The sequence below is a fragment of the Bacillus cereus genome, from assembly GCF_002564555.1.
In the GTDB taxonomy this organism is placed as follows: domain Bacteria; phylum Bacillota; class Bacilli; order Bacillales; family Bacillaceae_G; genus Bacillus_A; species Bacillus_A cereus_K.
Window position 1 is genome coordinate 57,245 of the sequence record NZ_NUVD01000082.1, and the last position, 57,671, is coordinate 114,915.

A 57,671-nucleotide genomic window follows, 5' to 3' on the forward strand; every position below is an offset into this window, starting at 1 on the left:
TTTTTAAGGTAAAAAACTGACAAATTTGTGTAAAAGCTACACAACTATGAAAAAAAGATGTAAAGTATAGATGTATAGACTTGTAGTTGTTAGGAATGATAGAAATTGTTTTTTCTTTAAAGAAAGCGGATTCAAAAGGTAGTGAATGAGAAGGGGAGATATACTTTTTCACTACATACATTTGAAAAGGTTTACAAAATGATGAAGAAAGAGGCGTGTACATATGAGACGATTAGGTATTTCTATTTATCCAGAACATTCAACAGTAGAGAAAGATAAGGAGTATTTAACGTTAGCAAGTAAATACGGATTTACACGTGTATTCACATGTTTACTATCTGTGGATGGGGAAAAAGAGAAAATAGTAGAAGAGTTTAAAGAAACGATCTCTCATGCGAATGCATTAGGGTTCCAGGTGTTAGTTGATATTAGTCCATCTGTTTTTGAGCAACTAGGTATTTCGTATAATGATTTATCGTTCTTCCATGAGCTAGGTGCGTACGGTATTCGTTTAGATGTTGGTTTCTCAGGATTAGAAGAATCAATTATGACGCACAATCCATATGGTTTGAAAATTGAGATTAATATGAGTAACGGCACGAAATACGCAGATAACATTATAAGTTATAGACCAAATCGTGAGAATTTAATTGGTTGTCATAACTTTTATCCGCACCGTTATTCAGGATTATCGTATGATCATTTCATTAAATGCTCGAAACAATTTAAAGATTACGGCATGAGAACAGCTGCATTTATTTCATCATTTGATGCAACATATGGACCTTGGCCAGTAACAGAAGGATTATGTACACTAGAGCAGCATCGTGAATTACCGATGACAACACAGGCGAAGCACTTGTTTGCAACAGAATTAATTGATGATGTTATTATTGCGAATGCGTATGCTTCAGAAGAAGAATTACAAGCGCTAGGTGCATTAAATAAAGAGAAACAAACATTTGATATAGGACTATATGATACAACGACAGAATTAGAAAGAATTATTGTGTTAGATGAACCGCATTTTTATCGCGGAGATGTGTCTGAATATATGATTCGCTCTACACAAAGTCGTGTGAAATATAAAAAAGAAGAGTTCAAACCTCATAATACGCGTGAAATTAAGCGTGGTGATCTGTTAATTGATAATGAGCAATATGGTCAGTATAAAGGTGAATTACAAATCGCATTAAAAGATATGGTGAATACAGGGAAAACAAATGTAGTTGGTCGAATTGTAGAGGAAGAGATTTTCTTATTAGACTATTTACAAGCATGGGATAAATTTGGATTTACATTAAAGAAATAGAGAAAGTAAAGAGCTATGACAAAGTGCATCAGCGATTAAATTCTATTTTAGAGGGGTTGTTAGAAGAGAAATCAATGTTAAATTGAGCTTTTTAGCGAGCCATTTATATGTATCAACGAAGACTTCCCAGTACGTGAAAGCGTGCTGCAGGAGAGAGAGCAGGTTGTAATTGGTAGTAACTCGTTCGGAAAGTATAAAGGTGAACTACAAATCATCTTGAAAGAACTGCCGATAGATGAGTGGAAGAAATATCATCGGTACAATTGCGGAAGAGGAACTGTTTTTCCTTTATGTAGGAGCTTGGACGCAATTTACTTGTGTGGAATAGGAGAGGTAGGAGAGGATGCTATGGTGTCCTCTTTTTTCTGTTGAAATAGTAATCTATCGTATATAGAATTCAAAGGGATAGATTTAGCTTGGACGGGAGAGAAGGAGATGGTAGATTCATAAAAAAAGAGTCAGCCTCACGTTGAGACTGACTCTTTTATATAGCAATTAGTTTAAAATTTTCACTGTAACTGTTTGACGTCCCCAGTTACTTGATGTGCCTTTATCTGGCATTAAAACGTCAATTTTATTTCCTTTAATAGCGCCACCAGTATCACCAGCGATTGCTACTCCGTAACCTTCAACCCATACTTTTGAACCTAATGGAATGACACTTGGATCAACCGCAATTAGTTTCATGTTTGGATTAGCTGTTAAGTTATGACCCATAGCTGATTTTACTTGATCTCCTGCTTTGTAACCATTTTCAAGTGGATCTGCTGTGTAAGCTGTTGCTACAACTTGGAATTCACGAGAAGATGATGGTGCACTTGTTTCAGTTTCTTTTGCAACAGGTTGTTGTGTAGCTGGTTTTTGAGTTTTAGCCGCTTCACGAGCATTAGCTGTTTCTTGAGCCTTAGCTGCTTCACGAGCCTCAGCCGCTGCTTGAGCCTTAGCTGCTTCACGAGCTTCAGCTGCTGCTTGAGCTTCAGCCGCTTCACGAGCTTTAGCTGCTTCCTCGGCTTTAACTGCTGCTTGAGCTTCAGCTTCTGCCTGAGCTTTAGCTGCTTCACGAGCTTTAGCTGCTTCCTCGGCTTTAACTGCTGCTTGAGCTTCAGCCGCTTCTTGAGCTTTAGCCGCTTCTTGAGCTTTAGCTACTTCTTGAGCTTTAGCTGCCTCCTGAGCTTTAGCTGCTGCTTGAGCTTCAGCCGCTTCACGAGCTTTAGTTGCTTCTTGAGCTGTAGCTTTTGCTTGAGCTTCAGCTGTCTCCCCGGCTTTAACTGCTTCACGAGCTTTAGTTGTATCTTGAACTTTCGTTACTTTTTCAACCTTAACGGCTGGTTGAACTTTAACTGGTGCTGTACCCGTTAAGTAAGGAACATGTACATAAGCTGTTTTGCCGTTATATTCAAATTGGATCCAATCATTTTGTACTTGGTGAGTTGTTTCGATTACATCATCTTTTTTCAATTTACCAAGAATTTCTGAGTCTGTGTTTGCACCAGAACGAACGTTTAATACGTCAGCTGTTACGTAGTAAGTGTCTTTTGTGTAGTCAGCGCTTATGAAAGCTTCTTTACCACTATTTAATTTAACTTTTGACCATCCGTTTTCTGTATGTAAAACATTTACTTTATATCCGTCTAATAATTTTCCGACAACTTTTGATTCAGTAGTTGGGTTTTCTCGTACATTCAGTACATCAGTCGTTACGATAGTTTCTGCTTTAGCAGATGTTGCGAAAATCCCAAGACCAAAAACCGCTGCTGTTGCTATACCCATAAATTTTTTCATAATAGCCTCCATTGCATTTGTTTTCGTTGACCTCATTATAGCAACCATTATTTTCTTATTTGCGAAAAACATAGAATTACAAAGCTTTCGTAACGGAGCGTTAATATTCTGTAATAATTCCATTAATATCCTGATAGCGGTTTCTTCTAGTTTTTTTGGGGGATTAGAGCATGTTAAACACAAAATGAACAGTATTTCAATTTCTATAACATTAATAATATTTCAGTAGTATTTCTAATTGTTTTCTGTAGTGTTACAAAAATAGTGTATTTTACCGTTGGAATGAAAAAATAGTTATGGAATAATAATCTTTTTGGCTGTAGAAATATATAAATGAGGTGAAATCTAGTGAAATATCGATATAATTGTTACAAAATCAGTCGAAGTATGGAAAAAATTACGCCTTGTATTTTGCTTGTTACATATTATTTTTGCAATAATAGGATCCGATAATAGCCTTAGTACTTATAAATAATGAAGAGTAATAGAAAGATAGCTGTACGTGAAATATATATAATAGAAGAAACATGAAAAAAACGTAGGAGTGCAAACTCCTACGTTTTTTTATTTATTCATATCGTAAACATTCAATTGGATCAAGTTTTGCAGCTTTGTTAGCTGGTAGTAGACCGAATGCAATACCGATTAGCATTGAGATACCTACTGAAAGAAGTCCAAGTTCTTTTGAGATAACAAGTGGCCATCCGGCAAAGATTGAGACGATCCAAGCGAAGAAGATGCCGAGCATGAATCCGATGAAACCACCGAGTCCCGTTAAAATACAAGATTCAATTAAGAATTGCATTAATACTTTACCACGTGTTGCACCAAGTGCTTTACGAATACCGATCTCACGTGTACGCTCTGTTACAGATACGAGCATGATGTTCATTACACCGATACCACCAACAAGTAAGGAGATAGCAGCGATACCACCGAATACCATTTTCATCATACCGATTGATTCGTCTAGTTGCTTCGTAAAGTCACCCATATCTTGCGCTTCAAATTTATGCTCAAATTTAGGAGCTTTCATTTCATTTAAAACGGAAACGGCTTGTTTTTCTACACTTTTACGTTCTGCTGGAGAAACTAGTGTTAGTTTTACAGTTTCATATTCAGTTACTCCAGAAATGACAGGAGCGTTTTCAATAGATGTATAACCTTCAGCCATAGCCATTCCGAAATCATTTTTTGTTTCATACACACCGACTATTTTATACGGTTTTCCTTTTATATCGGCGTATAAATTTGATTCCCAACTATTAAACAATTTATTGAAAGCTTCTTCATTTAATATAATCGCAGGAATTGCTTGGTTTAATTCACTATCGTTTAATTCACGACCATGAACTAATTTTAGCTTTTCATCTGTCATAAAGCTACCGGTTCCACCTTTTAAGTTGAGAGAGGTAGTTTTTGATCCAGCTGAAGCGTTGATTTGCATATTCACATCTGGATAAACATCTTTAACACCTGGCACAGTTTGAAGACGTTTCAGCATATCAGCTGTAATTTTAGCACTATCTGTTCCAAAGTCGGGATTGCTGTAGAAAATCGTTACTTCATTATCTTTTCCTTGGCCTAATTCTTTTTTAAACTTTGCGTTTGTACCATCACCCATTGAAATGATAGTAATAATAGCGCTAATACCGATAATAATCCCCAGCATTGTTAAGATAGAGCGCATTTTATGAGCAAAGATAGAGGAAAGGGCCATGCGTATATTTTCGCTCGTGTTCAAAATTAACCTCTCCAATCTTGGACGATATTTCCGTCACGAATTACAATTTGGCGTGCAGCTGCTTCCCCAATTTCACGATCGTGGGTAATCATAATGATTGTTGAGCCTTGTTTGTTTAATTCGTAAAAGAGGTCCATAATTTGTGTACTTGTTTTCGTATCAAGTGCACCCGTTGGTTCATCGGCTAAGATGAATTTTGGGTTATTTACGATTGCACGTGCGACTGCGACACGCTGCTTTTGTCCACCTGATAATTCGTTCGGTAAGTGAGTAGCACGATCGGCTAAGCCGACTTTCGTTAAAGCGGCTAATGAGCGCTCACGTCTTTCTTTTTTATCGACTCCAGCGTAAATAAGAGGTAGTTCTACATTTTGAAGTGCTGTCAGTCTCGGTAGTAACATAAAGTTTTGGAATACAAATCCGATCTCTTTATTACGAACACGTGCAAGTTCTGTTTCAGACATGTTTGAAATGTTTTGACCAGCTAGTTCGTACGTACCTGTCGTTGGTTTATCTAAACAACCGATAATGTTCATTAAAGTTGATTTACCAGAACCAGATGGTCCCATAATGGAAGTGAATTCTCCTTGGTTTAGTGTTACGTCAATTCCGTGTAAAATTTGCACGGACTCTGCACCGTTTTGGAAGGATTTCGTGATGCTTTTTAAGTTAATCACTGGGCGACAACCTCCATACCATCTTTTAAGTCTTTTTCAGGTTTAGAGATAATTTCTTCTCCTTTTTTCAAGCCAGCAACTTTTGCTTCGCTATCTGTCTCGAACTCAACCGTAACAGCTTGTTCTTTCGCCTTACCATCTTTTACAACGAAGACAACATTTTTGTCTCCTTTTTTCACAATACTGCTCTTCGGAACAACTGTACCAGTTGCTTCGCCAGATTTACTTGTTACGTAAACGTGGAAGCCGTTTTGTAATTCTTCACTGTTATCTAATGTGACAGTGAATTGATAGTTAGAAACAGTTTTATTTTCGTCCATACTCTTTAATGGTGTAGAACCGATTTCTGTTACTTTTCCTGTCCAAGTCTTACCAGCGATAGTTTTTGATGAAACAGTTACTTCTTGCCCAACTTTCATACTAGCAAGCTCATATTCAGAAAGTTGACCTTTTACTTTAAATGGACCAGCGTGACGAAGTGTAATGCCGCTCATACCTGTTTTTTCATCAGCAGTTTTCACGATATCATCAATTACGCCATCAGCAGGGCTTGTTACAGTAAGAGTATTTACTTTCTCTTTTGCTGCTTTAATCATTTCATCAGATTTTTCAACTTCAAACTTTTTCATTTCAAGTTGTGATTCTAATTGTTGCACTTCGATTTCCGATGCTTTTAATGCTTCCTGAGGAAGACCGGCATTTTTATCTTTTTGTAATTTTTGTTTCGCTGCATCAATTTGTTTTTGATACAATGTTACTTCTTTTTGTGCGATTTTTTTTTGCATTTCTGCTTCCGTTACACCTTGTGTAGCTGTAGGGTCATTATATTTAAACAGGAGCTGACCTTTTTTCACTTCATCCCCTTTTTTAACAGCTAATTCGTACGTACCTTTTGTTGGATCGAATGAAATAGTTTCAATTCCATTTGGGATTACTTCGCCGCCAAATTTTTGTGCATTTTCAATTTGTTTTTCTGTAACTTTATAACTGCTATATGCCATTGCTACTTCTGAACTACCGCCAGCAAATGCAAAGTATGATCCTGCTGCAATTCCGATTGCTACTACACTAGTAATTAACACTTTATTTTTCTTCTTCATCTATTTATCACCTTTTCGTCCGTTTTAGTATCTACATTAAGTATAGAAGAGGTGAAGAATCTGACAAATCGTTTTAGCTTACAATAACCTTACAATTTTGTAAGGTATGGATATCTAGATGTAAGGTAGAGGCTGTCCTAGTCTAAGCAAATGAATTGACTCATTGTTTCTTTCCTACAATAATATTGTATGAAGGAGAGGAGGAAGGAAGATGGAAGTTTATTTTAGTGCGCATCCATTAGAACCATTTATTCCATACTCAAGGCAACATGCCATTATATTATTTATTATGTTGGTGGGGATATTTTTTCTATATCAATATCAAGATGTATTACGTCAAAGTGAGTGGAATATAACGGTTCGATATGCGATTGCATTTCTATTTATAGGGAGTGAGATCGGACTTCATATATGGGAATGGAAAGCAGGGATTTTTGAACTAGGTACTTCATTACCATTTGAGTTATGTACGATTAGTTTATTATTAGCGTCGATTATGATTGTAACGAAAAGTTATCGAATATATGAGATTGTCTTTTTCACAGGAATTATCGGTGCATCACAAGCTATTTTAACACCAAACTTGCAGTATGCTTTTCCGCATTTTCGCTTTATAGAATTCTTCATTGCACATGTATTACTCATTTGGGCACCGCTCTTTATGACGTGGGTAGAAGGATATAGACCGACCTTGCAATCTATTAAACGTACGATGATATTTTTAAACATAATAATTCCAATCGTTTCATTCGTGAATTATAAAACAGGCGGTAATTATATGTTTTTAGCTCATAAGCCAGAAACGGCTTCATTACTCGATATGTTAGGGCCACATCCTTACTATATTATTTCATTAGAAATTGTAGCGCTTATTGGATGTTTCATTTTGTATATGCCGTTTTCAAAAAGTGAAAAACATGTGCATAAAGAATCACTAGGATCATAACCTAGTGATTTTTTTGTTGTGAATATTTACAATTCAGAAAATTAAGAATAAAATTAAAGGGTAAATTATATAGAGAGAAGGGGGAAAATGGTAAAGAAAGTTTTTTTGAATGGGATGGAAATGACAATTCAATTTATCATTTCAATTTTGGGTATTATTTTTTTAGGGGCACTGCCGAAATTATTTTATGGATTTGAGCTGAATGTATCAGCGTACATAAAGAGTCTAAAAGAAGTATTTGCGAAATTAATGGATATTTCCAATATGCAATATGCAAGTGATAAATTTTTATTTCCACAGTTGTTTGTTCATTATAAAGAAACAATGGCTATTTTCTTGGCTGCATTTTGCATTTCATTATTAGTAGCATTTTGTATCGTTTATATGATTATGAGTAGTTCACCGCGTATACAACGTCGAATTAAATCGTTTCTCATCTTTCTAGAATCCATTCCAGACATTCTTCTTATTTTAGGATCACAACTTTTAGTTATATGGTTTTTTAAACAGACAGGCTTTTTACCTTTTAAAATTGCGGCAATTGGAGGCGAGTCCATTAGAGGATTGCCGATATTTTGTTTGAGCATCCCGACTACGATTATGTTTGTAAAACTGTTAGTGCTTCGTTTTGAAAATGAACTAGAAAAAGATTATGTATTATTTGCTAAGGCAAAGGGGCTGGATCGCTTTCATATTTTAAATCGCCATATTTTACGAAATGTGTTGCTTAGCACACTTTTCTTTGCAAAAACGAATATATGGTTCATGTTATCAAATTTATATATTATAGAATGGATTTTTAATACGAGAGGTATTTTTATGTTTTTGAAATCATATCCGGATATTAGGAGTGAGATTTTCATCGTTAGTGTGCTGCTTATTTATATTCCGATTTTTATTTTATTTAAACTGTTTCATTATCTCGTTCCAGCTGCAATGAAGGAGAGATTATAATATGTGGACGTATATAAAACGTGATAAAAGGTTTTGGATAAGCATTGGATTTCTTCTCATATTAGTTCTTTTGAGCATCGGAAATACGATATGGAATGATGGACAGATTAGAAAAGTTACACTGCAATATGATGCGGCTGGAAACCCAGAAGTGCCACCGTTTTCACCTTCATCACAATTTTTACTTGGGACAGACCGGAATGGATATGACCTTTTACATTTAGTAATTGAGGGAGCAAAGTGGACGATTGGAATATCGTTTTTAATCGCATTACTTAGAATGGTAATGGGGGTGTTTTTCGGTGTTTTGCTCGGAAAATATATAAAAAGAGGCTTTGCAAAGATTGAGGCTTTCTTTGATAGTTTTACAGTCATTCCAACAGTTATGATCGCGTATTTCTTTCTTCAATCTGTTAACAGATTTGGAAGTGGAGAAGAAACGACAACTTTCTTTGAAAGGGCTTCATTCCAAGTGGTATTACTTGTAGCGCTTGCGATGCCAGTTATTGCACTATATGTTGCGAATGAAGTTCGTAAATTGAGAACGGAAGAATTTATTGATGCTGCGCGCATATTAGGCGGATCAAGAAGACATATAGTTATAAAGCATATTTTTCCACATCTCTATATGACGTTTATACTCGTATTTCTTCAACAGTTTACTCAAACCTTGACCATTTTACTTCATTTAGGGTTACTTGAGGTGTTTTTTGGGGGGACGGTCCAGTTTGGTGGACCGATTCAAGGGATAAAAGAAATAGATTCTTACACGCATGAATGGTCAGGCTTAATTGGAGTGTACTTTAGATCTTTAACAGTGCATCCGTGGATTCCTCTTGTCCCAATTACATTTTTCGGACTTACTATTTTTTCAGGAAATATGATTGTAAAAAGTATAGAAGAAGCGATGATGAAAGTTCGATTAGGGGGAGAGAGAAAGAAAACAGTTGTGGAAGAGGAACAACCTGCTGTGCAGTCAAAAGAAGAGTTATTTACGTTTAAACATACGATGTGAAAATAGAAAAGAAGCAAGCATAATCAATGCTTGCTTCTTCTTTATTTTGTAGAAACTTCCCCTTCAGCTTCTGTTTGCGGAATAAAGTATCCGATTATACCGCCGATGATTGCTGGGACAATCCAGCCGATTCCTAAGTTATAAAAAGGAATTGTGTGTACGATATTAGTGATAAAACTTGGGATCATTTCCACATTATCAAGTGCATGAATACAGCTAATAAGGAATGCTGCGATCATTGCTCCGATATAGACAGAAGGTTTACTTTTCGTATATTTATCAATAAATGATACGAAAATTAAAATGATTGTAATTGGATATAAAATAATTAATACAGGTAATGTAATTTTGATTAATAGACTTAAACCTAAGTTTGAGATAACGAAGCTAAAGATACAAACGTATAGTACAAGTTTCTTATATGAAACATTTGTTAATACTGTTGTGAAGTAGTTAGCGAATGCACTTACAACACCGATTGCAGTCGTTAAACAAGCAGCTATAATCGCAATACTTAATAAAACATTACCGCTTGTCCCAAAGAATTGATACATTACTGTTGCTAATAGCTGACCGCCATTTTCGAATTGTCCTAAGTTTCCGTTTGAAGCTCCGATATAACCGAGTAAGAAATAAACAATTGTTAAGAACAGGGCTGCAATGCTTCCGCAAATAATTGTATATTTTGCAATGGACTTTTTATCTTGTATACCGTTTTGGCGAATTGCATTTACAACAATGGTTGATAATACGAGAGCACCGATTGCATCTAGTGTTAAAAATCCTTCGAGAAATCCTTTGAAAAATGGGATTTCTTTATAGTCACCGATAGGCTCAGCGAATGATCCTGGTGAAAGAATTGCTTTTGTTGCCATAATTGCAATAATTCCAAGTAAAATTGGCGTTAATATTTTACCGATATGATCTACTAATTTGGATGGATTTAATGATAGGAAGTAAACGACTGTAAAGAAAATCGCGCTAAAAACTAACATAGAGTACCATTGATCTGGGAAAAGTGGTGCAATCCCAATTTCATAAGATACAGATCCAGTTCGTGGAATAACAAATAGTGGGCCAATTGAAAGATAAATAATGATAGCGAATACTGCTGCGAATTTTGGATGAACACGGCTCGCTAAAGTGTTAAAACTACCACCGGCAAGGGCAACAGCAACGATAGCAAGTAAAGATAAACCGACGTCTGTAATAATAAATCCTGTGATGGAAACCCACATATTTTCTCCGGAAGAAAGGCCGAGAAGAGGCGGGAAAATCATATTACCAGCACCGAAGAAAACTGCGAATAGTAATAAACTAATCGAAAGTATTTGCGCTGGTTTTAAAGTTGTACGCATGTAAAGAAAATCCTCCTAATGAGTATTTTTGTCGAAAATTCAAATAATTTGTCGAGTAACTGTTATTATTTTAAAGGTCTGATGACTAGAAAGCAATAGGGAATTTTGAAAATATTAAAAAATAATGCATTAAATCGAATAAATATACTATTTGTATGTTTAATAAGAAGGATTTAACTTTTAACGTAAAAAAACACATATCGTTACGATATGTGTGTTAAAAATAAATTTTTTTATCTCGTTCTTCTTTTAAAATTTCAACTGCTTCTCGGAAACGTTGTGAATGGACAATTTCTCGTTCACGTAAAAAACGCAAGCTATCATTTATATCGGGATCGTCTGATAAATCAATTAGCCATTGATAAGTTGCACGTGCTTTTTCTTCAGCGGCAATATCTTCGTAGAGATCAGCGATTGGATCGCCTTTTGCTTGTATATAGGTTGCAGTAAAAGGGGCACCACCGGCATTATGATAAAACAATGCACTATCATGATTAGCATATTGTGCATCTAATCCAGCAGCTTTCATTTGTTCAGGTGTTGCATCTTTTGTTAATTTATAAATCATTGTGGCTATCATTTCTAGGTGTGCGAACTCTTCGGTACCAATATCGGTCAGCAAGCCAACGACTTTGTCAGGAATAGTATAACGCTGATTTAAGTAGCGAAGAGCAGCTGCAAGTTCACCATCCGCACCACCGTACTGTTCAACTAATAATTTTGCGAGTGCTGGATTACAGGTGCTTACTTTAACAGGGTATTGTAACTTCTTTTCATAAATCCACATAGTTTCTCTCCTTCATATTTGCCATGGCCAAGGTCCCTTGCTCCATTCCCACGGAGCATTAGAATAACTGTTTCCAAACTGCTGAAGAGGCCCATATTTTTCTTCGATTTTTTGTTGTAATACTCTTCGTTTATAAGAGAAATCGTTGAATTGATTTATAGCTGTAGTATCGTCGGGATGCGTATCTAAATAGAGGGTAAGTTCAACTAATACAAAGTCTAGCTCTTGTAGTTCTTGAATCCATTTGTAATATTCATCCGGCAATGTTTGTGTCACGTTTTTATTCACCGTCCTTTTTTGTAAGGATTTTCATAATAATCATAAAAAGCAGGCCATAGAGTTCCTTTTCTTAAAGCTTCTTTTGGTGGGAATTGGGGTAAATTAGTTGGTTGAAAGCCCATGTATAAGTGGGGGGGAGTTGAGTAATATTTCTTTCCAATTGGAGGACAAGGATCGTTTGGGCCGTGATAAGGTATGTAGGATTTCATGAATTTATCCATGTTACACGCCTCCTTTATAAATGAAATATTCATCACTATGTATTGTATTCGTACATAATTGTAAATTATGACTCATATAGAAAACTAATAGAGACGGGGGGAGTACGGATGGAAAGTATTACAACTTGTATTGTATTAGAATCTCAAAACTTAAAGGAAACATTATATTTTTATGAAGGAATACTAGGATTCAAACCAAGTAAAGAGAGACCGCAATTACGTGTAACGGGTGTTTGGTATGATATTGGTTCAACGAGAATTTGCTTTGTTGTAAACCGGAATTTTGGAGAGTATAGAGAGACTGTCACATCATCAGTGAAGGGAATATTTTTACAAACTACAAATATCGAGCGAATAAAGAAAAAGTTAGAGTTTTATCAAATATCATTTGTAGAGGAATGCAATGGTGAAGAAGTAGGAATAACTTTCTATGATCCAGATCGTTTTAAACTCCAAATTGTTTCAAAAAAGAATATGGAATAGAGCCTTGTATAATGCAATGGTGTTCATGCGAATGAAAAAAATATTGACAAGCCTAGGTAAATATTTTAATGTGATTGTATAAAATTGTGTATATAAAGGGGAGTAACTTATTACAGTAAAGTCGTCATTACAGGGAGAAACCCTCGGCTTTATTGGCAACGTTTCGTTGTTAGTGAGACCTTTACCAGCAATGGTAAAGGCCCCTTTCTGTCTTTTTAGGACCCTTACCATATTTGGTAGGGTCCTTTTTGTATACAAAGAGAGGAGATAGAAAATGAAAAAACTTATAAGTAGATTAAGAGTTGTATTTCATGTTCGCCGATTTGTTCCATTCCTATTTGACTTTTTTACTTCAAAAGAGGTTTCCATAAAGAAGAAAATCTTATCTGTTGCTTTTTTAGTTGGTTACGTTGCGATGCCACTCGATTTCATTCCAGACTTCCTGCCGTTTATCGGTATTTTAGATGATATTGGAATTGTGTTATTTATTTTGAACCGAATTGTAAAGATGGCGCCAGTGCAATTACAAGAAAAGCATAACGTAAACGTCGGATAGGGGTTAAAAATATGGAGCAAATTATTTTAGATATAATCGAGTTTTTAAAGCAGTTTTCTTATTTTGGAGTTGTGTTAGCATTAACGTTTGAATTTATTCCAGCAGAAGTAGTTTTGCCCATGGTTGGATATTGGGTATACGAGGGCGATATGAATTTTTGGCTAGCTGTATTAGCTGGAACACTGGGTGGAACGACAGGACCATTAACGTTATACGCACTCGGTTATTACGGTGGTCGTCCTCTATTAATAAAATACGGGAAATACTTCTTTATTAAAGAAGAACAAATTCAAAAAGCGGATGATTTCTTTGAGAAATATGGACCAGTTGTAGCATTTGTTGGACGTTTTGTGCCAGGAGTTCGAACGCTTATTTCCGTTCCATGTGGTATGGCGAAAATGAACATATGGAAATTTAGTATATATACATTTGTAGCAATGTTCCCGTTAACGACTTTGTATATTTATTTTGGAATGAAATTAGGCCCACATTGGGGAAAAGCAGCAGATACTGTGGGGCAATATATGTTACCAATATTACTAGTTGTAGTTATTGTTGTAGGTGGTATATTAATCTATAAATTTATGAAAAAACGAAGCAAAACTGAATCTATTTAGTTTATTTCGCATTAACGGGCAGTAAGATTCCCACCTCAAAACTTAGCTGTAAAGCAAAGTTTTGAGGTGGGAGTTTTACTTTAAATTACGATGTGATTATTTTTGAAAATAGATGAATAGTACAGGCAAAAGACTCTGAGGGACATACACATATAAGGAATAAAAAAGAAAGAAGGGAAAGACTATGTCTTGTGAGTGCTCAGGAACAGTTTTAACGTGTTGTCCGGATGATAGTAATAATTTTGTCCAAGATAAAGTTTGTAATCCGTGGTCTAGTGCTGCTGCTAGTACGTTTACTGTGTATGCAAATAATGTGAACCAAAATATTGTTGGAACAGGTTATTTAACTTACGACGTGGGACCAGGCGTTAGCCCTGCAAACCAAATTACAGTAACAGTACTAGATTCCGGCGGCGGAACAATTCAAACATTTACCGTTTCTGAAGGAACAAGTATTGCGTTTACGTTCCGTCGTTTTAATATTATTCAAATTACGACACCAGCTACACCATTAGGGACGTATCAAGGGGAATTTTGTATTACGACAAGATATTTAATTTCATAGAGAGGGGAATTAAGATGGGGAATTGTAGTACTAATCTTTCATGTTGTGCAAGCTCAAAAAAAACGATTGTTCAAGATAAAGTTTGTATTGACTGGACTGCATCAGTAGCTGCTGAAGTAATTTATGCTGATAATATTTCTCAAGATATTTATGCATCGGGGTATTTGAAGGTAGATACAGGAACAGGTCCTGTTACGATTGTGTTTTATAGTGGTGGTATAGCAGGGACTGCATTGGAAACGATTGTTGTTGCAACTGGAAGTAGTGCGTCGTTTACGGTGCGTCGTTTTGATACAGTTACAATTCTTGGAACTGCATCAGCAGAAACAGGAGAATTTTGCATGACGATTCGTTATGCTTTATCATAAAATATTGTAATATTTTGATAAAAACCGTGCAAACTATCTATTAGTTTGCACGGTTTTTTGTGGACTTTTGGATGTTTTCAAAAGCAATAGTTGTTTGTAAATGAAATGCATTTATAAGCAGTCTCGCTTTGATATGCAATAAGTGAGTTGGAGACAGTAGCGTCCCTCTATATAAATAGAAAGGTCTGTTGGAATATCTATTATCGAAACAGATTGTAAATTAGATCCGGTGTATGAAAATGTATTATCTGGTAAAACGGTGAAGGTACTTATATTATTGCCTACTATTTGTACGAATAAAGCATTTGTACTATTTCTATTGTTATATACAGATATAGTTCCGGAAACTGAAATAATTCCATCGGACTCCCAAATTTTTAATGTTTGATATGTTTGGTTTAGTTGTCGTTGAGAAACTGGAATAAAATCATTCGAGATAAATATATTACCAGCGAATTCATTTGTGACAAGTTCAGCACTGCATGTAGGAGGTGATGGAATTGGAGGGCAAGGACATGTCGGTTGACAGATGATAGATAAAGGAGCAAAGCAACCAATATTTTTATGGGGTTTCAATAGGATCCCCTCCTTTTGAAATGGTGTTTACTATTATTAAATGTAACAGCATGGCCGATGTGTTAAGAATGGGGAAAAAAAATAAAATCGTGATAGTTTCGTTTTCTTATAACTCGTAATAGTTTTTATAAGAAAACGTTAGATGTCTATTAGACAAAAAGGGCTTGTTTCGTGTAAATGTGGCATTTCACATAAAAATAACTGTATATTTACAAAAGTGAAACAAATTTGATTTTCAGTTTAAACGAAGTTAATATGTGTTCGATACAATAACCAGTGTAATTAATTTATTATATGAGGAGGATTCACGTGGAAAGAACTGCTTTACGAAAAGTAAAAGGCCTTATTGGATTATTAATGGTTTTTGTATTAGCGTTTGTATCATTTCCGTGGAGCACATCAGTCAAAGCGGAAGAGAAGAAACAAGAAAAGGCACCGAGTGAGAAGAAGTTGGTTTTTCCAGTTGTAAGTGATGTACATATTAAAAATAGTGGAACAGATGATACGTTTCGCTGGAAAAGAGCGATTGAACAGTTCAATACACTAGCACCGAAGCAAGATGCATTTGTGATTGTAGGTGATTTTACCGATTCAGGATCTGTGCAGCAGTATGATCGCTTCATGCAAGTGTATAATGAAAATGCCAATAAAGATGCGGTACGAATGAATTCTCTCGGTAATCATGATTATTGGAATGGTTTATCTGTAGAGGGAGCACAGAAGCGTTTCTTAGAAAAGACAGGAATGGAATCGATTTATTATCATAAAGTGGTGAAAGGGTATCATTTCCTTGTGATGTCTCCGGAAGATGGAACGACTCATGGATATTATTCAGATAAACAAATTAATTGGTTAAAAGAAGAAATGGCAAAGGCACAAAAAGATGATCCAGAAAAACCGATTTTCGTATTTTTACATCAACACATTAAAGATACAGTATACGGTAGTCAAGAGTGGGGAACAAAAGATAGTGCGAAAATTAATGCGGTATTAAAAGAATACCCACAAGTTATTACGTTTTCAGGTCATTCACATTATCCGTTAGATGATCCGAGATCGATTCATCAAAAAGACTTTACATCAGTTGGTACATCTTCAGTAAGTTATATGGAGGTTGAAGGTGGTAAAGTACAAGGCAATATCCCGCCAGGAGCTAGTACATTAAGTCAAGGTTTATTAGTAGAAGTGGATGATAAAGAAGTAACAATTAATCGCCGTGATTTCCATACAAATTCTTGGACAGGCGAGCCTTGGAAAATTAAATTACCAACGAAAAAAGAAGCATTTAATTACGTAGAAGATCGTGATAAGGAAAAACCATACTTTGCAAAAGATGCAAAACTGTCCGTATCAACTGTAACAGAAAATGCAGCTACAGTAACATTCCCGCAAGCATTGGACAACCTGCTTGTGCACTCTTATCGTGTACAAGCAAAGGATAAACAAACAGGAGAAATAAAAAACAAGTTATTAGCATTCTCAGAGTTTTATCGTGACCCAGTGCCAAAAGAACTTACATTTACACTGGCAGGATTAGATGGCGGGAAAACATACCTACTTGAAGTCGTTGCGATTGATTCGTTTGGTAATGAGAGCGCACAGCCGTTAACTGCAGAAATCACAACGAAAAAAGATAATATTGATCCGAATGTAAAAGTACCAAAGGCTGATGTTTTCGATGTAAACTTCGCAAATGGTACATTTAAAGATAATTCACCATTTGGTACAAAAGGTGATGTGAAGGGCAATGTGACTATTGAATATGATAAAGCATTGAAAAGGAATGTTATGAAGTTAAACGGAAAAGCAAATACATTTGGATACCTTCCGTTTTCAGCAACACAAAAAGAAAAAGTAGCAAATTCATTTACGTTAGAAACTGTATTTTCAATGAATGAAATTCGTGGACAAGGTATTTTGCAAAATACAGAGAGCGGTGGAATTGGTTTTGAATCTACAGGAAGTGGATATGTTGAATTGTGGGCTCATATTGGTGGGAGTTATAAGCGTGTTGGCGTTCAGTTAGAGGCAAATAAAACGTATCATTTAACAGGAACGTATAACGGAAGTGAAGTAGCTATTTATGTAGATGGTAAAAAAGTAAATAGTCAACCAGCGCAAGGGAAAGTCTATCACCCGAACGTACCATTTGCATTTGGTGCTGATCCTGATAGTAATGGAAATGGTGGTATTCCGTTAAATGGTCAAATTGCGCTAGCAAAATTATATAGTAAAGCATTAAGTTCTTCAGAAGTATTAGCAGCATATAACGAGTTTTCTAATCGTACAAAATTAGAGCAAGTAAATACGTTATATGAAGAGATTGGAAAAGTAAAGGAAGTGTTAGCTGGTACGTATGAATTTGGTGATAAGCCAGGTCAATATTCAAAGGAAGCATTTCAAGAATTAGAGAAAAGCTATAATAATGCAAAGCAAGCGTTTGAAAATGTAGCAAGTACTGGGGAAGAAATTACTCAAACGTATCATGAATTAAAAACAGCAAGTGTAACATTTGTACAATCTAAAGTAGCAGAAGAACAGCCGAAAACACCGAAAGAAAAATTACAAATCAATATTGAATCTGCTAAAGCTGTCGTAAAGAAAGCGCAAGCTGCCAATGTAACAGATGGTTCAGTGAAATCATTACAGCAAAAAATTACAGTTGCAGAGGCTGTATTAAAAGATGTGAAAGTAAAAGATGCACAGGTAGAAACGATGAATCGTACATTAGAGCATGCGATTTCACTCGTTGAAAAAAGTATCAACAAGTAAGGTATAAGAAAAAGAAGCTTATCATGATAGGCTTCTTTTTTGTTATACTAAAAATAGTATAGAAAAAGGGAGCGAATAAGTTGGAACAGAAAAAGCTAAAAAGAATTCTTGAATATGTATGGATCGCGGTTGTGCTCCTTGTAGGATATTATTTATTAAAAGATAAAAGTATTTGGGTTCTATTTTTAATGACTTTCTTATTAGCGGGTTTAGGCACGTTATTTATTAACTTTTTCTTTGATAGTGTGAATGCATGGAAGAAGAAAAAGAAGGGAACGAAGTAAAGGAGATATGTATGCAAAAGTGGAGCTCGCGTACGATCGGAATGAGCATTCTGAAGTGTTCCACATCATGGATATATTTTTCGTTTTACAATCGTTAACGAAACGCATAAGAATAGCTCGCCGTTTTATAGGCGAGCTATTTTTTTATGCTTTTTTCTTTTCATCTTTTTCTTTTTCAGTAGCTAAATGACTATGTTTTCTAGAGTAGAAGAAATAGAAGCATAAGCCGACTATAAGCCAAGCCGCAAAGCTAATCCATGTCGTTTTAGACAAATTGATCATTAAATATAAACAGCAAAGAATCGCAACAACTGGTAATACAGGTACGAAAGGTGTGCGGAATCCGCGTTTTAAGTCAGGATGTGTTTTTCGTAAAATAAGTACAGCGCAGCAAACGAATGTAAAGGCAGTTAACGTACCGATGTTTACTAAGTTTGCTAGTAAGTGTAAGTCTAAAAGTCCTGCTAATAAAGCGGCAACAACACCAGTAATCCATGTGTTCAGTAAAGGGATTTTGACTCTTTTATTTACACGTGCTAACGCTTTTGGAAGTAAGCCGTCGCGGCTCATTGCATAAGAAACACGAACTTGTCCGTACATAACGACTAAAAGAACGGTTGTCATTCCGGTCATTGCACCAACAGCGAGAAGTCCTGCAATTGTATCTTCACCAACGAAATGTAGGGCAAATGCAACTGGATCAGAAACGTCTAATTGCGTATAAGGAACCATACCTGTTAAAACGAAAGATACGATCATGTATAAAACAGTACAAATAAGAAGGGAACCGATAATGCCAATTGGTAAATCACGCTGTGGTTTTTTCGTTTCTTCCGCAGCGGTTGCGATTGCATCAAAACCTAAAAAGGCGAAGAATACAGTGGCAGCTCCAGTAATAATACCGTCGTATCCGAATGGAATGAACGGCGTCCAATTTTCAGGCTTTACATATTTTGCGCCTGCTACAATAAAGGCGATAATAACAGCTAACTTTATAAGAACCATAATATTATTAATGCGCGCGCTTTCGCGTATACCAAAACTTAATAGGCCAGTAATGAGTAGTAAAATACAAACAGCTGGTAAATCGATGAGACCACCTTTTCCGACGCCAGGGGCCGAAGCAATAATGGCGGGTAGGTGTATGTTAAAGCCTTGTAGTAAAGATTGTAAATAACCAGACCAACCGACAGCTACCGCTGCGACGGCAAGTAAATATTCGAGCATTAAACACCAACCAACAATGAAGGCGACGATTTCTCCGACTGTCATATATGCGTAAGTGTACACACTTCCTGAGACAGGAATAGAAGAAGCAAATTCGGCATAACAAAAGGCTACGCAAGCACAAGTAAAGGCAGCAATGAGGAATGATAGCATAATACCAGGACCAGAATGTTTTGCGGCTACAATACCTGTTAATACAAAAATCCCTGTTCCAATTACGGCGCCAATTCCTAAGAACGTTAAATCTAGTGCGGTTAATGTTCTGTCTAGTTGCCGTGGTGATTCGGTACTAAGTGCTTTTTTTCGTAATAATGACTTCACTTTGGACTCTCCCCCCGTTTTTTTATTACCATAACTGCGAATATAGTAGGAGCCCATTGGAAAGGAGAATGTACGTAAATGGAGGTGCAGTTATGGTATGAAATTTTTTGAAATTTATGGATTAATTCTATTATAATTCAGAATATTTAGTCAAATGTAAATATGACAAATAAAATGCGGATTAATAGGGGAAACTACTTGCAGAAATGGACGGGGGTTAACAATCCGTTTCGGATAAAGAAAACCCACTCATTAAAGTTTCACTTTATAAAGTAGGAGAAGATACTATGTTATTTTATTTTGAACTTGTCGTTATTTTACTTTGTACGAAATTAGCTGGTGACATTAGCGTTAGACTTGGTCAGCCTTCTGTACTTGGTAAATTAATTGTTGGTATTATTATCGGTCCTGCTGTACTCGGTATTATTAATAGTTCGGAACTTATCGATGAACTGAGTGAAATTGGTGTTTTGTTACTCATGTTTATGGCTGGACTTGAAACAGATTTAGAAGAGTTAAATCGGAATTTGAAATCATCATTTGCAGTAGCGGCTGGTGGAATTATTTTTCCTTTCATCGGTGGTTATGTAACTGGACTGCTGTTTGGATTAATACAATCTCATGCAATTTTTTTAGGGTTATTACTTTGCGCAACATCGGTTAGTATTACGGTGCAAACGTTACGTGATTTAGGAAAAATGAATACGAGAGAAAGTACAACTATTTTAGGTGCTGCTGTATTTGATGATGTTATAGTCGTTATTTTATTAGCGTTTGTGATGAGCTTTTTAGGAACACAAGATGTGAATATAACACTTGTTATCGCAAAGAAACTTATTTTCTTTGTAAGTATTGTTTTTATCGCATGGAAAGTTGTTCCGTGGATTATGAAAATGCTTGTCCCACTTCGTGTATCGGAAGCGCTAATTAGTGCAGCTCTTATTATTTGTTTCTCTTTTTCGTATTACAGTGAAATGATGGGAATTGCAGGCATTATTGGAGCATTTGCAGCAGGAATTGCAATTTCGCAAACAGAGTATAAGCATGAAGTAGAACATAAAATTGAACCAATTGCTTATGCGATATTCGTACCAGTGTTCTTCGTAAGTATTGGAATGGAAATTACATTTCAAGGCATTGGAAGTCAGCTTTGGTTCATTATTATTATGACGCTCATTGCGATTTTCACAAAGTTAATTGGATCAGGTTTAGGAGCAAGATTAACAGGGTTCAATTTACAATCTTCTATTAGTATTGGTGCAGGGATGGTGTCGCGCGGAGAAGTAGCGCTTATTATCGCGGCGAATGGACTTACGGCAAATTTATTAGCGAAAGAAAATTTCACAGCGATTGTTATTGTTGTTATATTAACGACAATTATTACACCGCCGCTTTTGAAGAAATATTTTGTATAGAGAGGAAGGGCTTATCTGAAGTAGGTAAGCTCTTTTTTTATTGTAAAAAGCAATGGTCATATGGCATGAAAGGTTTGTAAGTATGGTAAAATCTTTCATGCCATATGACAAGGAGAGGGAAGTGTGAAGATTACGAAGCTTGACCAATTCATCTTTTTTTGTGGCTGGACATAAATTCATCATGAAGAGAAATAAAATTCCATAAAATAATAAAGTGATATTGATTTTGAATTTCTTAAAGTTATAACAAAAGTATGAAATTAAATTTCGAAGAAGGTGGCAATATGCTAGAAAATTTATCGACAGAACATCGCAATGAGAAAACGATGAACCTTGATGAGATGAGCATAAAAGAAGTGTTACAAAGTATGAATGAAGAAGACAGAACTGTTGCGTTAGCAGTTGAAAAAGAGATAGAGAAGATTGAAAAAGTTGTCCAGACTGTGATTAAATCTTTTGAAGAAGAGGGCCGATTAATTTATATTGGGGCTGGTACGAGTGGGCGTTTAGGTATTTTAGACGCAGTGGAATGCCCACCGACATTTGGTACAGATGATAAAATGGTGCAAGGATTTATAGCAGGTGGATTGAAAGCGTTTACTAAGGCGGTGGAAGGTGCTGAAGATCGCGAAGAGTTAGCAGAAGAAGATTTAAAAAGTATCGGATTAAACGAGAAAGATACTGTGATTGGAATTGCAGCAAGTGGTCGAACTCCTTATGTAATTGGCGGCTTGAAATATGCAAATAGCATGGGAGCGAGTACAGCTAGTATTTCTTGTAATAAAGATGCTGCCATTAGTAAATATGCAAAATTAAATATAGAAGTAGAAACAGGCGCAGAGATATTAACAGGATCAACGCGTTTAAAAGCTGGCACCGCACAAAAATTAGTGCTGAATATGATTTCAACAGCTTCTATGATTGGTGTGGGAAAAGTATATAAAAACTTAATGGTAGATGTTCAGTCTACAAATGAAAAGTTAGTAGAACGATCAAAACGAATTATTGTGGAAGCAACAGGCGTTAGTTATGAGGTAGCAGCAGCTTATTACGAAAAAGCAGAACGTAACGTGAAAGCTGCGATTGTTATGCTGTTATTGCAGTGTGGGTATGGGGAAGCGTTAGAGAAATTAAAAGAAACGAAAGGGTTTGTGAAGAAGGCGCTATAGATAATAGGGGGGGATTCTATTATGAAGAAAGAAGAGAGAATGGCCAAAGAAATTTCGGAGCAACTTGGGGGAATAAAAAATATTCGTGGTATTGCTCATTGTATGACGAGGCTGAGATTGACGCTTCATGATGAAAGTAAAGTGAATATAGACCTTTTGAAAAAGGTTGAAGGCGTTATGGGGGTCATTGAAGATGAGACGCTTCAAGTTGTCGTTGGTCCAGGAACGGTAAATAAAGTAGCAGCTGAAATGGAAGGTTTAACAGGGCTCCGAATTGGTGAAGTAGCAGATCATCATCTTGAGGATATTGGGCAAGAGATGAAGTCAGAAATTAAGAAGAAAAATAATACACCAGTGAAAAACTTTTTACGAAAAATAGGAAGTATTTTCATTCCGTTAATTCCTGGTCTTGTTGCCTCTGGTATTATCAACGGGGTTGCTAACTTTGCGAAAAACGCAGGTGCTGATCCGAATGCAACGTGGCTACAAATGTTACTACTTATTGGCGGCGGTATCTTTACATTCCTAGGAATTTTAGTCGGCTGGAATACAGCGAAAGAATTTGGAGGGACACCAGTTCTTGGGGCAATTGCTGGTATGTTAATTTTCAATCCGGCGATGGCGAACGTAAAGTTATTTGGTGAAGCGTTAGTACCCGGACGGGGCGGATTGTTTGCGGTTATTTTTGCAGCGTGGCTTATGGTTGTAGTGGAAAGACAAGTTCGAAAAGCTGTGCCAAATGCAGTTGATATTATCGTGACACCACTCATTACTGTATTAGTTGTAAGTATCGTAACGATGTTAGCAATTCAGCCAGTTGCAGGTTTCTTATCTGAAGGAATTACAAGCGGAATTAATGCTATTTTAAATATTGGTGGAGCGTTTGCTGGAGCAGTGCTTGCCGGAACATTTTTACCTCTCGTTATGGTCGGATTGCATCACGGTTTAACACCGATTCATATGGAATTTATTAATCAAACGCACGTAACGCCTTTATTACCAGTACTCGCAATGGCTGGCGCTGGGCAAGTAGGAGCAGCGATTGCGATTTTTGTAAAAACAAAAAACACGCGACTTCGTAACGTAATTAAAGGTGCATTACCAGTTGGATTTTTAGGGATTGGCGAACCGTTATTATACGGGGTTACATTACCACTTGGGAAACCGTTTCTTACAGCTTGTTTAGGTGCTGCTGTCGGCGGGGCATTCCAAGCAGTTATGCACACAGCTGCACTCGGAATTGGCGTATCAGGATTATCATTAATTCCGTTAATTGCTGATAATAAATATTTATTATATTTCCTTGGATTAGTCGTTGCATATACTTCCGGATTTATCTTTACGTACTTCTTTGGCTTTAAAGAAGAAATGGCAGAAAATATATAGAGAAAGGGATTCCTTTCTCTTTTTCTATTCATAGAAAGGGAGATTTATATGATAGGAGTTTCAATTTATCTTTCAAAAGAGCGAGTAGAGAAGCAAGAAGAATGGCTAAAAGTAGCGAAGGAAAACGGATTTTCATCTATTTTCACATCACTTCACATTCCAGAAGATGATCCGGGTACGTATAAAGAATTAATTAGAATACTCGGGAAACAAGCTCTCGAAAATGAAATGGAGTTAATGGTTGATGTCTCTCCGAAATCGTTACATCATTTAGGAATATCGTATGAAAATGTGGAAGAGTTATTGGAGTGGGGTATTACTGGTTTACGAATGGATTATGGCATTGCGCCAAAAGAAATTGCAAGTGTATCTCATAAGATGAAAGTAGCGTTAAACGCGAGCACGATTACAGAATCATTTTGGAAAGAGCTACTTGCGGAAAATATAAGAGTAGATCGTGTAGAAGCGTGGCATAACTTTTATCCGCGTCCAGAAACAGGACTAGCAAAGTCGTTCTTGCAAAAGCAAAATCAATATTTACATGAGTGCGGAATAAAAACGATGGCATTTATTCCGGGAGATGGAGAAAAACGTGGTCCGTTATATGAAGGATTACCAACGTTAGAAAAGCACCGCAATATGCGCTCGCTTGAAGCGTATTTAGAACTTGTTCAAGATTGTGATGTTGATAAAGTGTTGATCGGGGATATAAGCGGAAGCCTAGAAAGTGTACAAGAAATAGCGAGTGCGAGTAGAGGGATTATGCCGCTGCGATATGAGTCATTTATAAAGGAAAGTGAAGTATTAAAAGTGGTAGAGCAAGTGCATACAAATAGATTAGATCCAGCACGTGATGTCATTCGTTCTGTAGAATCAAGAGAAGGAAATAAAGTTGTGTTACAGCCGATGCATACAATTGCAAGAAAGAAAGGCAGCATTACAATTGATAATGAATTGTACGGTAGATATGCTGGAGAACTGCAAATTGTTGTAAATGATTTACCTGAAAATGAAAAAGTGAATGTTGTTGGAATGGTGATGGAAGAAGATGTATCGCTATTGTCTTATATAGGCGCTGGGAAAAATTTTCAACTTTTTTTAAGTAATAGAACGAAAGCTTGAATGAACGCTATTTTGTAAAAAACATTATCCGTAAAAGGGATAATGTTTTTTGTTTTCCTAGTATTATATAAATCGAAGTCTAATTTCTATTCCAACATTTTTGAAATTAAAAGATAAAAGTATATCTTAATATAATTTATTCGCTCGAAATTTTGCATTACATAGCGAATTAAAGGAGTGAAAACAAGTCCATTTTAATTTTAATATAATAAAAGTGAATATTTTTAGAACATTATTCTATGTCGTTGACAATGAAATTTTAATTCACTATAATGACTGTAATTTAACATAAAAAATACATTGAAAGAGCCCAGTAGCAGTTTGTCACTGTTATCGAGAAAGCTAGGGGTTGATGGAACCTAGCACAAACAAACTTGTGAATTACACTCTGGAGTATCTTGGGTTATGCCAAGCGGAGTAGCAATCGATATCATTGCTAAGAGTGGTATGAATAGAAGAATGAATACTATTTGTACAATCTGGGTGGTACCACGGTTAAAATCGTCCCTATGTCTATAGACATAGGGGCTTTTTTATATTCTTTACTGCTTTAAAGTGAAGAAAACTTATAATTTGAGGGAGCTGGAAAGACATGAACATTATTGATGAATTAGCATGGCGTGACGCAATTAATCAACAAACAGATGAAGTAGGATTACGTGAACTAGTAGAAAAGAAAAAGATTTCCTTGTACTGTGGTGTAGATCCAACTGGTGACAGTATGCATATTGGACATCTAATTCCATTTATGATGATGAAACGCTTTCAATTAGCTGGGCATCATCCAGTCATTTTAATTGGGGGAGCAACAGGAACAATTGGAGATCCAAGTGGACGACAAACGGAACGCAATTTACAAACGTTTGAACAGGTACAACATAATGTTGACGCATTAACAGCACAAATGAAAAAATTATTTGACTTTGGTAGCAATAATGAAGTGAAAATGGTAAATAACTACGATTGGATAAGTCAAGTAAACATTATCGAATTTTTACGTGACTACGGCAAAAATTTTAGTATAAATAGTATGTTGGCAAAAGATATTGTAGCAAGCCGTTTAGGTACAGGGATTTCATTTACAGAATTCACATACCAAATATTACAATCCCTAGATTTCCATCATTTATACAAAGAAGAAGGCGTTCAACTGCAAATCGGTGGTGGTGATCAATGGGGAAATATTACGAGTGGATTAGAGCTAATTCGTAAATTAGAAGGACATGAAGCAAAGGTATTTGGGTTGACAATTCCGTTACTATTAAAATCGGATGGAACGAAGTTTGGAAAAACAGCAGGTGGAGCGATTTGGTTAGACCCTGAAAAGACAACTCCATTTGAATTCTACCAGTTCTGGGTAAATACAGATGATCGCGATGTAATTAAATACTTAAAGTTCTTCACATTCTTAACAAAAGATAGAATTGGTGAATTAGCAGTTAAAGTTCAAACAGAGCCTCATAAACGTGAAGCACAAAAAGTGCTAGCAGAAGAGATGACAAAGTTTGTTCATGGTGAGAACGCATTTTTACAAGCGGTTAAGATTACAGCAGCTTTATTTAGTGGAGATATTAAATCGTTAAATGCAGATGAAATTGAGCAAGGATTTAAAGATATGCCGACATTACAGGCTTCTAAAGAAACAAAAAATATTGTGGAGTGGCTAGTGGACTTAGGAATTGAGCCTTCTAGACGTCAAGCAAGGGAAGATATTAATAATGGAGCTATTTTAATGAATGGGGACAAAGTGACGGATGTGAATGCAGACGTTAAAGTGAGTAATTCAATTGATGGCAAATTTATTATTATCCGTAAAGGTAAAAAGAATTACACATTGGTGAAACTAGGAGAGTAAAGCTATAGAGTGAAAGCGAGGAGATTAATTATGCTGCCATCTTGGGAACGAACACTAGAATTAGCATATTTTAATCACCATGTTATAACAGAAATAAATAATAAACAGCAAGTAAATTGGTTATTATTAGATTTGGGATTAGATAATATAAGTGAAGAACAAATAAATAATGCATTAGATAGGATGTTAATAGGTTTTAATCGGCTATTTAAGTATAAAGCTATACAACAAGTAAATTTAGGGTATTTTAGAATGCTGGATATTATAAAAAAAGGTGATACCTATCATCTAAGAATCCACATTTTACTTCCAGTGATAAAAAGTTATTTTCAGGGAAGGTACTACATTAAGCATGATAGCTGGACCTCATTATGGAGTAGAGCAGTGGGATTAGAAAATGGTTTATATGTAAGTGTGAAAGTAATGAATGGAAAAGAAGACGGGCATGAAATTCTCCAAGAAAAAATATTAAAATTTCGTGAACAAAATAGCGAAATAACGCTTAGGAAAAATAATATTATTATATCTAGACGCTTAGTTGGCTATAGTAGATTATTAAAAAATATAGCAGATCAATTTCTAAATGAAAATGATTTTCATTTAGAGGTGAATAAATTATGCATAGACGATCCAGTTGCAAATCAGGTGTTTGTGAATATGCTAGAATGGCACCCTGGTTTAAGAGAAGTAAGCGAAAATTATTTTTTAGAATAGTAATTATATAAAGCGTAGTTGTTGAGAAAAGAAGGGTGAAGGAAGTTCACTCTTCTTTTTGTTATCAATATAATGAATTTTAATAACTTAGTTTGATTATTTATACATAACTTTTTTGTAAATAAAAGGTTTAACGCTTTAATGGATAAAAGCATTAAATCTTTAATGCTTTAAATAAAAAGTTTTTTATTTTGTTCGAAATATGTTGTTATATAAGGGTTTGTTTAGCTGTTGACAAAACAAAAACACAGGAGTAAACTGACGTCGTAAGTTGATTTGTGAATCATTGCACAAATTTAAACTTGAGTTTTATGAAATATTTTAGTGAGGAAAAATATGATTTAAGATGAATATTATTCAGTGTAGTTTAAGGATAAGCGGAAAAGTATTCTAAAAAATCATATTTAAAATAGCGGAAAGGATGGATGCTAAAGATTTTATGAAAGACTTTGTTTTAATACCCTAGTTTTTAAAAGTTTATTTTAGACAATACAAGTTCTTTAAAAATTAGCGTATTAGTTCATCGTAAGGATCAGTAAAAATAGATTCCGTAAAAATTTTATAAAGGAAAGAAGGACAAAATTATGGCCAAGACTAAAAAGTTAACGCTATTTGGGTTAATTGGTATTACGATGGCATTCTTTGGCACAGTACGTAGTGTACCAACACTTTCCATTACAGGATGGACGCAAATTTTCTACATGTTAGTTGCTGCACTTGTATTCGCCCTTCCAATTGCCTTGATGTCGGCAGAGCTTTCAACAGGATTTCCTGAAGAAGGTGGGCCTCAAGTTTGGGTGAGAAATGCATTAGGCGAAAAGTGGGGATTTGTCACCTCATGGTTATTATGGGTTCAAATGTTTTTTGGGATGGTAATGGTTTCATCAACAGTAGGTGTTTTACTAGGCTATGTTATTGATAAACCGGAGCTATCTTCAAACAATTATTTTATCTTTGCTTTAATCTTAATTTCATACTGGGGCGTAACTTTATTAAACCTTAAGTTTGATATGGTTAAAGTTGCAGGTAACTGGGGCGCAGTTATTGGTGTATATATTCCATTCGTTATTCTCGTTGTTCTAGGTGTTACTTATATGATCAAAAATGGAATTCAACCAAACGGTTACTTAGGAGATTTTAAACCAAGTGATTTAATTCCTAATTTCAAAGATTTAGGCAGCTTAACGTATTTATCAGGTATCATCTTTATTTTTGCAGGGGTAGAAATTTCATCTGTACATGCAAATAATATTGAAAATCCTAAACGTAACTATCCGGTTGCTGTTATTGCTTCTGTTGTTTTATTAGTAATCTTTAATATTATTGCTGGTTTAACAGTTTCTAATGCAGTGCCACGCGGTGAGTTAGAATTAGCGAACATTACACAACCTTATTTAATTTTCTGTGAAGATTTAGGAATTCCATCCATCTTTGTTAACCTTATTTCTTTAATGATTTTAATTGGTGTTTTAGTACAGCTAAGTGCATGGGTACTTGGACCAAGTAAATCTATGATTAAAGTGGCAGAGGAAGGAAATTTACCAAAGTTCTTCCAAAAGAGAACGAAGAAAGACATTCCGATCACGTTCGTAATGATTCAAGCGATTGTTATTTCGTTAGTATCTTTCTTATATGTAGTCGTTCCGGATGTTAATAGCGCGTTCTTAATTATTACAATTACAACAACGATTTTATATTGTATCGTATATGCTTTAATTGCTATTTCAGCAATCCGTTTACGTTATAACATGCCTAATGTGAAGAGACCTTTTAGATTAGGAAGTAAAGGAAATGGATTAATGTGGTTTGTATCTATTTTCTCAATGATAGGTATTGTACTTACGATTATTGTAAGTTTGATTCCGCCATCCATTCTAAAACCAAGTCAGTATACTGGTTACGTAATTTATCAAGTGGTTGCTACAGTCGTGATGATTGGAATCGCTCTTATCATTAATAAATGTAAGAAACCAGAATGGAAGAAAGAAGAGAATAGAGAAGAAAATTTAAAACAAGCAAATTAAAACTAAAACTTAATGAAGTTAAATAAATAATTTATTTAATAAGACAATGGAGGAAATAAAAATGAAATACGAAATGCCAGAAATTAATTTAAAAGCATTATTCTTAGGGGATAAAGGAGAAAATGTAGATCTATTTAAAGAATTATTAGTAAAAATGGTAGATGAGCATGTTGGTTGGAGACAAAACTATATGCCGCAAGACTTACCTGTTATCACACCTCAAGATAGAAGTTCTAAAAACTTCCAAGAAACTGCAGATCATATGCGCAGTGTGTTCAATGTATTATCTTCTAAATTACGTACAAACTCTTTACCTTGGCACTCTGCTGGCCGTTTCTGGGGACATATGAACTCTGAAACATTAATGCCTGCTGTCATCGCTTATACAGCAGCAATGTTATGGAACGGTAACAACGTAGCATATGAATCTTCACCAGGTACTTCTCAAATGGAAGAAGAAGTAGGACATGAATTCGCTGCACTTATGAGCTATAAAAAGAATGAAAGCTGGGGACATATTTGTGCCGATGGTTCTATCGCTAACCTAGAGGGCTTATGGTATGCACGTAATATGAAATCTTTACCATTAGCAATTAAAGAAGTGGCTCCTGAATTTGTTGAAGGTAAATCTGAATGGGAATTACTTAACATGTCTACAGAAGAAATTCTAGATATTTTAGATCAAATTCCTGAACAAATTGATGAAATTAAAGCTCACTCTGCACGCAGTGGTAAAAATCTACAAAAATTAGGTAAGTGGTTAATTCCACAAACAAAACACTATTCTTGGTTAAAAGCTGCTGATATTATCGGTGTTGGTCTTGATTGTGTAGAACAAGTTGATGTGGATAACAACTATCGTATGGATATTGATAAATTAGAAGAAAAAATTCGCGAACTAGCAGCACAGCAAATTCCTGTTCTAGGTGTTGTTGGGGTTATCGGTACAACAGAAGAAGGACAAGTAGACCGTATTGATAAAATGGTAGAACTTCGTGAAAAATTAGCAGAAGAAGGCATCTATTTCTATATTCACGTAGACGCTGCTTATGGTGGTTATGCTCGTTCTATTTTCTTAGATGAAAATAATGAATTTATCGAATGGGATCAAATCGAAGAAGTGTACGCAAAACACAACATCTTCACTGAAAAATGTGAATGGTTAACGAAAGAAGTATATCATTCATTTAAAGCGATGAACCAAGCTGAAACAATTACAATTGATCCACACAAAATGGGGTATATTCCTTACTCTGCGGGCGGTATTGTTATTAAAGATATTAGAATGCGCGATGTAATTTCTTACTTTGCAACTTATGTATTCGAAAAAGGTGCGGATATTCCAGCATTATTAGGTGCATATATTTTAGAAGGTTCTAAAGCAGGTGCAACTGCAGCGGCGGTTTGGACAGCTCACAAAGTATTGCCACTAAATGTAACTGGTTTCGGGAAATTAATTGGTGCAAGTATCGAAGGAGCTTATCGTTTCTATGACTTCTTAAGTGATAAAGAATTCAAAGTTGGCGATAAAACAATTCGTGTGTATCCATTAACAAAACCAGACTTTAATATGGTTGACTACGTATTTAATGAAGAAGGCAACACAGACTTAGAAAAAATGAACAAATTAAACCATGACTTCTTTGATTATGCTTCTTATGTTAAAGGCGGATTATATGATAATGAGTTTATTACATCTCATACTGATTTTGCTACTCCTGACTACGGTAACAGCCCACTTCCATTTGTGAAGAGTCTTGGATTTAGTGAAGCAGAATGGGATCGTGAAGGTAAAGTAACAGTTCTTCGTGCGAGTGCATTATCTCCATATGCTCATGATAAAGAAGTATTTGAAGAATACGCTGTGAAGATGGAAAAAGCAATTCAAGAGAAACTTGAAAAAATCTACAATGTAGCGGAATAAGTTTAGTAGAAAATTATTTTTATAGAATGAATGCATAACGTTAGGAAGTTGTTATGCATTCATCTTTATATAATTGTTTTTGTTTATCCTGTTATTCGCGGACAGTAGATATTCCTATTAAAAGTCGGTGTAAATAAAGAAGTTAGATGGGGACTGAAGGGAAAGCCCACTAAGAAAAGTTTCACTTTAGAAGAACAATTGAGGAGTGAAAATAAGATGGTGAAAAAAGTATTAACGATTGCGGGTTCTGATTCAAGTGGAGGTGCAGGATTACAGGCTGATCTAAAAACATTTGAAGAGTATGGTACTTTTGGATTAAGTACCATTACGACAATTGTTACAATGGATCCTAATCATAACTGGCATCATCATGTTCATCCAATTGATAAAGAACTTGTACAAAAGCAATTAAAAACAATTTTTTCTGGTGGAAAATTAGATGCAATGAAAACAGGAATGCTTGGATCTATAGATATTATTAAGCTCGTGAGTGAGGTAATTGAAACATATAAAATGCAAAATGTTGTTATTGATCCAGTCATGGTTTGTAAAGGAGAAAATGAACCTCTTCATCCTGAAAACGGAAAAGCAATTCGTGATTTTCTTTTACCGAAGGCAACAATTGTAACACCAAACTTATTCGAAGCAGGTCAGTTATCTGGAATGCAAGAGATAAAAACAGTAAATGATATGAAGGAAGCTGCAAAACGAATTAAAGATTTGGGGGCTGAAAACGTTGTGATTAAGGGTGGTACAGCCCTAACGAACCATAGTGCAATTGATTTGCTTTATGATGGTGTAGAGTTTGTTACTTATGAAGCAGAGCAAATTCAAACGAATTGTAACCATGGTGCAGGTTGTACCTTTGCAGCAGCTATTACAGCTGGACTTGCTAGAGGACTTTCAATACAAGCAGCTGTGGAAAAGGCAAAAGATTTTACAACAGAAGGAATTAAATCTGGTTTTGTTTTTAATGATTTTGTTGGTCCAGTATGGCACGGTGCCTATCATAAAGCTGATTTACGTTAACAGTGTAATATTTTAGGTGAATAGAGAGGGCATAAACATTTTTAGGTAGGATTTAATTAGTATATTATACTTATCGAACATTTTGTTTATGCCCTTTTATGGTTAGATATGGATTCAATATAAAACTTAGGCATTAAATGAGAAATTATTCACGAAATATGAGGGTAAATGGAAAGAATCCGGTGACCATTTAACTGATAAGGAGTTTATTGAAATGAAAAGAGATGTAACTATTAAAGAAAGTACTTTTCTTTTAGTTGTTTTATTAGCAATTATAGGAACTTGTATTATTGGCTTCAGTTTACCTCCCCAAGTACCAATTCTAATTGCGATAGGTATTGTTATTTTATTTGCTCGAGTGAAAGGTTTTTCTTGGGATAAAATCCATCAAGGAATTCAAAATGGAATTTTACCAGGCTTAATACCAATCATTATATTTATGCTAATCGGAATATTGGTTAGCGTTTGGATCGCAGCAGGAACAATTCCTACTATCATGATTTACGGATTCAAAATTTTATCACCAAAATTCTTTTTACCTTCCGTTTTTACTGTTTGTGCCCTTGTTGGAATAATGGTGGGAAGCTCTTTCACAACGATTTCAACTGTTGGTATTGCATTTTTAGGAATGGGACAAATGATGGGACTAAATTCAGCGATAGTTGCGGGGGCTATTATATCAGGTGCATTTTTAGGTAATAATATTTCACCGTTATCTGATACAACAAATTTAGCAGCAGCCATTGCAGAAGTGGATTTATTTGAACACATTCGTAGTATGATGCGAACAATTATTCCAGCATTTTTTATAACTCTAATCTTTTATATATTTTTAGGAAATGGCACTTCAGTATCAGGGGGAGATAAAATTGAAGAACTCATCCAAACACTTCATTCATCTTTTTCAATCTCAGTATTTACATTAATTCCGGTATTTGTATTATTTTTGTGTGCTAGAAAAAAAGTACCTGCTATCCCTACATTATTACTTAGTATCACTATTTCAGTATTTATACGTTATATGTATTACCCAAGTACTAGTTTTAAGCAAATCGCTAGTTTTATGCAAGATGGATTTGTTTCTCAAACAGGTGTAAAGGATGTAGATTTACTACTGACTCGCGGCGGAATGCAAAGTATGATGTGGTCAGTTTCGCTTATTCTTCTCGCCCTTGCATTAGGTGGATTGTTAGTAAAATTGAAAGTTATTGAAAAACTAATTTCTAAAATATCCAATATGGTTAGTAAGAAAGGAAATCTAATGCTAATGACTGCTTTAAGTTCGATCGGAGTGAATATTCTACTAGGAGAACAGTATTTATCAGTCATTTTACCAGGTGAAGCATTTAAATCACAATTTGATAAAATTCATGTGGATTCAAAAAACCTTTCAGGAATTTTAGCGAATGCTGGGGCGGCAGTTAATCCATTGATTCCTTGGGGGGTAAGTGGTGTATTTATTACTGGTACACTTGGTGTGTCTACTTTGGAGTACCTTCCATACACTGTATTTTGTTTTATAGTTCCTGTTATTCATATTATTTTGGGCTTTATTGGGAACTCGAAAATTCAATCAAAAGAGATAAAAAAGGTTGGTTAAATCTTACTAAGTTTTGTATCTTATAATAACTATTATTTAATATTGTCCTCTCTAAGTAGTAATTCAAAAGAACTCCATCGTAAATTGGAGGGAAGGATTAGGCTTAGAGGGGATTTTCTTTTATTAGGAAGAGAAATATCTTCACTATAATGTTAAATGTATTTTAGAAAAAAGAAGTATGATTATTGTATTAATATCAATAATCAGTTTATAAAAAAACGTCACAAATATGTAAGAAAGAGCCGCAGTTCAAAAATAAAAAATAGTGATATAATGCTGTATACTCCTTAAAGTATTAAAAAGTGAAATATACAATCTGCATTATTAAGGTGAATTATATTAATTTACGAATGTATTGCATATGGAAAAAATAAGAGTGTACATCACAGTAGTAAAAATGCAAATTGTACAGAAAAAGTAAATTAAATATAAAGCAAGACCCTTATAGTGTAGTGTCTGCTCTAATGAAGATGGAGGTAAGTATATGCTAATAGATAAATTACGTGGGAAAGATTTAGATGAATTTTTTGAGGCGATTTTAGCATTAGAAACGGTTGAGGAGTGTTATAGCTTTTTTGATGATTTATGCACAGTGAATGAAATGAAGACAATATTTCAAAGGTTTAAAGTAGCTAAAATGTTATATAAAGATAACACTTATCAAAAGATTGAAGAGGAGACAGGTGCTAGTACAGCAACAATTTCTCGCGTGAAGCGATCTTTAAATTATGGGAACGATATGTATGATGTTATTTTTACTCGCATGAAAGATAAATGATTTTTTTAAACCGATAGTTAATCAGGTGAAGTATTTTCGGGAGTATGAAGTGAAACCTCGATTAAGTTTCAACTTAACAATTTAAATAATATGATTATGGAAAAAATGTATACGATGTCTGAAATAAATAACATGTTTTTAGGTAATAAGATAGGACAAGTTAATTTTTGATATTTTAAGCCAAAATGATTTGTTTTGTAATATTAAAGACGAACGACATGAAGTGAACCCTGAAAACGGGACACATCTCAAAACACCTAAACCATCTGTTCCCTATATATTCTTTAGGGAATAGATGGTTTGATTTTTCTTGAATTCGCACAGTTGTGTTGGATACTTTTGTTTTTAAGTGTTTATTTTCTAATCGTAGCTTTTCCAATTCAATTAGCTCTTTTGGTCCTTTTCCACCTTGTTTTTTCTGGGTAATGAACCTTTTTCATGTACCACTATTCGGGTTCACTTCACGGATTACGATGTTTTTTTATTAAGAATGTTTCCGCACGAAAGCTCTAGTAGGCTGAACAGCAACAGTTTTGAAATGAGAAAATAAATAACATCCTGTCACGACGACAATTGTGCCTAAAATTTGTATCCACGTTAATTCTTCTCCGAGGAAAAAGAATGCTAGGATTGCAGTGAAAATTGGATTGAAGTTTAGAAAAACTCCTGACGTTGTAGCTCCTAATTTCTGTACGCCAATATTCCAAAATACCATACAAAGTACTGTAGAAATGATTCCTGTATATAAAAGTGATGTAATGAAAGACGTATTTATATTTGAAACAGTAAAGCTACCGATGTTAAATGGCAGTAATAAAATAACGCCGAAAATACCAGAGTATAACGTCGCCATAAGTGGCGTAGTTGTTTTTGTTGCCCATTTACTACTAACAGAATATATTCCCCAAACACAAACTGCCGCAATCATCCATAAATCTCCACTATTAAAATGTAGTGAAAATAAAAGTGAGAAATCACCTTTTAAAAGTACGAGAATAACGCCAAAGAATGAAAGAATCATGGATAGAATTTGAAGTGTATTTACTTTTTCTTTTAAAAATAATACTGAAAATAGTGCAATTGAAATCGCGTTTAATGTAGAAATAAGACCTACATTTGTAGCGGATGTTTTTTCTAATGCTAAAAATTGAAAGATGTTAAAGAGGGCGACGCCTGTAATTCCCATCAATATTAACGGAAGTATGGCAGCACGTGGGGGAAAGAGTTTCTTTTCTTTAAACCAAACCATCGGTAATAAACAAACAATCGCAATCATCCATCTTAAACTTGTCAGTGTCATTGGAGACGCATGATCGACGAGTGATTTCCCAACGACAAAATTTCCTCCCCATAATAAGCTTGTTAATAATAGTAAAAAGACATAAAAATAAGGCATACCAAAATCCCCTTTGTTGTAATCAATATGAACTGTAAATAATTTTAGCATTTTTCTTTATTATCTAATATATTCTTTTGTATAATGATAAAAACTCAATAAAATGTTTAGTTATAAATGATATTTGTGAAAAAATATTCAGTTTCATATAAATTATAAGGTGTTTTTTCGAATAATCATCGGTAAGAAAAAAGGGGGAATTGTAATGGAGTCGTCTGTTATTAAAGTGTTGGATGATTTGGATGTACAAATTTTAGATATATTGCAGAAGGAGTCACAAGTAAGTAATGCAGAGCTAGCACGCCGCGTTAATTTATCGCCGGCTGCTATGCACGCAAGAATAAAAAGATTAGATGGAGAAGGTTTCATTGATAAGCAAGTTGCGATTTTAAATCAAGAAAAGCTTGGGTTTGATTTGTTATGCTTTATTTTTATGAGTACGAATATTCATCAATCGGATAAGCTGGAAGTGTTGGAGAAAGAATTAGAATCGATGCCGGAAGTGTTAGAATGTCACTGTTTAACAGGAGAGTACGATTATTTATTAAAGGTGGCGAATCGCGATCGCAAAGAGCTGGAGCAGTTTATTAGAAAGTTAAATAAGTTAGGGATTACACGGATACAGACGAGTTTAGCACTGCGTGAAATTAAATATTCGACGGTATTGCCGATACGAAATGAAGGACCGAGCATCGATTAGATTGCTTGGTTTTTGTTTGTGTAAAATTCAGAAAAGTGATTGACGGAGAGAAAAGAGAGATGTATTATTATATGAAATTATGAATTAAAATTCAGTTTACGGTATAAATATTAATGTTGGAGCAAGGGGATATAATATGAAAATCTTTAATGCGGTTACGAGTGATGTGAAAGGAATTTATAATCTTATTGAAATTTACGCAAAAGAGGGAGTTGCTTTACCGCGTTCTCTTTTGTCTCTCTATCAATATTTGCAATGTTTATATGTTATGAAAGAAGACGGGGAAATTGTTGGAGTTGCTGGATTGCATGTATTAGGGGAAGATCTTGCGGAAATACGATCGTTAGTAGTTTCGCATACATATGCAGGGAAAGGGATAGGGCGTATGCTCGTAAATCATGTGATGGAAGAAGCTACGAAAATAAATGTAAAAAGAGTGATTTCCTTAACGTATGAAACAGTATTTTTTCAAAAGTGTGGATTTAATTTTGTAAATAAAGAAGCATTGCCAGAGAAAGTATGGATTGATTGTAGACATTGTCCAAAGGTTGATTATTGTGATGAGGTGGCGATGGTTCGGTATGTTGGGTGAAAATTTTATAGAGAAAAAGAGCCCACTATTATTTACATAATAGTGGGCATCTATATTTCAATAAGAAATGAGAGTGTTATTAAGAATTTGAATTCGTTTGTCTCACGGCAAAATTATAAAGTGGATCTCTAAGTTCGTAGTTATACGTAAAACCGTCGACAATTCCTACAACTTTATCGTTATCATAAAGGTCGAGCATAAACTGTGCCATTTGTTTTGCAGTGTGGAATTTCGGTACAACATTATCGTATTGGAACTCATCAATATCAAATGAGCGTTTCGCAAATTCTGTTTCAGTTGCAGCAGGGGCTAAAACTTTTGCTTGCAGTTTTGCGCCTTGTTCTTTCAGTTCGTGAGACAGCCCTTCTGTAAATGCACTTACATAAAATTTCGTAGCACAGTACGTAACAGCATTGGCAACAATCGTGTATCCACCGCCCGATGAAACGTTGATAAGCTGTGTTCCCTCGATCATTGAATAATCTCGAACGAAAAGGGAAGAGAGTATAGTTAGTGCTTCTATATTTACATGCAACATCGTCTCTATTTTATTTAAATTTTGTTCAGCAATTGAGGCGAAATTACCAAAACCTGCGTTGTTAATCCACGTTTCAATTTGAAAAGCTTGTAGGCTTTCATACAGTTTATAAACATTTTCAGTGACAGATAAATCAGTTCTTCGAATGACAACATCCAACTCCGGATGCATTTCGTTAATTTTCAATTTTAATCCTTCTAATTCTTCTTGTCTTCGAGCCACAAGTATTAAATTTTTTCCGCGAGATGCAAAGGCTAAAGCTGATTCATAGCCGATGCCTGAACTAGCACCAGTAATCACAGTATGTTTCATATAAAATCCCCCTAAATTCAAATTAATTATTATGGTTAGATTTTATTTGTTAGAGTATACTCTAAGTCAAATGTTTTTTATTGGCAGTAAAATATATGAGAGTAAATGGCGTGCGGAGGGAGTATGAGTATGTACACAATTAGCGAGGTAGCTACATTATTAGGAGTGAGCACACATACATTACGTTATTATGAAAAGGAAAATATATTAATTGCAAATCGCGATACAAATGGGAATCGAATTTATGAAGAATCACATATAAAGTGGTTGCAGTTTGTAATGAAATTAAAACAAACACAAATGCCGATAGCAAAAATAAGAGAATACGCTAGATTATATACAGAAGGGGAGCATACAACTGGGGCTCGTTTGCAATTGTTAGAAGATCATAAAAAATCTATTCAAACGCAAAGAGAAAACTTAGTAATTACAGAGAAGATGCTTGAAAATAAAATTATTGCATACAAAGCTTCTTTGGAAAATAAATAGATTAAAAAATTATCTGTTCCTTGTTACGTGATGAAAAATGAAAAAGAGCAGCTAGCAAAAGCTAACTGCTCCATTCAAGGGATCTCTCCAAGGGGGAATGGAGAAAATATTATGTTACTAGCATTATTGACAGATTATTAAGAAATATACATGTGGATTTGAGAAATTTAAAATGTTTTTTCGTTAATAGAATCTTGGTGTTGACACTGTATCAATTAGTCATGTAGAATAATAATGAATGACATTCAGTCATTTTATATGAAAGGGTGTAGATAAGCAACTTTTATATGTAGTTAGCTTAATAACTGAACAAATATAACGATAAATGAGGCTGATAGTTGTTTTTAAATATTAGTTAGTGTGGGATTATATTTTTTTAAGTAAAAAATGACTGATAATCAGTCAGTATTAAAAGGTGAGAGGTATGGAAAATAAAGCTTGGTTATATGTCATATTAACATGTATAGTTGAGATTTTTTGGGTGTTTGGTTTTAATACGGCACATACATGGTGGCATTGGAGCATTATCGTGGGGATTATCGCCGTTGATTTTTACTTTCTGTCTAAAGCGTGTGAGCATCTTGCGACAGGAACAGTATATGCCGTCTTTGCCGGAGCTGGTACGGTAGGTACATTCTTAATGGATGTATTCCTTTTCGGTGGAAGTTTTAGTGTAGGAAAACTATTCTTTATCTTGATGGTTGTAGTCGGTGTTATCGGTCTAAAGTTGGCGGATAATAAAGAAGAGACTATGGAAGGAGCTGTTTAAAGATGGGGTGGTTTTTCGTATTTTGTGCGGCAATTAGTGAAATAGTCGGTGTAATTGGTCTTAAAATGTATAGTAAAAATAAAACGATAGCAAATGGAGCAATTTATATAGGTGGACTTGCAACCTCCTTTGCATTCTTATATATATCCTTCTTGTATTTACAAGTAAGTGTCGCGTATGCGGTTTGGATTGGTTTTGGAACAGCAGGAGCCGTTTTAATAAATATGTTCCTGTTTGGGGAATCGAAAAGTAAGGCACGTTTGATTAGTGTAGCTCTTATCGTATGTGGAGTTACGGGATTAAAGGCTCTTTCATAAGAAAATGATATAAAAGTTGAATCTCCTAACGATTTGTTGGGAGATTTTTATTATGAAAAGTGCACGATAATTGACAGTACAGCTAGTTATTTTATAAAATGAGTGACAGTCATTCAATACGTGAAAGGGTTTAGATGATGAATAAAAAAGAGAAAATTGTCTATGCAGCTATTGAAGTGTTTCAGGAAAAGGGCGTTGAAAAAACGAAGATTTCTGATATCGTAAAATTGGCTGGCATTGCGCAAGGAACGTTCTATTTATATTTTCCTTCTAAGCTATCTGTTATGCCTGCAATAGCAGAAGTGATGGTTGAGAAGATGATACTTGCAGTGAAAGAAAAAGTACAGAACGATGCACCTTTTTCAAGTAAAGTTGCGCAAGTGATAGATGCAGTGTTTAACTTTATAGCTGAATATCGTGAAATACAAGCATTAATGTATGCGGGCCTGGCATCTACTGAACATATAAAAGAATGGGAAGCTGTATATGAGCCTCTTTATATGTGGCTAAGCGAATTTTTAAGTGAGGCAAAAGAAGCTGGTGAAATTCGTGATTCGGTTCACGCAGAAAGAACAGCAAAGTTATTTATCGCTCTTGTTGAATCAACAGCGGAACAAGTTTATTTATATGATCATAAAGATGATGAGCAAGTCGCGCTACAAAAGGCAGAAGTACTAGATTTTTTAACACATGCCCTACATATAAAGAAATAAAGGGAAACTTTAAACGTTGGGGGCATTCCCCGCTGGTTATTGGCCCGCACTAATCGGGATACAACAGTCAGGTGAACCTATCTTGAAAAGGTAGGTTCATTTCTGTGAAAAACTGAATGATAATCATTCAGATTGCACTTATACATGTGTTTAAGGATAGCGTGGAATTTTAAATGAGTGGGACATCTTCACTCACTATGAGTCCGTGAATAACGGGATAAAGAGAAAGCTTCTTGGGTATTACTTTCGAGAGGAACTTACAGGAAGAGGTGTTAAAAATTGAAGAAACCGATAAAAGAACAAAAGATGGTATTGATCATTCTTTTGAGTAATATATTTATCGCTTTTTTAGGGATTGGATTAATCATACCGGTTATGCCGTCCTTTATGAATGAGATGAATTTAACAGGGAAGACGATGGGTTATCTCGTTGCAGTATTTGCAATGGCTCAGCTTATTACTTCACCTATTACGGGTCGATGGGTTGATCTGTACGGTAGGAAAAAAATGATTATCATTGGACTATTTATTTTTGGTGTTTCAGAGCTTCTTTTTGGATTAGGAAGAGATGTGTGGATGCTTTATGTAGCTCGGGCGTTAGGCGGAATTAGTGCTGCTTTTATTATGCCTGGTGTTACCGCATATGTTGCTGATATTACATCTATTCCGGAACGTCCAAAGGCGATGGGGTATTTATCTGCAGCAATTAGTACTGGATTTATTATAGGGCCTGGAATTGGTGGATTTATTGCAGAATATGGTATACGTGTGCCATTTTTCGTTGCAGCAGTGATTGCCTTTGTAGCATGTGTGATTTCTATCTTTATTTTGAAAGAGCCGTTAACGAAAGAACAAATTGCAGAGATTTCTGCTAATACGAAGGAATCAAGTTTTCTTGGGGATTTAAAGAAATCATTAAATCCAATGTATGCGATCGCATTTATTATTGTATTTGTGCTTGCTTTTGGATTATCAGCATATGAAACTGTATTTAGTCTGTTCTCTGATCATAAATTTGGTTTCGCGCCGAAAGATATTGCTGCCATTATTACAATTAGCTCAATCTTTGGGGTAGTTGTGCAAGTATTTATGTTTGGAAAATTGGTAGACATATTCGGCGAAAAAGTGTTAATTCAAATATGTTTAATTGTAGGAGCAGTGTTAGCATTCGTTTCAACTATAGTCTTTAATTATTGGATGGTACTTCTAGTTACTTGTTTTATTTTCTTAGCATTTGATTTACTTCGTCCAGCGTTAACGACGTTTCTATCAAAAGCAGCTGGAAAAGAGCAAGGATTTGTTGCCGGAATGAATTCGACGTATACGAGTTTAGGAAATATTGCAGGACCGGCGATGGGCGGAATATTATTTGATATAAATATTCACTATCCATATGCTTTCTCAGGAGTTGTTTTAATAGTTGGTCTTGGCATTACATTTATGTGGAGAGAGAAGCAGCTAGCTGGAAGTTTAGCGAAGTAATAAAACCCCTTACGACGGTAAGGGGTTTTTGTTTTACAAACTTAATCCAAACCGTTTTAATTCAATAAAAATCCCTTCTAATTGCTTTCCTTTATCCGTTAATGTGTACTCTACACGCGGCGGAACTTCTGGATATACTTTTCTCGTTACAATTCCTTGTGTTTCTAATTCTTTTAGTCGAAGTGATAATGTTTTCGGACTAATACCGTCCATTGATTTTTGTAAATCACTAAAGCGTAATGTTCCTTCGATAAGAAGGTCACGAATGATTAAAAACGTCCACTTTGTACTAATTACGTCAAGCGTTTTAGCGATAGGACAAGGAATGCCAGGTAAACCTTTCGTTAATTCAACCGGATCTATATTGCTCATGGAATTAGCCTCCATAAAAATTTTTTGAATGAATTTGCTTTATAGTATCACAAAACTATACTTTTGGTAACTATATGAAAAAAATATCACTACTTCCATAAAGGAAGTTAGTGCATATACAATAGCAATACAAAATACAAAGGGTTTGTATGAGGAGGTGATTTCCATGAGTATGAAAAAGTTGTTTGCGTTCCTTAGTTTTTTTGTCATTTGTATCGTGCTTGTAGCGTGTAGTGGGGAACAAAAAGCTGAAATCCAGTTATTAAAAGAAATGCCAAAGCCAAAAGCAATGACGATTGATTCTTTACTCAGTAAAAAGGAAGCGACAAAAATCGTGCATGCAGCGCAGCGTTTTTATGCATTTTGGGATACAGGTAAAGAGGAACTTATTCCGCAGACTGTTACTGAAAACTTTTTTGATAATACGTTACCAAAAGGTCGCCCACAAGGCGTTGAAGGATTAAAGTTTGCAGCACAAAATTTTCGTAAAGTTGTTCCTGATATACATTGTGAGATTGAAGATTTATTAGTTGTTGGAGATAAAGTAACAGCTCGTCTTTCTTTTACAGGAACGCATAATGATAAAAAAATCAATTTTTTTGCGATTGATATTTTACATGTGAAGGACGGAAAGATAACGGAAGATTGGCATTTAGAAGATAATCTTACACTGAAACAGCAACTGGGATTAATAGCCGAGGAATAAAAATAAGGGAGAGAAAAGCGATGAAAAATATATTGATTATAAATGGACATGAAAAATACGGTACAAAGGAAGGAAGATTAAATAAAACGTTAGTTGATTGTATGGTAACGGTATTAAGCGAGAATCATCATGTGAAAACAACAACGATTCAAGATGGATATAGTATTAAGGACGAACAAGGAAAGTTTTTATGGGCGGATGTTGTGATTTATCAAACACCAATTTACTGGTTTAGTGTTCCTGGATTATTTAAAACGTATATGGATGAAGTATATGAATACGGTTTGTTCTTTGAAGGTGCAGATGAATATGGAACAGGTGGTTTATTAAAAGAGAAGCAGTATATGTTTTCTACAACTTGGAATGCACCTGAAAAAGCATTTGGGGATAAGACGAAGTTCTTTGAAGGGGAAAGTTTAGAATCAACGCTTAGTCATTTACATCGTGTGCAGAAGTTTCTCGGTATGAATCCGTTAAAGAGTTTTGCTTGTTATGATGTGGTGAAGAATCCGAATATTGAGCAGTATTTATTAAACTTGAAAAACCATATGGATGAAGTAATTAAATAATAGTTTGCATCTGTATGTGAAGAAGGTACTACTAAGGATGTAGTACCTTCTTTTTCATTCATAAAAATTACTTAGTTTTTATTGGCTTAAAGTCTTCATAAGTGGAATCTAATATTTTATCCCGCTATTTGTGGACAGTAAAACTCCCACCTCAAAATTCGGCTGGAGCAAAGAGCTTAGGTGGGAGATCAACTGCCCGTAAAATCCCGATTGGTGCGGGCTGATTATAGTTTCACTTTATGAAATACGTTGAAAATCTTTACTCATACAGGACTGTTTTAGTTTTTTTGATTTTATCAAATATTTAATATCAGAGGTGTTATCATATGAAAGCTGAATATGATAATAGTTAATATACTCAAATAATGCAAACACATAAATAAATAGGGCGAATGATATCCCGCCTACAGGTAAGTGGGGATACCAAATTGAAAAATCAATAATAAACATAATAAGTCCCGTGATAATCAATCCTATATTTATTTTTTGTAGCATTTTTAAATATTGAATAACCCCAATAGGTGTAACAGATGTTTTCTCTTTTTTTAGTCGTTTCCACTTTACGTACCAGTAAACTGTTCCTTGTAATAAGATAAACTCTAAAAGAAGAAATGAGACCCAAAAAGAGTATAGGGAATATAAATGTAATGTAGGATAAGCATAATTAAGTAAGGAACTTGTGAAAATAAAAGTAATGACTGAAAATAACTCACCTGTGTATAGATAGGAAAGCCTTTTTTCTAGGTTGCGTTTCATGGTTCTTCTCCTTTTTTAAAAACTCACATTTTAATACGGGGATGGTTCTATCCATAACTTCACAAAATTCGCCCAACCGAATGAATCGATTGTTACATTCTTTAAAGAAGAAGGATATGTTTTTCTTTTTAAAACGGATCCACTACAGCTAAATTTGGAGTGGTATTTGGCTGTAGTAAAAGGTTTTTTAACGTTCCTACTTCAGAAAGAGCGACTAATATGTAGCCACTAATAAGTACAATAAGTCCGATAACACGTAATGTTTGTAAGGTCACTTCACGGTTATTCGTTTCTGCCGGGTTTTGGGGCGTTGAAGGTGGAGTGTTGTTCATAATAGGGATCCCATCTTTTTTATTTATATATGTGTAAAATCATTATTTAACTTATGGATTGGAATTGTATAGTCATTTTCACTATATGAGAGCTGCCTATGAATAGTGAGAAGAAATTTTAGGACGAGAAAAGAGGCTGTTGTATACAGCCTCTTTTTCGTTAAAACGAGGAAATCCGTTTCTTCGTTTTTCGTACAATAATAAATTTGATCCAGAGTAATCCGGCAATCATAATGATAATACTATGTAGAAATTGTCCTGTAGCAATGAGTATAACACTTGAAAATACAATGAGTTGGATACTTAGCAATATGAAAATTAAGCTAAGAAACTGCTTCATTTTTTCCTCAGTAGTAATTGGATATAATGCTACAATAATATTTCCCGAAAAATATTTCCACAGAGAACGAAGCTGCATAGAAATCATATATAGGAAGACGTAAGCGATAGCGCCTTTTACGTATATATTCGGAACAAAATATAGGGTGAAAGCACCGATTACCCCTAAGCGAATATATATACCGAAATAATCATTGCCGCGTAAAAACGATAGTGTATGTAAATAGAAGAAAGTAGCATTTTTTTTATGTAGTAACGGTTCGATCCAATTCGTAAGCCATTTTCTACTGTTTACTTGTTTCTTTAGTTGCGGCACATCAGTGAAGATGCTGGCAAATTGATAAAAGCGTATGTCCATTTTTTCTTCTTGCTCGATTATGTAATCCCACGGTATTCGTTTTGCTGGTTGTTTTTTTGTATATAGTAGTAGGAAAGCAAGTAGTAAGAGTAGTCCGCCTAATACGATTACATTTGCAGTATAAAACAGCATGTAAATGATTAGGGCGTTACAAGTAATACGAATAATCCGCCATATGTTTTTTGCATGACTATCACGCCACATCCAATGTATGTACATGTTCCAAGCTTTCGTAACCATTAAAACGATAAAGATTGTACATAAGAAAGGTACCGTTAATTGTAATGATTGCATGGCAAGTGGAACGAGAATAAGGAACATAAATAATAATGGAAAAAGCTGAATGATGTAATTATATAGAAGAGACTTTTTGAAATAAGATGTTAATTTCTCTTCTAGTGCGAGTAAATAGACAGCATCAGGCTTTTGAATAAATGTACGTATTGGACATCTCGATATAACCCCGGTTAGGACGATTGTAATGAGCAATAAGGATACTCCTGTAGAAGGAGTGGTCTTAAGAAACTTTGCGTAATAGTAAGCACCTATACAGGAGACGATGATGAAGCTATATAGTAAACCGTTAATCATACGTGCAAAGTATGTAATGATATTTTGAATATGTTGTTGGAAGCGACTGCTCCATAGCGATTCGATTGACATGTTTTTCACCTCTTTGTTCTATTATATATGTTTTACAAAAGAAAAAACGAGCAAATTGCGTTATGCAACTTGCTCGTTTTTCTTTTCGTTATTTTTTTTCTGATCACGATTCATTAATGGATAGAAGGCAAAACCGATTACGAATAATCCGATTCCGAGAAGGAACGTTTTTATATCAGATGCGCCTGTTTTAATAACCCATAGTGCATAGCAAAGTGCGATCACTGCGACTATACCATCCGTAATTCTTGCCCGCATTTCATTTTTGTATGTTTCACCAGTTGCGACTAGTTTTAGCTGGAAGATTGGTGAAACGAGATATGGAATGAGATAGGCTAGAGTTGATACGGTAATCACGAATGTATAAGCTTCCGCAATGGTTCCTGATAATGTTGAGAATAAGAACACTTGCGACATAATGTTTGTTAATCGTAATGAGTAAATTGGACTTCCTTTTTTATTTGTTTTTGTAAAGAAGGAAGGGAAGAAACCTTCTTTTGCTGCTTGATAAGGTACTTCTGAACTTAATAAAACCCAGCCTAAGATGGAACCGAATAGGGAAGTAAGAGCAAGTAATGCCATAAGTTTCCCGCCGCCATGACCCATTGCAGCGTTTAATGCATCTGCTAATGGACGTTCCGAAGCTTGTAATGTCTCAACGTGAAGTACACCCATTGTTAAAATAGTAATTCCTAAGTAAATTGCCACTGTTATTAGTAAACCAGCAACTGTTGCGCGCTTTACTGTCTTGGGAGAGGTAGCTCGGTTTGATAAAAGAACGGCTGATTCAATCCCTATAAATGCCCATAACGTTGTAAGAGCAGCTAAGTTTACTTGTGAAAGGAGACCGTGTGATACGCCTTCTTTATCGATCATCGGTGTGTACCATTGCCCAAACTTAGAAGCTTCGAATGCAAATAACGTAACAATGATGAATAAAAGGAATCCAGTTATTTTCGTTGTAGTTGCTATGAAGTTTAGTTTTCCAGCTCCGCTTACACCGTTTGTTAAAATAATATGAGTTCCCCATAGTAAGATGGAACAAATAGTAAATGTGATTAGTTTTCCGACTTCTACGTTAAATGAACCGATTGAAAATAGTAGTCGTGTATCTTTCATGATCGGGAAGAAGAGTGATAAATATCCCGCGAATGATGTAATGATGGCAACGTTACTTGCCCAGTTTGCCACCCAATATCCCCATACCATACTGAAGCCAGCCATTTTTTTCTTTTTTGGTGATGAGAATAAAGCATATGCATGACTTTGTGGCCCTGTTGTTAAATCAGGACGACGAATTGCTAAATTACCGAAAACAAGAGCTAGCATTAAAACACCAAACCCTGTTGTTAACCAAGCTAAAGTGACACCGAGTGGGCTTGCTGTTTGTGCCAACGTACTTGGCACCATGAAAATACCAGCGCCAACCATGTTACCGACAACGAAAGCTGTTAGTACCCAAAAGCCCCATTTTTTTTGTTGCATAGAAAATACCTCCAAAGTTAGTATAACCAAGTCAAGCGAGGAGATATGTATGTCTTCCGAACTCAGGAAGAGAAGTCCCAAACAAAACAAAAAAAGCACGTAATCTGCCGCTACATGCTTTCTATCTTATAAGAAACCCACGACATACCTCTCGATAGCTCTCCACAAACGAAAACGTTTGTGACAGTTCTGCACTTATTAAATGCAGACCCAGCAAGCGTGCATGGTGGACACGACTTACTTCGGCAACCATTCCTTTCTCATTCATTCATCAATGCCACTACATCTCCTGAAATGATACTCTTAATGATTGCAACCTCTACCTCACCGAGATACGAATGAGGATTTAAATATTAAATTAACGTATTTAAGAGTAACAAATGGATTTTTATACGTCAATGGATATGGTAATAATCAGATTATAGAGAAGAGTTTGTGATTAAGGTGTTGGAGGGTTTGAGACAGATTCATTGAATAAATATGTAATGAATTTTGAACAGGAGATTTACTAATTATTTAATTGGAATGGGGATTATTGAAATGATACGTGCTTATAGTGAAGAAGAGGATCGAATCGGGATTTTGGATTTAATAAAGAGTACGGGGATAGAAGGGGAGATAGGTTCTTTGGATGATATTGTGTCGGACTCTACTCATTTTCTCTTATATAGCCAAAATGAGGTTAAAGGGTTCGCATATTCATCTTTTTATACAAATAGTGCTGAAGAGTCTATTGTTCAAATACGTGTGTATGTAGCACCAGGTTCTCGTTTAAGAGGTATTGGTTCCGCACTATATAAGAAAATAGAAGAGTTAATTTCTAAAATAAAACCGGATTTTGTGTGTACTTATATGAGGACTGAATTAGACAGTTCTATTGGTTTTGCTAAGAAAATGGGATTTGAAAAATGGTGGGGATCGCTTGAATTGATATATAAGGGAGGGAGTTTTCCTAAAACAGATATGATGTTTATTAAATATGAGGATAGATTTTTTGACCAGTTTGTAACAATGGTACAGGAATGTTATTACGAGTTGCATGAAATGAATGATATGAAGCCTTACCTTGCTCCGGAGAATAGTATAAAGAAATACAAATTGAACAATAAAAGTAACGTGTATGTAGTTTTAGAACATGACCAGCTAATTGCATCGGTTACGATAGGAGAAGGGACAGTAGAAAATGTAATGGTTGCACGAAGTTATCAAGGGAATGGGTATGGGCGTAAAGCTTTACAATTTGGTATGAATAAGTTGTTAGAAGACGGGTATGAAGATATTAGATTATGTTATATAGAAGGAAATGAAAGTGCTGAGAGGTTATACAATTCTGTAGGGTTTAAACCGCTTCATAATACACAAGTGTATAGGAAATTTTTTGTATAAAAAAGAAGCTGATCTAATTTTAAATCAGCTTCTACATATAAGATTAAACTAAGTTTAATACAGTTACTTTTTCACGTGTCATAGACTCAAGGCTCTTACGAATACATTGTGCGCCCATACCGGAACCTTTTACACCGATGAATGGGAAGTGGTCAGGACCGTGCTCTGTGCGTCCGTTAATTTGAACAGAACCAGTGTCGATTTTGTTAACAATTGCTTCGTCTACTTCTTCGCGAGTAATTGCTTGTACTTGTCCAATTACTTCGTGTAAGTATGGAGATGGAATTTCAATTGTTTCTCCTGAAGAGCTTTCTCTCCATACTCCGTTTTATTGCTAGTTGTCATGATTAGTCCTCCTAAAATAGCAACTTGTAAGAGCGAGTATAAGGTGATAGTAGGGGGGATAATATTTTTCAAATGGACTCATTGTGTATTTTATATGTAAAAAAACAATTGACAGAATACTCAATATAGTTGTAAGATTATAAATGGAAAATAAATGAAAGGGGTGTGTGTAATGATTGTATTCGTAAATGTAATGGGCTTAGCTCTGTTAAGTGGCAGAAAACATTCATATCATTACGCAACCCGTGCGGATATATAGGACCTTTTTGTCTTATGAGAAGCGTACGTTGCGTATATCGTGACGTACGCTTTTATGCATTTTTATGCATATCGTCAAGCGACGGTATGCTTTTTTTTGTCCAATTTGCTTGTTTCCATACTTTGTATGGTTACTATAAAACAACTTTTAGAAGGTGGAAAAATGTGATGAGATTGTATGGGTTGCGAAATGTAAATGTGATGGATTTGGATAGTGGATAAAGAAGTGAGAGTTATATGAGAACGAGAAGGGAGAGGTTACATTGTTGTCAGTATTACTAAAGTTAAAATGGTTTTTTAGGGAGCAGTGGAAGCGATACAGTATTGCCATTGGGGCTCTTTTAATTGTGAATATAGTTGAAGTCATTCCTCCGAAAGTGTTAGGGGTTACGATTGATAATATAAAAACAGGAACGTTATCGAACGAAGCAATTATACAGTCTATTCTTATTTTAATAGGAGTTACAGTAGTTGGATATGGTCTTACGTTCGTTTGGCAACATCAATTGTTTGGAGGGGCATTCGTACTTGAGAAGACGATGCGCTCAAAATTTATGGGGCATTTACTCAAAATGACACCGACGTTTTATCAAAAAAATCGTACTGGCGATTTAATGGCGAGAGCAACAAACGACTTAAAAGCGATCGCTATGACAGCTGGTTTTGGTATATTAACGCTCGTTGATTCTAGTTTATATATGCTTACAATCGTTTGTATGATGGGATTTACAATCAGTTGGGAGCTTACATTAGCAGCACTTATACCGCTTCCGATTATGGCATATGCGATGAATATATATGGAAAGAAATTGCATGAAAGATTTACTGTTGCGCAAGATGCGTTCGGTGATATGAACGATAAAGTACTGGAATCCATCGCTGGCGTGCGTGTTATTCGTGCGTATGTACAAGAGAATGCAGATGAGGGCAGATTTCATCATTTAGGAGATGACGTCTACGAAAAAAATATGAAGGTAGCAAGAATCGATGCATTATTCCAGCCAACTGTGAAAATGCTTGTTGGCCTTAGTTATTTAATCGGTTTAGTGTATGGTGCATACCTCGTATTCCAATCAAAGGTGACACTCGGTGAGCTCGTGTCCTTTAACGTGTATTTAGGGATGATGATTTGGCCGATGTTTGCAATTGGTGAACTAATCAATGTTATGCAAAGAGGGAACGCGTCGCTCGATCGTGTGAATGAAACGTTAACTTATGAACCGGATGTGAAGAATCCGAAAAGTCCAAAGGTAGTACAAGAGCCTGATTACATTCAATTTGATGAAGTTTCTTTCTCCTACCCTTCATCAACTGAAATGAATTTAAAAAAGGTTTCATTCACCTTAAAACAAGGAGAAACACTTGGGGTTGTCGGGAAAACAGGAAGCGGAAAAACGACGCTTGTACGTCAGCTTCTTCGTCAATATCCACTTGGAGATGGGGATATTGCAGTCTCTGATGTGACATTAGATAAAATGACGAATGAAAATGTACTCGGATGGATTGGGTATGTACCGCAGGAACATATTTTGTTCTCTAAAACGGCGAGAGAAAATATTTTATTCGGAAACCGAGAAGCGACGGAAGAAGAACTGGAGAAGGCGATTGAAATTGCTGCGTTTAAAAAAGACTTAGAGTTTTTACCAGAAGGGTTAGAAACGCTCGTTGGAGAGAAAGGTGTTTCTTTATCTGGTGGTCAAAAACAAAGGATTTCGATTGCGAGAGCTGTTATTCAAAATCCAGAAATATTAATTTTGGACGATTCGTTATCAGCTGTTGATGCTCGTACGGAAGCGGCGATCATTGAAAACATAAGAACAGAAAGAAGTGGAAAGACGACGATTATTACGACGCATCGTTTATCTGCAGTGCAACATGCGGATTGGATTCTCGTTATGGATGACGGTGAAGTGATTGAAGAAGGTACGCATGATCAGCTCGTTCGAAATAGAGGCTGGTATGCTGAACAGTTTGAAAGACAGCAAGGCGAAAGTGAAAGTACGGATAGTGGGGTGAAAATATGAGTGTGTCAAAACGGTTGTTTCAATATGCGATGAAAGTGAAAGGACCGATTTTTGCAGCGATGGCAATGCTAATTGTTTTCGTTATTGCAGAGCTGGCCGGTCCTTTCGTTGCAAAAACGATGATTGATGATCATATCGTTGGTATAGAGAAACCTTGGTATGAAACGGAAAAGAGTGAGGATGCTGTTTCTTATAATGGCACTTTCTATAAACGAATTGACCGTTTTGAACAAGGTGAGACAAAAGGAAAAGAAGTGCGTGTGATGCAAGTCGGTTTTCAATATTACTTTGTACCGAATAAGGTAAGTGTTGAAGGGTCACGTTCTGTAAAAGGTGATATGATTACCGTTCAAAATGGTAAGGCAGTGCAAGTGTATAAAGCGAAAGCATTAACGAAGGAAGAAGTGTTTGCGTTTTATAAACCAGAAATAAACCGCCTATTATTACTTGGTGGAGGATATTTTGCTCTATTAGTAATTGTGTCATTATTTGCATATGGAAAGCAGTTCTTCTTGCAGAAGGCAGCGAACAAAATTATTCAAATTATGAGGGAAGACGTCTTTTCTCATATTCAAACATTGCCGATCAGGTACTTTGATCATTTACCAGCAGGGAAAATCGTTTCGCGTGTAACGAATGATACTGAGGCGATTCGGGATTTATATGTAACGGTACTTGCGACGTTCGTCTCTAGTATCATTTATATTATAGGGATATTCGCTGCACTATTTTTACTTGATGTGAAACTTGCGGCACTATGTTTACTCATCATCCCGATTTTAATTATTTGGGCGATTCTTTATAGAAAGTATGCGTCTGTATACAATCATAAAATGCGCTCACGTCTATCTGATATTAACGGAACAGTGAATGAATCGATTCAAGGGATGCCAATTATTCAAGCGTTCCGTCAAGAGCGTGAAACGAAAAAAGAGTTTGAAGAATTAAATGGCGATTACTTTAAGTATCAAAATAAAATTTTAAATTTAAATGCAGCAACTTCGCATAATTTAGTGTCTGTATTAAGAAATATTGCTTTCACAGGCGTGATTTGGTATTTTGGCGGCGCGTCATTAAGTGCTACAGGTATTATTTCACTTGGAGTATTGTATGCGTTCGTCGATTATTTAACACGATTATTCTCGCCTATTACGAACATGGTGAACCAGCTTGCGAATTTAGAGCAAGCGCGCGTTGCATCAGAGCGTGTTTTTGAATTGTTAGACGAAAAAGGGGAAGCAGTTCAAGATGAACACATACCTCGTTTACACGGAAATGTTAAATTCGATAATGTTTCATTTTCTTATAATGGAAAAGATGAAGTGTTAAAAAATATTTCCTTTGAAGCGAAACAAGGCGAGACAGTGGCACTTGTCGGTCATACTGGATCGGGAAAAAGTTCCATTATGAATGTACTCTTTCAGTTTTATGAGTTTGAAAAAGGAAAGCTCACAATTGATGGGCACGATATAAAAGAAATGCCGAAACAAGCGATTCGTGAACATATGGGTATTGTATTACAAGATCCATTTTTATTTAGCGGGACAGTCGCATCCAATGTAAGCTTAGAAAACGAAAGTATTTCAAAGGAGCGTATCGTAAAAGCATTGCGCGATGTTGGTGCTGAAAGATTTGCGAGCAATGTAAATGAAGAAATTACAGAAAAGGGAAGTACGCTTTCTACCGGGGAGCGTCAGCTTATTTCGTTTGCTAGGGCGCTCGCTTTTGATCCAGCTATTTTAATTTTAGATGAAGCAACTTCTAGCATTGATACAGAAACAGAAGCGATGATTCAACAAGCGCTAGAAGTTGTAAAAAAAGGGAGAACGACATTTATTATTGCTCACCGTCTTTCAACAATTAAAAGTGCGGATCAAATTATTGTGCTTGATAGAGGGACGATTTTAGAAAAAGGTTCTCATGATGAATTAATGAAAAAACGTGGTCGTTATTACGGTATGTACAAAACGCAAATGGACGGAAATCAGAGTGCATAATAGGGAAAAGAACTTGCGAGTTTCGCAAGTTTTTTTTGTTTAGCGAGGTGAAGGGAATGGAGTTAACTCTTTGACAAATCATAAGAAGTATTGTTTTACCTTTTTCTTTATAAATGCTATATTAAAAAATGTTACTTATTTTTTGTGTGTGGCGTTATTTTTCCATTTTGTTTGATTATGAAGAAAAAGGATAAACTAAATAAGAACATTTTCATTGAAAAATTGTTCAAGATTGCATACAATCAATATAGTTTTTAAATTCCTATCAGAATACTTGGAGGATTACCATCATGAAGAAATTATTTTCAGTGCTTGCAGTAACTACATTAGCAATTGGGATTGTAGCTGGCTGCGGTAAAGAAGAGAAAAAAGATACAGCGAGTCAAGACGCATTACAAAAAGTAAAACAAAGTGGTGAACTTGTAATTGGAACAGAAGGTACATACCCACCGTTCACATTCCACGATTCAAGCAATAAATTAACTGGATTTGACGTTGAATTAGCAGAAGAAGTTGCAAAACGTTTAGGTGTGAAACCTGTATTTAAAGAAACACAATGGGATAGCTTACTTGCAGGAGTAGATGCGAAACGTTTCGATATGGTTGCGAACGAAGTTGGTATTCGTGAAGACCGCCAAAAGAAATATGACTTCTCTAGTCCATACATTTCTTCTTCAGCAGCATTAGTTATCGCAAAAGATAAAGATAAGCCTGCTACATTTGCTGATGTAAAAGGATTAAAAGGAGCGCAATCTTTAACGAGTAACTATGCAGATATCGCCAAGAAAAATGGTGCGGAAATCGAAGGTGTAGAAGGATTTAGCCAAGCGGCAGAATTATTAAACACTGGTCGCGTTGATTTCACAATTAATGATAAATTATCAGTATTAAACTATTTAGAAACAAAGAAAGATGCAAAAATTAAAATTGTAGACACAGAAAAAGAAGCGTCACAAAGTGGGTTCTTATTCCGTAAAGGTAGCGATAAACTTGTACAAGAAGTAAATAAAGCGTTAGAAGATATGAAAAAAGATGGTACGTACGATAAAATAACGAAAAAATGGTTCGGTGAAAATGTATCTAAGTAGTGCATTGGTTTCAGATCGCCTGTCTACATGGATAGATATTATGCAGACTTCCTTCGCGCCTATGCTGAAGGAAGCTGTCTTTACGACAATTCCATTATCGCTAATTACGTTTATTATCGGTATTATACTTGCGACGTTAACAGCACTTGCACGTATTTCAGGTAGTCGTATTTTACAATGGATTGCTCGTATCTATGTATCTATCATTCGCGGAACACCACTTCTTGTACAGTTATTTATTATTTTCTATGGTCTTCCAACTCTTAATATTGAAGTTGAGCCATATACAGCAGCTGTGATTGGATTTTCATTAAATGTCGGTGCGTATGCATCTGAAATTATTCGTGCTTCTATCCTTTCAATCCCGAAAGGACAGTGGGAAGCAGCGTATACAATTGGGATGACATACCCGCAAGCATTAAAACGTGTTATTTTACCGCAAGCAACGCGCGTATCCATTCCGCCGCTTTCGAATACATTTATTAGCTTAGTGAAAGATACTTCATTAGCATCGTTAATTTTAGTAACAGAAATGTTCCGAAAAGCGCAGGAAATTGCGGCAATGAACTACGAGTTTTTAATTGTTTATTTCGAAGCAGGTCTTATTTATTGGGTAATTTGCTTCTTATTATCTATTGTGCAACAAATATTAGAAAAACGTTCAGAACGTTACACTCTAAAATAATCCTTTCATAAAAGGAGTTTTTGTTTTTATGATTTCAATTCAACATTTACAAAAAAGTTTCGGAGATAATACCGTACTAAAGCATATAGATTTAACAGTTGAGAAGGGCGAGGTTGTTGTTATTATCGGGCCATCTGGATCTGGTAAAACGACGTTTCTACGTTGTTTAAACGTACTAGAAACGCCGAACGCTGGTACTATTCGTATCGGCGAGGAATCATTAGACTTCTCGAAAAAAGTAACGAAAAAAGATATTGTAAATCTTCGTACGCAAACAGGTATGGTATTCCAACACCATAACCTATTCCCGCATTTAACAGCACTTCAAAATGTAATGGAAGGGCTCGTTACAGTGAAAAAGATGGGGAAAGAAGAAGCGAAGAAAAAAGCAAACTATTTCCTTGAAAAAGTTGGTTTAGCAGATAAAGTGGACTTATATCCGTTCCAATTATCAGGTGGACAACAACAGCGCGTTGGAATTGCTCGCGCGCTTGCGATGGAACCAGAAGTGTTACTATTCGACGAACCGACGTCAGCACTTGATCCGGAACTAGTTCAAGAAGTTCTGAAAGTAATGAAAGAACTTGCTAAAGAAGGCATGACGATGGTCATTGTAACGCATGAGATGCGTTTTGCTCATCAAATTGCGAATCGCGTTATTTTCATGGATGGCGGTGTCGTTGTCGAACAAGGTACACCAGAAGATGTATTTACAAATCCAAAAGAAGAACGAACGAAGAAGTTTTTACAAATGCTTCAATAAGTAAGAAAGGTCTCAAGGCATATGCCTTGAGACCTTTTTGCCATATATGTTTATTTTTGGAATCCGCCAAGGCTTTGCTCAGCCATTGCAACTAGACGTTTTGTAATTTCTCCACCAACAGAACCGTTAGCGCGAGCCGTAGAATCTGCTCCTAATTGTACACCAAATTCTTGAGCGATTTCGTACTTCATTTGATCGATTGCAGCTGTTGCACCTGGTACTACTAATTGATTGTAAGAACTTTGGTTTGCCATAGGAATATATCCTCCTTAGAGTTATAAAAGTTTTTTTGGTTGGACTAGCTGGATTTGAACCAGATTATCGCCCCGGTTGGCGCTAATCCATCGGTAATTAAGTTTGTACTCATAGTATGGATGTTACCTAGAAAGATATACAAAATAATAATTTGTAAATTTTGTAAAAAAATCTTAGTGATTTCGTAAATTATGAAATAAGAGTAATCGTTGTATTTTTAAAAAAGAAGGCTAAACTAAGAGCGATATTAAATATGGTTTTTCCTTTGTAACCCGCTATTTTTGGGCTAATAATTAGCCTCTTATTTATTAAAGTGAGATAAATTGCAGCTTAGTAAAATAAAAATAAAATCAGCATCATAGCTCTGTTTTAACCAGAGACGGGGCAGAAAAAGGAACTGACCGCAGCTACGCATAGTTAGATGCTCTCTTCAAACAAAAAGGAGAGTTTTTTAAACGGAAATGTAATGCCAGCTTAGTAAAACCAAAATGAAATCGGCATCAACTTCATAGCTCTGTTTTAACCAGAGACGGGGCAGGAAAAGGAACTGACCGCAGCTACGCATGGCTAGTTGCTCTCTTCAAACGAAAAAGAAAGGTTTTTAATGTTTTTAAACAATAACGTATGGAGGAATCATGATGGGAATTTGCCCGCTTTGCAATGCATTAGAATCACAAACATATTCTTGCCAAAGTTGCCAAAGTATACTCCAAGACTATGGGAAGGCTGTAGATTACATAGATGATTACAGTGCATATATGGATCAGGAATTATTAAGTGCAGTAGATGGATTAACGCATAATAATTCAAATGAATACTGCAATCATATTTTTTATTGCGGAGTATGTAACGTGGAAACCGAGTGTGTAGTAAAACTTGTATAAATAGAAAACTTCCACCTTATTACCTAGGTGGAAGTTTTTGTTTTCGTATTTGTGAATGAATCATAGGGGAAGGGGTACGTTCGGTATTTGATGAAGGATCTAATTTCATTTGAGATATTTTTTCTTTTGAATCGTGCA

The 57,671-nt window shown here is 35.5% G+C and carries 57 protein-coding genes, 2 pseudogenes, 1 riboswitch and 1 other annotated feature (1 of these 61 cut by a window edge); of the genes and pseudogenes, 39 read left to right on the top strand and 20 right to left on the bottom strand.

Annotated elements, in window-relative coordinates; all coding sequences use genetic code 11:
* The first annotated feature begins 223 nt into the window (after window positions 1-223).
* A complete protein-coding gene (locus tag COI75_RS18480; RefSeq protein ID WP_001253366.1) occupies window positions 224-1,312 on the top strand; it encodes a DUF871 domain-containing protein in 1,089 nt (362 codons plus the stop codon).
* A 120-nt stretch (window positions 1,313-1,432) separates the two neighbouring features.
* Window positions 1,433-1,640: pseudogene (locus tag COI75_RS18485) on the top strand (phospho-sugar glycosidase domain-containing protein); the annotation flags it as partial.
* Window positions 1,641-1,807: 167 nt separating this feature from the next.
* On the opposite strand, the gene entC reads toward COI75_RS18485, so the two are convergent.
* The 4 genes from entC to COI75_RS18505 form a co-directional block, all read right to left on the bottom strand.
* Window positions 1,808-3,217, bottom strand: coding sequence for a cell wall-binding protein EntC (gene entC / locus COI75_RS18490; RefSeq protein WP_141535138.1), 1,410 nt, complete (start codon window positions 3,215-3,217; stop codon window positions 1,808-1,810).
* A 445-nt stretch (window positions 3,218-3,662) separates the two neighbouring features.
* Window positions 3,663-4,814 carry an ABC transporter permease gene (locus COI75_RS18495; protein WP_420042270.1) on the bottom strand — a complete coding sequence of 384 codons (1,152 nt, stop codon included), beginning with the start codon at window positions 4,812-4,814 and terminating at the stop codon, window positions 3,663-3,665.
* A 26-nt stretch (window positions 4,815-4,840) separates the two neighbouring features.
* Complete coding sequence (locus tag COI75_RS18500) at window positions 4,841-5,515, bottom strand: ABC transporter ATP-binding protein (protein WP_000609129.1); 675 nt, start codon at window positions 5,513-5,515, stop codon at window positions 4,841-4,843.
* Window positions 5,512-6,615: an efflux RND transporter periplasmic adaptor subunit gene (locus tag COI75_RS18505; RefSeq protein ID WP_000728841.1), complete on the bottom strand. Its 1,104-nt coding sequence runs from the start codon at window positions 6,613-6,615 to the stop codon at window positions 5,512-5,514. Before COI75_RS18505 ends, COI75_RS18500 begins: the two co-directional genes overlap by 4 nt.
* Before the next feature lie 211 nt (window positions 6,616-6,826).
* Between COI75_RS18505 and COI75_RS18510 the strand changes: the two genes are divergently transcribed.
* From COI75_RS18510 to COI75_RS18520, 3 genes are all read left to right on the top strand, one after another.
* Entirely contained in the window at window positions 6,827-7,561 is a 735-nt protein-coding gene (locus tag COI75_RS18510; RefSeq protein ID WP_000454445.1) for a YwaF family protein, read from the top strand.
* An 87-nt stretch (window positions 7,562-7,648) separates the two neighbouring features.
* Window positions 7,649-8,515: an ABC transporter permease subunit gene (locus COI75_RS18515; protein ID WP_000239658.1), complete on the top strand. Its 867-nt coding sequence runs from the start codon at window positions 7,649-7,651 to the stop codon at window positions 8,513-8,515.
* A 1-nt stretch (window position 8,516) separates the two neighbouring features.
* On the top strand, window positions 8,517-9,530 hold the full coding sequence (locus COI75_RS18520) for an ABC transporter permease (protein WP_000269934.1): 1,014 nt from the start codon (window positions 8,517-8,519) through the stop codon (window positions 9,528-9,530).
* A gap of 41 nt (window positions 9,531-9,571) precedes the next feature.
* On the opposite strand, the gene brnQ2 is transcribed toward COI75_RS18520, so the two are convergent.
* The 4 genes from brnQ2 to COI75_RS18540 all read right to left on the bottom strand — a co-directional run bounded on the left by brnQ2 (window position 9,572) and on the right by COI75_RS18540 (window position 12,175).
* Window positions 9,572-10,888: a branched-chain amino acid transport system II carrier protein BrnQ2 gene (gene brnQ2 / locus COI75_RS18525; protein ID WP_001260925.1), complete on the bottom strand. Its 1,317-nt coding sequence runs from the start codon at window positions 10,886-10,888 to the stop codon at window positions 9,572-9,574.
* 217 nt (window positions 10,889-11,105) lie between these two features.
* Window positions 11,106-11,675, bottom strand: coding sequence for a spore coat protein CotJC (cotJC, locus tag COI75_RS18530; RefSeq protein WP_000265282.1), 570 nt, complete (start codon window positions 11,673-11,675; stop codon window positions 11,106-11,108).
* A gap of 12 nt (window positions 11,676-11,687) precedes the next feature.
* Window positions 11,688-11,951, bottom strand: coding sequence for a spore coat protein CotJB (locus COI75_RS18535; RefSeq protein ID WP_000194956.1), 264 nt, complete (start codon window positions 11,949-11,951; stop codon window positions 11,688-11,690).
* Window positions 11,952-11,959: 8 nt separating this feature from the next.
* On the bottom strand, window positions 11,960-12,175 hold the full coding sequence (locus COI75_RS18540) for a spore coat associated protein CotJA (RefSeq protein ID WP_000357171.1): 216 nt from the start codon (window positions 12,173-12,175) through the stop codon (window positions 11,960-11,962).
* A 108-nt stretch (window positions 12,176-12,283) separates the two neighbouring features.
* Here COI75_RS18540 and COI75_RS18545 point away from each other — a divergent pair, with 108 nt between their 5' ends.
* From COI75_RS18545 to COI75_RS18565, 5 genes are all read left to right on the top strand, one after another.
* A complete protein-coding gene (locus COI75_RS18545; protein ID WP_000443971.1) occupies window positions 12,284-12,658 on the top strand; it encodes a VOC family protein in 375 nt (124 codons plus the stop codon).
* A gap of 274 nt (window positions 12,659-12,932) precedes the next feature.
* Window positions 12,933-13,214, top strand: a complete 282-nt coding sequence (locus tag COI75_RS18550) for a YkvA family protein (RefSeq protein ID WP_000733849.1) — start codon at window positions 12,933-12,935, stop codon at window positions 13,212-13,214.
* Between the two features lie 11 nt (window positions 13,215-13,225).
* Window positions 13,226-13,831 (top strand): DedA family protein, encoded by a 606-nt coding sequence (locus tag COI75_RS18555; RefSeq protein WP_000435011.1) that lies wholly within the window; start codon window positions 13,226-13,228, stop codon window positions 13,829-13,831.
* 184 nt (window positions 13,832-14,015) lie between these two features.
* A complete protein-coding gene (locus COI75_RS18560; protein WP_001277550.1) occupies window positions 14,016-14,396 on the top strand; it encodes a DUF3992 domain-containing protein in 381 nt (126 codons plus the stop codon).
* Between the two features lie 14 nt (window positions 14,397-14,410).
* Entirely contained in the window at window positions 14,411-14,764 is a 354-nt protein-coding gene (locus COI75_RS18565) for a DUF3992 domain-containing protein (RefSeq protein WP_000526009.1), read from the top strand.
* A gap of 111 nt (window positions 14,765-14,875) precedes the next feature.
* Here COI75_RS18565 and COI75_RS18570 read toward each other — a convergent pair whose 3' ends face one another.
* The gene (locus COI75_RS18570) at window positions 14,876-15,340 is read right to left on the bottom strand and encodes an S-Ena type endospore appendage (protein ID WP_000802320.1); all 465 of its coding nucleotides are present in this window, start codon (window positions 15,338-15,340) and stop codon (window positions 14,876-14,878) included.
* Window positions 15,341-15,649: 309 nt separating this feature from the next.
* On the opposite strand from COI75_RS18570, the gene COI75_RS18575 reads away from it, so the two are divergent.
* Together COI75_RS18575 and COI75_RS18580 are read left to right on the top strand one after the other, a co-directional pair.
* Window positions 15,650-18,112, top strand: coding sequence for a LamG-like jellyroll fold domain-containing protein (locus COI75_RS18575; RefSeq protein WP_000442465.1), 2,463 nt, complete (start codon window positions 15,650-15,652; stop codon window positions 18,110-18,112).
* Between the two features lie 80 nt (window positions 18,113-18,192).
* A complete protein-coding gene (locus tag COI75_RS18580) occupies window positions 18,193-18,396 on the top strand; it encodes a hypothetical protein (protein ID WP_000435802.1) in 204 nt (67 codons plus the stop codon).
* Window positions 18,397-18,540: 144 nt separating this feature from the next.
* Here the strand turns inward: COI75_RS18580 and COI75_RS18585 are convergent, their stop codons facing one another.
* Entirely contained in the window at window positions 18,541-20,001 is a 1,461-nt protein-coding gene (locus COI75_RS18585) for an amino acid permease (RefSeq protein WP_232288622.1), read from the bottom strand.
* Between the two features lie 230 nt (window positions 20,002-20,231).
* Between COI75_RS18585 and COI75_RS18590 the strand changes: the two genes are divergently transcribed.
* From COI75_RS18590 to COI75_RS18640, 11 genes are all read left to right on the top strand, one after another.
* Window positions 20,232-21,359, top strand: coding sequence for a cation:proton antiporter (locus tag COI75_RS18590; RefSeq protein WP_000899805.1), 1,128 nt, complete (start codon window positions 20,232-20,234; stop codon window positions 21,357-21,359).
* 284 nt (window positions 21,360-21,643) lie between these two features.
* Window positions 21,644-22,528: an N-acetylmuramic acid 6-phosphate etherase gene (gene murQ / locus COI75_RS18595; protein WP_000892338.1), complete on the top strand. Its 885-nt coding sequence runs from the start codon at window positions 21,644-21,646 to the stop codon at window positions 22,526-22,528.
* A 21-nt stretch (window positions 22,529-22,549) separates the two neighbouring features.
* On the top strand, window positions 22,550-23,914 hold the full coding sequence (locus tag COI75_RS18600) for a PTS transporter subunit EIIC (protein WP_000711282.1): 1,365 nt from the start codon (window positions 22,550-22,552) through the stop codon (window positions 23,912-23,914).
* 48 nt (window positions 23,915-23,962) lie between these two features.
* Window positions 23,963-25,036, top strand: a complete 1,074-nt coding sequence (locus tag COI75_RS18605; protein WP_000580617.1) for a DUF871 domain-containing protein — start codon at window positions 23,963-23,965, stop codon at window positions 25,034-25,036.
* A 291-nt stretch (window positions 25,037-25,327) separates the two neighbouring features.
* Window positions 25,328-25,548: a binding site (T-box leader), on the top strand.
* Between the two features lie 80 nt (window positions 25,549-25,628).
* Window positions 25,629-26,891 (top strand): tyrosine--tRNA ligase, encoded by a 1,263-nt coding sequence (tyrS, locus tag COI75_RS18610; RefSeq protein WP_001021069.1) that lies wholly within the window; start codon window positions 25,629-25,631, stop codon window positions 26,889-26,891.
* A gap of 30 nt (window positions 26,892-26,921) precedes the next feature.
* Window positions 26,922-27,605, top strand: coding sequence for a protein rep (locus tag COI75_RS18615; RefSeq protein WP_000937979.1), 684 nt, complete (start codon window positions 26,922-26,924; stop codon window positions 27,603-27,605).
* A 584-nt stretch (window positions 27,606-28,189) separates the two neighbouring features.
* Window positions 28,190-29,629, top strand: a complete 1,440-nt coding sequence (gene tyrP, locus COI75_RS18620; RefSeq protein WP_001140534.1) for a tyrosine-tyramine antiporter — start codon at window positions 28,190-28,192, stop codon at window positions 29,627-29,629.
* A gap of 61 nt (window positions 29,630-29,690) precedes the next feature.
* The gene (gene tdc / locus COI75_RS18625; RefSeq protein WP_000873058.1) at window positions 29,691-31,553 is read left to right on the top strand and encodes a tyrosine decarboxylase; all 1,863 of its coding nucleotides are present in this window, start codon (window positions 29,691-29,693) and stop codon (window positions 31,551-31,553) included.
* Window positions 31,554-31,769: 216 nt separating this feature from the next.
* Window positions 31,770-32,582, top strand: coding sequence for a bifunctional hydroxymethylpyrimidine kinase/phosphomethylpyrimidine kinase (thiD, locus tag COI75_RS18630; RefSeq protein ID WP_000239710.1), 813 nt, complete (start codon window positions 31,770-31,772; stop codon window positions 32,580-32,582).
* Window positions 32,583-32,796: 214 nt separating this feature from the next.
* Window positions 32,797-34,182 carry a Na+/H+ antiporter NhaC gene (nhaC, locus tag COI75_RS18635; protein WP_000817624.1) on the top strand — a complete coding sequence of 462 codons (1,386 nt, stop codon included), beginning with the start codon at window positions 32,797-32,799 and terminating at the stop codon, window positions 34,180-34,182.
* Between the two features lie 484 nt (window positions 34,183-34,666).
* The gene (locus COI75_RS18640; RefSeq protein WP_000904077.1) at window positions 34,667-34,960 is read left to right on the top strand and encodes a YerC/YecD family TrpR-related protein; all 294 of its coding nucleotides are present in this window, start codon (window positions 34,667-34,669) and stop codon (window positions 34,958-34,960) included.
* Between the two features lie 484 nt (window positions 34,961-35,444).
* Here the strand turns inward: COI75_RS18640 and COI75_RS18645 are convergent, their stop codons facing one another.
* Window positions 35,445-36,356, bottom strand: coding sequence for a DMT family transporter (locus COI75_RS18645; RefSeq protein WP_001146285.1), 912 nt, complete (start codon window positions 36,354-36,356; stop codon window positions 35,445-35,447).
* 205 nt (window positions 36,357-36,561) lie between these two features.
* Between COI75_RS18645 and COI75_RS18650 the strand changes: the two genes are divergently transcribed.
* A complete protein-coding gene (locus tag COI75_RS18650) occupies window positions 36,562-37,056 on the top strand; it encodes an Lrp/AsnC family transcriptional regulator (protein ID WP_098268736.1) in 495 nt (164 codons plus the stop codon).
* A 136-nt stretch (window positions 37,057-37,192) separates the two neighbouring features.
* Complete coding sequence (locus COI75_RS18655) at window positions 37,193-37,648, top strand: N-acetyltransferase (protein ID WP_098448523.1); 456 nt, start codon at window positions 37,193-37,195, stop codon at window positions 37,646-37,648.
* A 79-nt stretch (window positions 37,649-37,727) separates the two neighbouring features.
* Here the strand turns inward: COI75_RS18655 and COI75_RS18660 are convergent, their stop codons facing one another.
* Window positions 37,728-38,498 carry an SDR family NAD(P)-dependent oxidoreductase gene (locus COI75_RS18660; RefSeq protein WP_098448524.1) on the bottom strand — a complete coding sequence of 257 codons (771 nt, stop codon included), beginning with the start codon at window positions 38,496-38,498 and terminating at the stop codon, window positions 37,728-37,730.
* A 129-nt stretch (window positions 38,499-38,627) separates the two neighbouring features.
* Between COI75_RS18660 and COI75_RS18665 the strand changes: the two genes are divergently transcribed.
* From COI75_RS18665 to COI75_RS18685, 5 genes are all read left to right on the top strand, one after another.
* Window positions 38,628-38,987: a MerR family transcriptional regulator gene (locus COI75_RS18665; RefSeq protein ID WP_098448525.1), complete on the top strand. Its 360-nt coding sequence runs from the start codon at window positions 38,628-38,630 to the stop codon at window positions 38,985-38,987.
* A 424-nt stretch (window positions 38,988-39,411) separates the two neighbouring features.
* A complete protein-coding gene (locus COI75_RS18670) occupies window positions 39,412-39,756 on the top strand; it encodes a DMT family transporter (RefSeq protein WP_000428078.1) in 345 nt (114 codons plus the stop codon).
* Between the two features lie 2 nt (window positions 39,757-39,758).
* Window positions 39,759-40,073, top strand: coding sequence for a DMT family transporter (locus COI75_RS18675; RefSeq protein WP_098448526.1), 315 nt, complete (start codon window positions 39,759-39,761; stop codon window positions 40,071-40,073).
* A gap of 134 nt (window positions 40,074-40,207) precedes the next feature.
* On the top strand, window positions 40,208-40,786 hold the full coding sequence (locus tag COI75_RS18680) for a TetR family transcriptional regulator (protein WP_098385982.1): 579 nt from the start codon (window positions 40,208-40,210) through the stop codon (window positions 40,784-40,786).
* 279 nt (window positions 40,787-41,065) lie between these two features.
* Window positions 41,066-42,268: an MFS transporter gene (locus COI75_RS18685; protein ID WP_098385983.1), complete on the top strand. Its 1,203-nt coding sequence runs from the start codon at window positions 41,066-41,068 to the stop codon at window positions 42,266-42,268.
* A gap of 33 nt (window positions 42,269-42,301) precedes the next feature.
* On the opposite strand, the gene COI75_RS18690 is transcribed toward COI75_RS18685, so the two are convergent.
* Complete coding sequence (locus COI75_RS18690; protein ID WP_000065116.1) at window positions 42,302-42,640, bottom strand: winged helix-turn-helix transcriptional regulator; 339 nt, start codon at window positions 42,638-42,640, stop codon at window positions 42,302-42,304.
* A 166-nt stretch (window positions 42,641-42,806) separates the two neighbouring features.
* Here COI75_RS18690 and COI75_RS18695 point away from each other — a divergent pair, with 166 nt between their 5' ends.
* Entirely contained in the window at window positions 42,807-43,346 is a 540-nt protein-coding gene (locus COI75_RS18695) for an ester cyclase (RefSeq protein WP_000061958.1), read from the top strand.
* Window positions 43,347-43,366: 20 nt separating this feature from the next.
* Window positions 43,367-43,915 carry an NAD(P)H-dependent oxidoreductase gene (locus COI75_RS18700; RefSeq protein WP_000789792.1) on the top strand — a complete coding sequence of 183 codons (549 nt, stop codon included), beginning with the start codon at window positions 43,367-43,369 and terminating at the stop codon, window positions 43,913-43,915.
* Window positions 43,916-44,152: 237 nt separating this feature from the next.
* Here COI75_RS18700 and COI75_RS18705 read toward each other — a convergent pair whose 3' ends face one another.
* The 4 genes from COI75_RS18705 to COI75_RS18720 all read right to left on the bottom strand — a co-directional run bounded on the left by COI75_RS18705 (window position 44,153) and on the right by COI75_RS18720 (window position 47,848).
* Window positions 44,153-44,671 carry a general stress protein gene (locus COI75_RS18705; protein WP_098448527.1) on the bottom strand — a complete coding sequence of 173 codons (519 nt, stop codon included), beginning with the start codon at window positions 44,669-44,671 and terminating at the stop codon, window positions 44,153-44,155.
* A 128-nt stretch (window positions 44,672-44,799) separates the two neighbouring features.
* Window positions 44,800-45,003 carry a hypothetical protein gene (locus tag COI75_RS18710; RefSeq protein ID WP_098448528.1) on the bottom strand — a complete coding sequence of 68 codons (204 nt, stop codon included), beginning with the start codon at window positions 45,001-45,003 and terminating at the stop codon, window positions 44,800-44,802.
* A 160-nt stretch (window positions 45,004-45,163) separates the two neighbouring features.
* Window positions 45,164-46,363: an ABC transporter permease gene (locus COI75_RS18715; protein ID WP_000021396.1), complete on the bottom strand. Its 1,200-nt coding sequence runs from the start codon at window positions 46,361-46,363 to the stop codon at window positions 45,164-45,166.
* 60 nt (window positions 46,364-46,423) lie between these two features.
* Window positions 46,424-47,848 (bottom strand): amino acid permease, encoded by a 1,425-nt coding sequence (locus COI75_RS18720; RefSeq protein ID WP_001186280.1) that lies wholly within the window; start codon window positions 47,846-47,848, stop codon window positions 46,424-46,426.
* A gap of 147 nt (window positions 47,849-47,995) precedes the next feature.
* Window positions 47,996-48,178: riboswitch (Lysine riboswitch) on the bottom strand.
* A gap of 210 nt (window positions 48,179-48,388) precedes the next feature.
* Between COI75_RS18720 and COI75_RS18725 the strand changes: the two genes are divergently transcribed.
* Window positions 48,389-49,234 (top strand): GNAT family N-acetyltransferase, encoded by an 846-nt coding sequence (locus COI75_RS18725; protein ID WP_002097562.1) that lies wholly within the window; start codon window positions 48,389-48,391, stop codon window positions 49,232-49,234.
* A 43-nt stretch (window positions 49,235-49,277) separates the two neighbouring features.
* Here COI75_RS18725 and COI75_RS18730 read toward each other — a convergent pair.
* Window positions 49,278-49,451 (bottom strand): annotated as a pseudogene (locus COI75_RS18730) (aldehyde dehydrogenase family protein); the annotation flags it as partial.
* Window positions 49,452-50,100: 649 nt separating this feature from the next.
* On the opposite strand from COI75_RS18730, the gene COI75_RS18745 reads away from it, so the two are divergent.
* The 5 genes from COI75_RS18745 to COI75_RS18770 all read left to right on the top strand — a co-directional run bounded on the left by COI75_RS18745 (window position 50,101) and on the right by COI75_RS18770 (window position 56,394).
* Entirely contained in the window at window positions 50,101-51,861 is a 1,761-nt protein-coding gene (locus COI75_RS18745) for an ABC transporter ATP-binding protein (RefSeq protein ID WP_000953788.1), read from the top strand.
* Window positions 51,858-53,858, top strand: a complete 2,001-nt coding sequence (locus COI75_RS18750) for an ABC transporter ATP-binding protein (protein ID WP_000116598.1) — start codon at window positions 51,858-51,860, stop codon at window positions 53,856-53,858. Before COI75_RS18745 ends, COI75_RS18750 begins: the two co-directional genes overlap by 4 nt.
* A 290-nt stretch (window positions 53,859-54,148) precedes the next feature.
* On the top strand, window positions 54,149-54,946 hold the full coding sequence (locus COI75_RS18760; RefSeq protein WP_000732863.1) for an amino acid ABC transporter substrate-binding protein: 798 nt from the start codon (window positions 54,149-54,151) through the stop codon (window positions 54,944-54,946).
* The gene (locus COI75_RS18765; RefSeq protein ID WP_000281498.1) at window positions 54,933-55,631 is read left to right on the top strand and encodes an amino acid ABC transporter permease; all 699 of its coding nucleotides are present in this window, start codon (window positions 54,933-54,935) and stop codon (window positions 55,629-55,631) included. Before COI75_RS18760 ends, COI75_RS18765 begins: the two co-directional genes overlap by 14 nt.
* A 28-nt stretch (window positions 55,632-55,659) precedes the next feature.
* The gene (locus COI75_RS18770) at window positions 55,660-56,394 is read left to right on the top strand and encodes an amino acid ABC transporter ATP-binding protein (RefSeq protein WP_000623614.1); all 735 of its coding nucleotides are present in this window, start codon (window positions 55,660-55,662) and stop codon (window positions 56,392-56,394) included.
* 50 nt (window positions 56,395-56,444) lie between these two features.
* Here the strand turns inward: COI75_RS18770 and sasP are convergent, their stop codons facing one another.
* Complete coding sequence (gene sasP, locus COI75_RS18775; protein ID WP_000013349.1) at window positions 56,445-56,648, bottom strand: small acid-soluble spore protein, SasP family; 204 nt, start codon at window positions 56,646-56,648, stop codon at window positions 56,445-56,447.
* A 639-nt stretch (window positions 56,649-57,287) separates the two neighbouring features.
* Between sasP and COI75_RS18780 the strand changes: the two genes are divergently transcribed.
* On the top strand, window positions 57,288-57,533 hold the full coding sequence (locus COI75_RS18780) for a hypothetical protein (protein WP_000510480.1): 246 nt from the start codon (window positions 57,288-57,290) through the stop codon (window positions 57,531-57,533).
* Between the two features lie 19 nt (window positions 57,534-57,552).
* Here the strand turns inward: COI75_RS18780 and COI75_RS18785 are convergent, their stop codons facing one another.
* Window positions 57,553-57,671: the 3' portion of a YheC/YheD family endospore coat-associated protein gene (locus COI75_RS18785; RefSeq protein WP_000658068.1), read on the bottom strand. The gene runs 1,339 nt beyond the window's last position; only the last 119 of its 1,458 coding nucleotides appear in the window; the start codon falls outside the window, past its right edge; its stop codon occupies window positions 57,553-57,555.

Coding starts and splice junctions, on each gene's coding strand:
- COI75_RS18600 (WP_000711282.1), top strand. CDS start 22,550: ATGAAGAAAGAAGAGAGAATGGCCAAAGAAATTTCGGAGCAACTTGGG.
- COI75_RS18560 (WP_001277550.1), top strand. CDS start 14,016: ATGTCTTGTGAGTGCTCAGGAACAGTTTTAACGTGTTGTCCGGATGAT.
- COI75_RS18695 (WP_000061958.1), top strand. CDS start 42,807: ATGAGTATGAAAAAGTTGTTTGCGTTCCTTAGTTTTTTTGTCATTTGT.
- COI75_RS18585 (WP_232288622.1), bottom strand. CDS start 20,001: ATGGGCTCCTACTATATTCGCAGTTATGGTAATAAAAAAACGGGGGGA.
- tyrP (WP_001140534.1), top strand. CDS start 28,190: ATGGCCAAGACTAAAAAGTTAACGCTATTTGGGTTAATTGGTATTACG.
- sasP (WP_000013349.1), bottom strand. CDS start 56,648: ATGGCAAACCAAAGTTCTTACAATCAATTAGTAGTACCAGGTGCAACA.
- COI75_RS18545 (WP_000443971.1), top strand. CDS start 12,284: ATGGAAAGTATTACAACTTGTATTGTATTAGAATCTCAAAACTTAAAG.
- COI75_RS18650 (WP_098268736.1), top strand. CDS start 36,562: ATGGAGTCGTCTGTTATTAAAGTGTTGGATGATTTGGATGTACAAATT.
- entC (WP_141535138.1), bottom strand. CDS start 3,217: ATGGAATTATTACAGAATATTAACGCTCCGTTACGAAAGCTTTGTAAT.
- tdc (WP_000873058.1), top strand. CDS start 29,691: ATGAAATACGAAATGCCAGAAATTAATTTAAAAGCATTATTCTTAGGG.
- COI75_RS18645 (WP_001146285.1), bottom strand. CDS start 36,356: ATGCCTTATTTTTATGTCTTTTTACTATTATTAACAAGCTTATTATGG.
- COI75_RS18675 (WP_098448526.1), top strand. CDS start 39,759: ATGGGGTGGTTTTTCGTATTTTGTGCGGCAATTAGTGAAATAGTCGGT.
- thiD (WP_000239710.1), top strand. CDS start 31,770: ATGGTGAAAAAAGTATTAACGATTGCGGGTTCTGATTCAAGTGGAGGT.
- COI75_RS18765 (WP_000281498.1), top strand. CDS start 54,933: ATGTATCTAAGTAGTGCATTGGTTTCAGATCGCCTGTCTACATGGATA.
- tyrS (WP_001021069.1), top strand. CDS start 25,629: ATGAACATTATTGATGAATTAGCATGGCGTGACGCAATTAATCAACAA.
- COI75_RS18660 (WP_098448524.1), bottom strand. CDS start 38,498: ATGAAACATACTGTGATTACTGGTGCTAGTTCAGGCATCGGCTATGAA.
- brnQ2 (WP_001260925.1), bottom strand. CDS start 10,888: ATGCGTACAACTTTAAAACCAGCGCAAATACTTTCGATTAGTTTATTA.
- COI75_RS18505 (WP_000728841.1), bottom strand. CDS start 6,615: ATGAAGAAGAAAAATAAAGTGTTAATTACTAGTGTAGTAGCAATCGGA.
- cotJC (WP_000265282.1), bottom strand. CDS start 11,675: ATGTGGATTTATGAAAAGAAGTTACAATACCCTGTTAAAGTAAGCACC.
- COI75_RS18670 (WP_000428078.1), top strand. CDS start 39,412: ATGGAAAATAAAGCTTGGTTATATGTCATATTAACATGTATAGTTGAG.
- COI75_RS18640 (WP_000904077.1), top strand. CDS start 34,667: ATGCTAATAGATAAATTACGTGGGAAAGATTTAGATGAATTTTTTGAG.
- COI75_RS18780 (WP_000510480.1), top strand. CDS start 57,288: ATGGGAATTTGCCCGCTTTGCAATGCATTAGAATCACAAACATATTCT.
- COI75_RS18565 (WP_000526009.1), top strand. CDS start 14,411: ATGGGGAATTGTAGTACTAATCTTTCATGTTGTGCAAGCTCAAAAAAA.
- COI75_RS18720 (WP_001186280.1), bottom strand. CDS start 47,848: ATGCAACAAAAAAAATGGGGCTTTTGGGTACTAACAGCTTTCGTTGTC.
- COI75_RS18710 (WP_098448528.1), bottom strand. CDS start 45,003: ATGAACAACACTCCACCTTCAACGCCCCAAAACCCGGCAGAAACGAAT.
- COI75_RS18705 (WP_098448527.1), bottom strand. CDS start 44,671: ATGAAACGCAACCTAGAAAAAAGGCTTTCCTATCTATACACAGGTGAG.
- COI75_RS18540 (WP_000357171.1), bottom strand. CDS start 12,175: ATGGATAAATTCATGAAATCCTACATACCTTATCACGGCCCAAACGAT.
- murQ (WP_000892338.1), top strand. CDS start 21,644: ATGCTAGAAAATTTATCGACAGAACATCGCAATGAGAAAACGATGAAC.
- COI75_RS18760 (WP_000732863.1), top strand. CDS start 54,149: ATGAAGAAATTATTTTCAGTGCTTGCAGTAACTACATTAGCAATTGGG.
- COI75_RS18520 (WP_000269934.1), top strand. CDS start 8,517: ATGTGGACGTATATAAAACGTGATAAAAGGTTTTGGATAAGCATTGGA.
- COI75_RS18750 (WP_000116598.1), top strand. CDS start 51,858: ATGAGTGTGTCAAAACGGTTGTTTCAATATGCGATGAAAGTGAAAGGA.
- COI75_RS18480 (WP_001253366.1), top strand. CDS start 224: ATGAGACGATTAGGTATTTCTATTTATCCAGAACATTCAACAGTAGAG.
- COI75_RS18555 (WP_000435011.1), top strand. CDS start 13,226: ATGGAGCAAATTATTTTAGATATAATCGAGTTTTTAAAGCAGTTTTCT.
- COI75_RS18495 (WP_420042270.1), bottom strand. CDS start 4,814: ATGGCCCTTTCCTCTATCTTTGCTCATAAAATGCGCTCTATCTTAACA.
- COI75_RS18550 (WP_000733849.1), top strand. CDS start 12,933: ATGAAAAAACTTATAAGTAGATTAAGAGTTGTATTTCATGTTCGCCGA.
- COI75_RS18680 (WP_098385982.1), top strand. CDS start 40,208: ATGATGAATAAAAAAGAGAAAATTGTCTATGCAGCTATTGAAGTGTTT.
- COI75_RS18515 (WP_000239658.1), top strand. CDS start 7,649: ATGGTAAAGAAAGTTTTTTTGAATGGGATGGAAATGACAATTCAATTT.
- COI75_RS18510 (WP_000454445.1), top strand. CDS start 6,827: ATGGAAGTTTATTTTAGTGCGCATCCATTAGAACCATTTATTCCATAC.
- COI75_RS18590 (WP_000899805.1), top strand. CDS start 20,232: ATGTTATTTTATTTTGAACTTGTCGTTATTTTACTTTGTACGAAATTA.
- COI75_RS18700 (WP_000789792.1), top strand. CDS start 43,367: ATGAAAAATATATTGATTATAAATGGACATGAAAAATACGGTACAAAG.
- COI75_RS18615 (WP_000937979.1), top strand. CDS start 26,922: ATGCTGCCATCTTGGGAACGAACACTAGAATTAGCATATTTTAATCAC.
- COI75_RS18725 (WP_002097562.1), top strand. CDS start 48,389: ATGATACGTGCTTATAGTGAAGAAGAGGATCGAATCGGGATTTTGGAT.
- COI75_RS18605 (WP_000580617.1), top strand. CDS start 23,963: ATGATAGGAGTTTCAATTTATCTTTCAAAAGAGCGAGTAGAGAAGCAA.
- COI75_RS18665 (WP_098448525.1), top strand. CDS start 38,628: ATGTACACAATTAGCGAGGTAGCTACATTATTAGGAGTGAGCACACAT.
- nhaC (WP_000817624.1), top strand. CDS start 32,797: ATGAAAAGAGATGTAACTATTAAAGAAAGTACTTTTCTTTTAGTTGTT.
- COI75_RS18655 (WP_098448523.1), top strand. CDS start 37,193: ATGAAAATCTTTAATGCGGTTACGAGTGATGTGAAAGGAATTTATAAT.
- COI75_RS18715 (WP_000021396.1), bottom strand. CDS start 46,363: ATGTCAATCGAATCGCTATGGAGCAGTCGCTTCCAACAACATATTCAA.
- COI75_RS18770 (WP_000623614.1), top strand. CDS start 55,660: ATGATTTCAATTCAACATTTACAAAAAAGTTTCGGAGATAATACCGTA.
- COI75_RS18690 (WP_000065116.1), bottom strand. CDS start 42,640: ATGAGCAATATAGATCCGGTTGAATTAACGAAAGGTTTACCTGGCATT.